The organism is Nitrospira tepida (genome assembly GCF_947241125.1).
Classification (GTDB): Bacteria; Nitrospirota; Nitrospiria; order Nitrospirales; family Nitrospiraceae; genus Nitrospira_G; species Nitrospira_G tepida.
Genome location: NZ_OX365700.1, coordinates 622354 through 678967, shown reverse-complemented (window position 1 = coordinate 678967; position 56614 = coordinate 622354). Strand labels below are relative to the sequence as shown.

Below are 56614 nucleotides of genomic sequence, written 5' to 3'. Positions count from 1 at the left end.
CGCGCAAGTTGCACATCGAACGTCCCTTCCACACCATAGACGCGTTCGGGAGCCCTGACAACGTTGGCAAAGAAGCCGGCGGACGTCACGCCGAGCAGGGATTCGTTGTAATATCCGACGACGGACGCTTGGAAGCGGCTCCAGTCGCCCCGGAGCCCCACTTCATAGTGATTGACCCGAATCGGCGAGAGTTGAGAATCGCTGAAGGAAAAGCCCGCGGGTGCGCTCCGAATGATCAACCCGACATCCGGAATGGAAAAGCCTTGCGAATAATTGGCGAATAGATTGACCTCGTCCGTGAGATAGACCACCGTGCCCGCGTTGAAGACGGTCGCGTCAAAATCGCGGGACCCGGCGGCGATCGGCTCCCCACCGAGGGTCGTGAAGGCGGCCGTCTCCAATCCGATTCGTTCATGCCGGACGCCGCCTCGCACCAGCCAGCGCTCATGGAGTTTGAGCTCAAGTTGACCGAAGAACGCCAGCGAACGCTGGGTCATCGGAGGCACCCAGACCCGATCGTCAATGGGTTGAAACGCCAGGCCGCCGCTGTTCGCAAAGAGGGCGGGATCCATGATCGCCACCCGCTGAGAGGTCTGCTCGCGGGATGCGTCCGCCCCCCAGAGCAACACCGGTTTGAGCGCCTGCGCGATGGGAATGGGCGTTTCGACCGTGAGGCGCCCGCCGAACTTTTCCGAGAGAACCCGGGATTGGATGATGTTATTGCCGAGCGTCGCGAAGCTCTGTCCGTCAAAAGGGAAAAAGCGGGTCAAGTAGTCCCGGTAGTACGCTTGCGCGCGGACATGGCTGCCCAAGAGATTTTTGCGGATGTAATCCAGGTTCACGACCGTATTCTTCGTTCCTGATTGGTCGTCGAGCGCCAATCCCTTTCGCGCAACTGCCTTGCCGGCTTGGCTGGAATTGGCAAAGTCGGTTACATAGTCGCTGTCCTGCTCGGCCACAAACCGGTTCACCGTCAATTCCAATCGCTGCGCTCCCAAGTCGGCGCCGACCTTGCCGAACAGGTTGTACATGTTGAGATCCGACAAACCGCCTTGACTGCTTTGCAGATCGGGAGGGATCCGGTCGCCACGAGCGTCAAAGAGGCCGCCGACCCGCTCGTACGAGCCGCTCAGCGAGAAATCCACGGGCCCCTTTTTCGCGGCCACCGACTGGACGACGCGTCCCCCGAGCCCCGCCGTCGGGTTGGTGGGAGCCGTGCTGGCCAGCACTTCCGTCGATAATACCGGCTTGCCGGTGCCCGGCCGCTTCGTGATGATATGGACAATGCCGCCGGTTGCGCCGTCCCCATAGATGGCCGTGGCGCCGCGCACGATCTCAATCCGCTCAATCGCCGAGGGATCGATCGTGTTCAGATCCCGGCCCGCATTGCGAAGCGTGGATTGGGGCACGCCATCGATCATGATCAGCGCATTACGGCCTCGCAACGTCTGCCCAAAATTGCTCAGGGATTGCGTCCCCGGCGCAAACCCCGGGACCAATTTCCCCAGAACATCCACCAGGCTCCTGCTGAGGGTCGTTTGCTTCTCGATCTCCTCATGGGTAATGACCGTGACAGCTTCTGGAATTGCCGCAAGCGGACGCTCGGAGCGTGTCGCCGTGACTGTGACCTCCGGAAGCTTCAGGGTCGTATCCGGCGGCCCTGATACCGACGAGGCAGGGGGGGCCATTGGCTTCGACGGACCTGCGGACTGGCGTATGGCAATCGTCTTCCCGTCTGTAAAGACGTAAGACAGGTCTGTATTGTCCAGAAGGGCGCGGATGGCCTCATCCGCCGTCATCGTTCCGGACAGGCCCTTGGTCACCTTTCCTTCGGTCAGCTCCGAAGCGTAGAGGATCTGGAGGCCGGTTTGTTCCGCGAAGGTGTTCAGCGCCGTCGAGAGGTCTTGCGGCGGAATCGCCACGGTGACGCTCTCCGTTTGCGCCCAGACCGCGCTGGCTAGCCCGAACGCCGCGATGGTCAAGATGGTAAAGATCAGCAGACCGATACCCAGTTCCTTCCATGTCATGATGTCAATCCTTTCCTGGTCCCGAGGCAGGCGGCGCGCCTCCAAACAATGCGGCTATGGCCGCACGTGGCTGTTCACGGGATGAGACGGATGGAGCTGGGGCAACCTGATCTGTTCTCTTCGACTGCCTCGCACAAATCGAGGATCGGCACTCGCTTAGACAGCAACGCCCCCGGCTGCTCTCGCAGCCGGGGGCGTTGGATTCAACTCAATGGATGTAGGGAGAGGGCTGGACTGAGGCGCCTGGTTAGATCGGACTCACCGAGGGCCGGTCGTGGGTCTCACCGGCGGCATCCCTCGAATGTCGGAAAGTGATAGTCTCACCAGTTGTTTGCAGCGAATGCACTTGATGACAAGACTGTCCTCCTCCCATCGAGCCAGCAATTTGCCACACCCGCAGCGGAGATCGCATCCGGAAGAATGGGAGGCTTGGTGGCGGACAGCCATGGTCGATTAGATGAATATGCCGGTCGCTCCCCCTGCCAGATCCCGCCTGCGGACCTGTGTCCATGGAGGACGAGGAATGACGACACCGTCCGCGGGATAGACGCTTCACCGCTATTTGAAGACGATCTGTTTGATCTCGGCCGCGGGCAATTCGACCTCTCCGAAATCAGACTGGCCCTTAAAGCTTCCGGCGATCGCGAGGCCGAATTCCCCGCTCTTGCCGTCAGCCAGGGTGATGGCCACGGTGGGCAACCCTCCATTGCCGGAGGGCTTGATGTCCACCCGCTTGATATGGTCGAACTTGATCTTCACCGTCGCCGTGCCCCGCTTGACGGGCACTTCACGCAGCTCATGCGGGACGAAGGCGGTTTCGCTGACCTTCTCCTCCCAGTAGAAGATGACGTTCTTGATTTCCGTTTCGACTCCCTTGGCATCGGTCGCGAGGGCTTGGAACGACTTCTCCGCCTTGCCCTGGGCCCATCCGGTCGTGGCGGACAATGCCATGATGGCAATCGCGGCGACGACGACGCGTCCCGCACAAACCCCGTGCATGCTGACAACCTTCTTCATGACGACACTCCTTGTGGTTGCACATGTGGCGTGCGGTGCGGTCCCGCCGGATCCACCGCCGTTTCACTCCTACCCATCCAACCGATAGCTGATCGGCACCAAAATGGTGACCCGCCGCTGTCCCAGCGGATGTTTCAACGTCAGCGGAGAGGCCTGCTTTAAGACGGTCAGCGCTTGCTGATCCAGGACGGCATGGCCGGAGCTTTCGGCAATCTGAGTGTCGATGATCGCCCCGTCGTCCTGAATGACGGCTTCGACGATCACCTTGCCCTCCCAATGATTGCTCCGGGCCAGGGCCGGATAGCGCTTGAGTTGCTCGATGCGCTTCCAGAGCGTGTCCGACAGCCAGCCGTAATCCGCCTGCGTTTTGGGAAACGCCCGAAGGGGCCGTTCCTGCACGATGCGCTGCTCGATCGCCGCGGGAACTTCGTCCTTGACGGCAACCTGCTGCACGACAGGCTGGCGGTGCTGCGGGCGCTGGTGCTGGACCAGGCGCGCTTCTGCGACGGACTCCGACTGCTCCATCGCGGTCCGGCTCACCGGGGCCGGCGCATCCTGAAGCTCTGCCACTGCTTCGGCTTCCACCATCTGTGGCACTGGCGCCGAAACGGCTTTCGGCTGAGCCTCCACCGACGACCGGGGAACCGGCTCCACCTGCGCCACGAGGGTTTCAGAAACCGACGTTGCAGCCTCCTGTTCTACCACTGCGGTTCGTTGACTCACCTCCCGCTCCGTGGAGATCGGCGTGATCTCCCTTGCCTGGTCGGTCTGAACCGTCCGCTCGACCCGCTCGCGGGTTTCTTGCACGGACGACGTCACAAGCGGCCGGTGTTGCTGAAGCTGGACCGTTTGTCTCGGGGTCTCAACCGCCTGCTGCCGAGGCTGAGGAGTGGGGGGGACCGAGGGCGATGCCTTTGGAGGCTCCGGCGGTTGAACCGGAGGAGGCTCCTCGACCGGCGGAGAGATCTGCGGCTGCACCATCGCCACTTCCCAGCGAAAGGGTTCCGACGCCGCAGGGATCGGGATCTCCACCAGACCCTTGAACGCGCAGCCGACTGCCAGCGCGTGCACACAGATCGACAGGATCCACCCACCTGCCTGGTGCGATCGCCTGCCGCTCCCCGCTCGATCCCATTCGGCCGCCGTCACGAACGCCCCGCAACTTGATTGACCAGGCCTGATTTCATGGCTCGACCTTCCTTGGCGACCTCGACGGCCCTCTCCACCCATGTGATCCGGCTGGCTGCACCAGTGGGCGCCTCGAAGAGCGTGCCCAGCGGCAGAGCCAGGGTGGCGCCACCCCCATGACCGGTAACGGACACACCAAGACCCCTGGGGTTGATCGCCCAGCACACAGATACCCGCTCGCTTCTTTCTATATAAGACGAGGGAGATCACGAAAACCCCACTCGCTGGATGAGAATTTTTTCCGCCGCGTCGGGGACCGTCTCCTACTTGGCCGTGAGCGGCCGCCGATCGTGCCGCCGCTCCACCATCATGAGGCGCTGGTTCACGGCGGTCACCGTCACCGGCAACGCGAGTTCCAGCGCCTTGAACAGTCCGCCGAGATGGTCCTGATGAAAGACTCCGCTGACCGGAAGGGAAGAGAGGGACGGGTCCAAAATCCGGATTTCGCCGTCCCGGTAACGCGAGACCTCCTCGATCACCTGTCCGAGCGGCAGAGCATCGAAGACGAGCTTTCCATGAAAGCCCGCCGCCATCAGGTCCCGATCGACCTTGTGAACGGCGGACAGTTGTCCGTCTCGGCCGTACCAGAGACGATCGCCTTCGGCCAGGATGGCTCGTTCATCTGATTGGAGGTCTCCATCACCCCTGCCGGTCTCTTGGGTCAGGTCAAGTTGTCCGGGCGCATGCGCCCGGACTTCCACGAGACCTTCGAGCACCGATACCTGCACCCGATCCGACGAACTGTGCACGGCAAACACCGTTCCGATGTCACGGACCGTGCCGTTGGCCGCCAGGACGGAAAAGGGCCGGCCGGGCTCATGCTTCACGGAGAACAGGGCTTCTCCCCGGTGCAGGACAACCGTGCGACGACGGCCGGATACCTCTGCTGAAACGACCGTGTCCGCACCCAGCATGACGGTTGATCCGTCCGCCAGGACAACCGTCCGTTGCTCTCCCTTGCCGGTCCGATAATCCGCCGCCTCCACCCGCAGCATCGACCACCAATAGACCCCCACAACCAGGACGAGAAGGGTGGCGACAATTCCGGCGAACGCCGGGAATATCACGCGCCACCGCCTCGCGGGAAGGTCCCCCGCTGATCCGAACGACTCCCTTCTCCACCAGGCGCGGGCTTCGTCCAACTCCGGGAACGGTTCCTTTGCCAGGTGATCGAGGTCATTCCAGATCCGATGGAGCTCTTCATACTCCACCCGGTTCGCCGGCGCGGCGGCCAGCCATTCAGAAAGTTCCCCTCTGTCTGCCCGGGAAGGATCGCCGGAACGGCCTCGGACAAATCGGTGCAGCGCTTCCAGGTTCGCCCGGCCTGAATCTTCCGGTCTTACGATCATGATGGACACCCGTCGCCGGAATCCCAGCTTGTCAGGACCGCCTTGTCATCCGCCTGATCATTATGACGAATGGGCCCCCTGGTACCTGACGACGGATTCTTCGTCCTCTGATCTGTCGCCGTCCATGCCGAGACAGCCGGAAGGGCGGGCCCCATCTGGAGGCCCTCTTCCCGAAGCCGATCACGGCAATGGGACAGTGCCTTCATCACGTGCCGCTCCACCATGTTCTTCGAAATCCCCAGTCGCTCAGCCAGTTCGTGCTGCGGGACGTGCATAAACTTGTGCAGGAGAAAGACATGCCGGCACTTGGGCGGTAACTCCGCAATGGCGTGCCTCAGCAGTTGAAGCCGCCGCTTGCCCTCAAGGATTGTCTCTTGATCTGGTGCGCCGGACGGCACGTCCCGGGCATATTCGAGATCGACGGTATGCTCGGCCCGGAGCCGTTGCTTCCTGAAGAGATCCACCGTGAGGTTCAACGCCGTCTTATAGAGAAAGGCTCTCGGCTGCACGACGGTCTCGCGATTCTCCATACTCAGGACGCGCATGTAGGTCTCCTGCACGACATCGGCGGCCTGCTCCCGGCATCCGAGTCTGGCCGTGAGAAACCCCAAGAGCTCGTCGTAATACTGCCCAAAGGCCCACAGGCCGCCGGCCGCACGGTGATCGGACAGGCGGCTCATTCGAGTTGATAGGTCAGCGGAAGGGAGACGGCAACCCTCGGCTGCTCCAGCCCATGTCGAAGAGTGACAGGCGAGGCCGCTCGCACCGTCTCGAGGGCGGCGTGATCGAGCACGGCATAGCCCGAGCTTTCCGCCACCCGCAGATCGTCCAAGCGCCCATCCCGTCCCACACTGAATTGCACCAGCACTTGGCCTTGCCATCGATTCGCCCTGGCCACCGCAGGATACCGTTTGGCCCGCTCAATCTTGTCCCGGAGCGCCTCCGACAACCAGCCGTAGCCGGCAAGACGGATCGTGTCAGCAGGGGACGTTCGACCGGCTGCGGCCGGTGCTTCACAGTCGGCTTGGCCATCATCGCCTGCACACTCAGGCTGCGCTCCATCCGTGGCGGCACGTCTGGAGGAGGCGGTTCCGGCGCTCGGTGGTCCGCAAAGGGAACGGAGGCCCGGATGGTCTCAGTCATGTGGGGCTCATGTCGCCCACGGTGCGGTTGGTTTGTCCCCTCGCCACCCGCCCCCTGGTCTGGCGGAGGTGTGACGGAGCGCTCCCTTAAGGGGAACGCCTGCGTCGGCCCCGGATCCGAAGGCTGCGAGCGAGTTTCTGCCGGCGGTGGGTCGCCGGACGCCGCCGGAGGAGCGGGAGCGACCAGACTTGGCAAGGCGGCGGTGACGATGGAAGGTGGGGTGGTCGAGACGATCGACACCTCCCATCGGAAGGGCATAACCAGAGGTTCGGGAGGATTCGGCGACAACAGGACGATGGCGCCCACACACGGCACGCCGATCACGACATGCAGGACGATGGACAGACCCCAGCCTTGCACGTACGAGCCATAGGACTGCGCCGCCCGCTCGTTCCATGTGGACGGGCTCACGCGCGAACGCCGCCAGGTCCCGGCGCTCGACCAACTCTTGGTCGAGGAGACCGGGACCACCCGGCCAATCTCAAAGGTCTGTGCTTCGTTCCTGCGCATCGTCTTACGGACAGGAAGGGCCGGCCGCCTTCTCACGGGTCCGTTGCCTTCCGGCCAGATCGAACGCCAAGGCCTGGTCCGTCACGGCCAGCCTACAGACGGCGCAGGACCAAAAGGCGCCGGTGAATACCAGACTGTGTTGATGACAGGAGGGGCACGAGCGAATCTTCATCATGGTGTCCTCTCTGTGGTTGCACTCCCCAGTCGCTCGACCGGTTGGATGCTCATGGATGTCGGGCCGCCGATCTGCCGATGTTCCTAATGGCAGGTGGTCTGGTCGTGATCGACGACCCGGCTGACCCCGTTTCGGTTGAGGTGCCGGCTGAACACGGCCGCCAAGCCACAGACGTCGCGAGCAAAGGCCGCGAACTCGTCCGGGGCAAAATGGATCGTGAACATGCCGTACCGAAAATGCAGCTTGCCGCAATCACAGACCGCGAGTGATGTTCTGCCTTGCTGATGAACGGAGTCTCTCATTGACGCCCTCCTTCTCATGGGTACCAAAGGCCGTTCGAGCACAAAAAAGCCCAAGGACATCGCGAGATGCCTTGGGCTCCGGTCTGGCGCTCGTGACCTCTGGCCTCTTAGTGAATCCTGCTGTCTGGGCGGACGATGGAACCTGGCTCTATCCGGCACCCTGCTTTCTGCGGCGTCCGCATTCGGCCGTTCGCCGAACACGCACCCGCGCATCATATGTTGATTTCAGTTCTCAATATCAGTTCAGTGGCGGCGTTGTCAAGCCCCCTCCGCCGGTGGCCCGAGCCCTCATACTTCCGCGAGCCTCTCCGGGGTACAATCTAGTCCCGCCGCGTTGGGCATAGGGATGCGCCCATGATCATTGAAGTCGTGGCCAACGACAACTGCGAGACCGAGCTGTTCGTGCGATTCAAGGAAGTGAGCCCAGCGCGACCGGTGCTTCAGGTTCGGCTCTATGATCGCGATTCGGCCGGGGCGTGGTACTGGGTGGTGGGTTGGAGCGACGACAGTGCGGCGCCGGTTTGTCCCGCCTACGCCCAAGTGGTGGAAGATTCGGGATCGGGGCTGGCCTACGTCGTCTACGGAGGGCGCTATGGCCTACGGTTCAAACCGATCGACCGTGATGAACCCTGGGATCTCGCCAGCCGACATCAGTGGGGAGAGGCCTATGTATTGCTCGCCAGCAATCGTGATCTGCGCTATGGGGATGAGGCTTCGGAAGCGGCGGCGTCTATGTAATGTCCAGCGCAACTACTCGCACCCTTTCCTCCCCATCTTTTACTTCTCCTCTTCACAGGGGCGAGTCCGTCGTTCTCATCAGATGCGTGACTGCGGGGCGCTCGGACCGGCCGGCACCTGTCCATGCGAACAGTCGGCGTCAGCACGTCCAGCCCAAAGCTTAGGCTTAATTTCGCACCACTTGATAAATGCCCTCCAGGCTCGTCGCATAGAGGAAGCCACCCGGTCCTTCGACGAGATCAATGAGCGTACCCACTCCCCCACCGAAGGCAATGCTTAGCTCTCCACGTTCAGTGAGGTCTGCTCCTTGAAGCACGATCCGCTGGATTTGACCGGTGTTGGCATCGGTGAAGAAGAGATTATTGTGATACTCCGCCGGATACGGTGAGTTTGTGCCGACCGCCACGATCCCGGTTATCCCGAGGGAGGGCGTGAATGCCGCCAGAGGATCGACAAACCGAGGATCGTTGGCGATTCCCCTGACGATCGGCCACCCGTAATTGCCTCCGCTAATCCCGCGATTCACTTCGTCGTTGTCATCTTCTCCATTGTCAGTAAGCCAGAGCGTCCCGGTATGCGGGTGAAAGGTCAGGCCGAAGCTATGCCGCAAGCCGAGGAGATAAACCGGCGAACCGGGAAACGGGTTATCGTTCGGAACGGTCCCGTCCGGATTGATTCTGAGAACTTTGCCAGCCAACGAACTCAAATCTTGCGCGAGGTCAGACTGGCGGGCATCTCCGGTCGTGATATAGAGTTTCCCATCCGGACCGAAACGCATAATGCCGCCGTTGTGGAAAATCAGGCCAACCGGGATATTGTCGAGAATGACGGTTTCCTCCGTACCCTGTCCATTATTATCCTTCAGTCGGACGACTCGGTTACGAGAGGCATCGCTGACTGTATGATAGACGTATACGTATCCGTTACTCGAAAATGCCGGATCAAGCACAATCCCGAGAAGGCCTTGATCAGTCGCAGAATAGACGTCTAGGTGATAGAAGGGGGTCGGCCGCAGTTGCCATGTCCCACCCACCGTGTCGATAACCCGAATATTCCCGGTCATGAGTTCCGTATAGAAGACACGGCCGTCCGGTGCCGTCGCCATGGCCAGGGGAAGATTGAGACCGGTCAGCATCGGTTCCAACCGAAATTCTCGGTCTGCTGATGCCACTATGGTGAACGAAACTGTCTGTGTAGCTTCAGGATTCTGGAGAGCTATGCCGGCGGCATCGACGAGAACCAATTTGACCTGGTGAACCCCTGCCCGAAGTCCGAACATTTGAAACGATGACTGACTTTGCCAATGAACTGAATGGGTATGAGCCCCTCGATAGAGCACCCCGTCTTGGTCGGTAATGCCAGGGCCATTAAAAAACTCATGGGGAACAGGATCGTTATCCACGAAGAACACCATATGAGGTTGCTGCCGCAGTCCGATTGTGTGGTTCAAGACAGCAAACGACACTGTGACCGGTCCCGACGGCAGGCTGGCATCTTGCGACGGAGTCAGCACCGTAATCGTAGCAACGCCGGTCCCACTACTTCCTGGGTTGCCGCTACTCGAATCTCCACCGGAGCATTGAATGAGGCTGAAGCCTGCGGACAGCAATGCAACAATTGTGGCACTCTTAAGGAGCGCAGTCATAAACATTCTCCCTCGGTGCGAGAACCTACGATGTTCTGTGGGTAGCCACTCGTTGACAGGCGGGGACCTCCTGCCGGAATAGACTGGAGTTAGCGCGAGCGAAGTGTAGCTAGCCCGAAGGACCCTCCATATACCTCTTTGGGGGGTGAATGCATCGCCATACATCTCAGACCAGCCCGAGATCATTGCATCAGCGGAATTGTTTCAAGATGCGGCGGCCTCCATGGCTCGGAGGCCCCGCATGTCGAAAGGGTCGCATACGGGAAGGCCTGCATTTTACGGGCGCGGCTTGGATGAATTCAGCCGATGCCAATCACTGAAGGGATTTCTCCGCGGGCGTCAATGAAGAAGGCTACGTCTCAAGAGCCCGCGGCACACGCCAAGCGCGATTCGATATGGGAGAGAAAAATCACTGGTGGTGTCTCTCCGGCGTCGTCAATGAAGAGGGGCTTCGCCCGATGAGCCGCCGGTTCAACCGAAGAGGGAAGGGATGAAGAACTCTTGAGGTGTTTCTCCGCGAGCGTCAATGAAGAAGGCTACGCCTGAAGAGCCCGCGGCTCAAGCGTAGCTTGGTATGGTGCGCCCGGCAGGAATTGAACCTGCGACCTGCGGGTTCGAAGGCTGATTAAGTAGTAATTTGTAACTCCCTGATCTTGCGTCTGGTCGACCGCTTTATACGGCAATTTGATCACTTAGGACGATTCTGGGGTGTGTGATGATTTCGACTGTTTCCGACCTTTTTGGATGGCTTGTAGCACAGTAATAGCACAGGGGTGTGGCGAGGTCCTCTGCAAGCATAGCGAAGTAGTCGGCGATGATCGCGTCGAGCCCGTCATCCCAACAAGGCGTCCTGATCTTGCTTTCATCGGTGAATGTTGGTCACTCTCGCGGTTGCTGCGTGCAGCCGTTACGCCCGTCGTTGGTCTCCGGGTTATGCTTCCAACTGGATGGCGTGGCTCTTGCGCGTAAACCGAGCTGGTCTCGTATGAGTCTCCGGAAGGCAAGCAGGGACACAGGAATTCATCGCCACGTCGTCAATCGCTGGTTTCATCCTGCACATCCAAGGCATTATTCAGGCGGCTCCGGATGAGCCGGAGCCGCCGGGTCGAGGGTTTCAGTTGGGTTGCAGCAATGGATGGTCTACCATCCATTGCCGTGCCTGCCCGGCCACGATCAGCAAATCCTCGAGCTGGCGCTCGCCGAAGGTGGTGGACGTGCGCCAGTTGCCGGCCGCGTCGCGAAAGGACCGGGTCAGCAAGGCTGAGTAAAACGGCCCGTTCTCCCCAAGGTTCTGCCAGACGGCCGCTCGGACGGAGCCGGAACGGAATGTCTGGGATGGTTTTGGCCGTGAAGATTTCTGTCGTTTCGAGTTCGCCATGTTTACTTCCTCCTTCGTAGTGAGTTGTGGTTGGCTCTCTCACTGAGCCTGGAGAGCCAATCCACAACGGCAAAGGAGGAGGTGCGGCCCGGAAGGGAGCCGACCAGGAGCAAGGGACGTGACAGGCGAATTTGATGAGCCGGAAGGTTACCTGGCGCGGCTGGTGCAAATGGAAGGCGCCCGGGAGGACCGAGATGTGCGGCGAGAAACCTGAGTAGACGCCTCCAATAACGGATGATCGCTGAAGCCGTTCCTGGGAACGTCGTTCGAGCAACGGTTAGATTGCCAGGACCGAATCTCGGATCGGGAACGGCCTATCGCCTCAGTCAGCAAGCGAGATCACCTCTGAGGGTTTTAGCTCGCTCTGCCTCTCGCGCAGCCGCTCGAAGGCCATGGCAATCTGAACCTGGGTCTCCTGAGGCAACTGCGCCACGGTGACTTCTTTGCCTGATGTGGTGATGACCGAGAGCGACGAGGGTTCCCCCATGCCGGCGGCGACAACGAGCTGCTCGACTGGTTCCCCATCAATGAACGGCAGCAGGGCCGCGACCTGAGTATAGCCGACACACGCAGTGAGCACATTGGTCTTGCCAGGCTTCAAATTGACACTGGCCATGGCGGTGGAACTCGCAAAGGTGCCGGTGCTCGGCGTACTCAAGAAGGGGACCATCGGCTCGCCTTCGGGCAGCACCCGGATGGTAAAGATCGTGCCGACCGGAATGTTGGTCGCGGTGAGCGTGACCGTCACCGGATTCATGGTCGCAGCGGGGAGCGTGAGATCGGCCGTCGCATAGGCGCCGGTCGGGCTTGCCGGCGCCGTCAGGCCGCCGACTGTGTTAATAGTCAGCGTGGGGAGGGTGGTAAGGGCCGGGGTGCCGGCGGCGGAGACAGGACCCAGTGTATTCGTGACGGACGCGGCGGGATTGATGGTGCCCGGGGTACTGCAGGTCGTACATTCCACGCGGATCCTTCCCGGAATCCCGACGTGATACGGCGTACAGCTCGCAGTGCCCCCGAGGGCTTCCACCAGCCCTTGGTGCGTGAGCTGCGGTGCCACCAATCGGATGGCCCCGCCACTCCCCCGCGCCGCCCGTGTACCGATCACAACTGCCACTGTAGCTGTAATTGCCCGCCCCGCCGTTGGCCCGGATCATCCCCAGGGGAAATCGTAATTTGAGTGGTCGAGGCGATGACAATCGCGCCCCCGCCGCCGGCCCCGCCCGCGCCCCAGATCGTGGTATCGCCCGCCCCGCCACCCCCGCCCGATCCGCCGAATAACGGGATGAGGCTCACAAACGTCGCGGCCGCGCCGTAGAACCCATCGCCGGTGGTCACGCTCCACCATTGGCCGCCGTTCCCGCCGCCCGGCCCCCGCCCCGCGGTCCCGTCCCGGGGTCCCACGCCACGCATGCCCCCTGGCCACCCGCGAACCCGCCCGGTCCCCGGGGCTGCCGGCAATCGGTGTCGAGCCGCTGCCGGTGGCCGGCGCGGCATTCGTGCCGCTCACGTTGATCGTGCCCGCAATGGTGACATCCCCCTGCGCCAGCAGAGTGACCGGCGTATTGGCGCTGTTGGGCTGAAAGGTGACCGTGACCCCTGCGGGAATATTCACCGTCGTATAGTTCAAGATGCCGTCCGCCGGGAGCACCACGGTGGTGTTGGACGCGGGGTTGAACGCGCCAAGCGCCCCGGTACTGCCACTGCTGAAGGTCTGGCCGAGAGCCGGGACCGTCCAGAAAATCGTCAACAGGAGTCCAACCCCGTGTCGCCAGTTCAGCCCCATCGTCACCCCTCCCCTCTTCCGTGAATCCTCCCTGATCAAGTCATCCTGTGCCATCACGGCATCACAAAATGACTGTAGACATTCAGGACACTCGTCTGGCCGGCGGGGAGCGTGAGCGAGGCCGAGGCGGTGGAGCTCGCAAAGGTGCCCGTAGAATTGGCCGTGACCGACGTGGCCGTCGTGAACGGGGCCAGCACCACGAACGTGAACGTGCTGGGGACCGGCGTGTTGGTCGCCTCAATCGTCACCGTCACGGGATTGGTGGTGCCCGGCGGCATCGTCACATCGGCCGTCGTATAGGTCCCTCCGGGCACAGAGGGGGTGCTGACCCCACCGATGGTGCTGATGCGCAAGGTCGGCAAACTGGTGAGCGCCGGCACGCTCGAGGCCGTCACCGGCCCCGGCGTCGCGGCGATCGAGGCCGCGGGATTCGTCGCATAGATGGCGCCTAAGGTGAAGGCTTCAATGCGCACCCGGCCCGGGCCGCCGCCCGTCGGACAACCGGGGGTGCCGCCCAGGGCTTGGATTGTCCCGAGGTTGGTGACTAAGGGCGCGACCAGGCGAATCGCCCCGCCACTCCCGGCCCCGCCGGCTCGCCAGTCGCAGGCCACCCGGTAGCCGGCCCCGCCATTGGCGTTGATCACGCCGGTCGATTGCACGGTGATTTTGGTGGTGGAGGCGATCACGATGGCCCCGCCGCCGCCGGCGCCCGCCGCGGTCGAGGGATAGCTGGCAGTGCGCCCGCCGCCGCCCCCGCCGGATCCGCCAAAGAGCGGCAGCAGACTCACGAAATCCGCCGGCGCGCCGTAGGTCGCATCCGTCGTCGTTGTGTACCATGGATTAAAGATGCCTGGAGCGCCACCCCCCGGCCCCTGCCCCGCCGCCCCATTATTGTTCGAGGTGGACTTAGTCCCGCCCTGCCCACCGGCAAAGCCGCCTGGTCCGCCGAGCGAGGGCGGGCTGGGATTGTCGCCGGAGTAGGGCACCGCGTCGTCGCCTTTGACGCTGATCGTGCCGGCAATACTGATATCGCCTTGCGCCAACAACGTGACCGGCGTGTTGGCGGCATTGCGTTGAAACGTGACGGTGACGCCGGCCGGAATCGTCACCGTCGTGTAGTGCAAGATCCCGTCGGCCGGGAGCACCACGGTGGTATTCGAGGCCGGGGCCAAGGCCCCGAGGCTGCCGGTACTGCCACTGCTAAACTGCGCCGCCGGCGCCGGATCCATCGGACCCACGGTCAGGATCGCGAGAAGAACCGGGATGACCTTACGAAGACAGGACCAGCTCATAGACAACTCCTCTGTGTTCACATCGTTAGGGCATCGCTGCACTGACGGGCGGGGCGACCGTCATACTCCGCCCGGTGGGCGCACTGGTACCCGGCACATCGGGATAGGCCATCCATTCACTGGTCGGTGGCGCGACCGTCATCGCGCGCCCGGAGGGCGCGGCGGTCGCCGACACCGAGGGAAACGGCATCGCCACGCTCACATGGCTCCGGGTGAGGGCGAAGGATGGTGCCGGCGCCGCGATGCTGATCGTCACGGAGCCGCTGTTGGCGGTGCCCTGCGGCGTGGTGACCGTAAAGGCGTAGGTCCCTGGCGGCACGGTGGCCGCCACCACCAACTTCACCGGCAACGACGTGGCCGTGACCCCCGTGAGAATCGTGGCCGAGAGGCCCGCTTGCGTAAAACTGACCGCCGTCGCGGTCGCGAGCTGCGTCCCGACGATCGTGATGGTGCGTTGGGTCCCTTGCGCGACGCTGCTCGGCGTGACACTCGTGATGGTGGGCGCCCCAAGGACCGTGAACGCCTGCGGACTATTCGCGCTCCCGTTCGTATTCGTGACGCTGACGGTCCCCGTTGTGGCACTGGCCGGCACGGTCACGATAATGGCGTAGGCCGTCGAGGATACGACCGTCGCGTTCGTGCCGTTGAAGATCACCATGTTGTTGCTCGGCGTCGGATCAAAGCCATAGCCCTGAATCTTGACTTGCGCACCGACCGCGCCTTTCCCTGGCAGCAAGGTATAGATGCCGATTCCACTTGCACCCGGCGTAAAGCGATCGCTGCCGAGCAGGTTGCCGACGGCGTCATAGTTGTAGATGGCAGTGTTGCCCGCTTCGTCGACGACAGTGGTGAGCCTGCCGAGGTCGTCGTAGGCGGATTGGGCTTCGCTGGCAACCGCCATGTTGGCCGTGGCAACCCAAAGCATGAAACAAGCGATAAAGAGGCGGAAAGCATTTGGAATCACATTATTTCTTTTCACAAGAATTCCTCAAGCAAATGTCCCACATCATTCCTTAGTTTTTATGTCGAGCAACTCACCCTGTAGTAATAAGAAATGAAATATGCTTCTGTGAGCGTACCTTGGCCAGTCATACAAGTCACTCTCTGACCCATCAATCACAAAAATGCTTTCTTCATTGGGCCGGACTACAATCTCTCTGAAATCAGATTCCGCACCTACCCTGATAAATTCCGGATTGAACTTAGAGTTGCAGATATCTGCGCGCCGCAATTGAAGTTCCCCTTCCACTGCTTCCACACTCTCAAATTGACCAAAGAAGTCTTTGAGCCCTTGAGGCAGACCTTCAAGGTGGGGGTCCTCTGTGGTTGCCCTTCTAATGCATACAAATTTTGAACCGTCTTCAAGCAGTGTTAGAGCACGACGCTTTGCCTCGGAAAGAGAAAGCGCACTGATTCTAGCTTTGACAGAATCGTAGCGCTGTTTGAATGGAGCCAACGAACGTTCCGTGCTCCTCACAACCACTTTTATCGCAAGGTCGAATATCAGCCCCACTAGAACAAAGGCCACCCCGAAGACCACTAGGTACTCTACGCTCACTCCCCCGACCAAAAGGATCGCAATGAAGTGAGCACATAAAGCAAGCACGAGCCCGAACGGAACTTGAGACCACCGAGTCGCTTTCATAACTTTACCTGCCACTTACACTGGGAACAGCAACCACAATTGCTTATTTGCATCCTCGCCCCTGAGAATAATCAAGAAGCGCCCGCACTGAGGTTGTAAAAGGGTTTACGACGGCAACGGCAAGTGTTTCCAGTTGCCTGAGATATCGATGCGCTTGAACATGCTCTGCGTGCGACAGAACTTGTAGGTTCCATGGCGCACTATGTATCCATGGCGGTAGTCCGCCAGTTGGGAACAAAGTTCCCCTTCCACCAGGATGACCAAATAATGGCTGAATGTGGTGCGCGACAGTACTCTTCGTAGCACCCATCGCTTTCTTGTACGCTGCTTTTAAGGGGGCTGCTGCTGCATACACAAACTCTCGGTCCATATGGGTTGCTGCTGCTTTTAGTCCGAAGGATAGACCCATTAAACTTACTTCCGTACCTACCTCAGTCCATTCACCAGTTGAGTATGCGAAGCCACATTTATCAACTACACCGTTAGCGCCTGTTAGATCGCGAATGTGGCTAGTTAGGCCAAAGGTCAAGGAGTCTCCGAAACCAGCCGCAAAGTCAGATGCATCCTCCAATCCAAGTAATCCAGAGGGATCTCTTAAGAGTAGAGGGCTGTTGAACACATAGGCATATAAATTAGGATCACCAGCTGCAAGGCCCAGGAGATCTTCCTGGAGAAACCGCTGTAATTTCGGATGGTAAGACCGCGCTCGATAGTACATGACGCCTGCACCATCCTCTTCTCGGCCCGTGAATTGGAACACATTGGAAGACGAACCTGTCTTGGTCGTCTTACCGAACGGTTCTTGTGTATATGTCGTGTTTGACGACCCTGCGCCATCCGTCAACGCTAACGTCGTTCCTAGTGCGTCCACCTGATAGAATTCATCGCCACCAGATTGCTTCCGGATAAACGGCTCATCGATGCTCAAGCTTCTGATGTAAGTGGCGGATGGCGTGGTACCAGCGAGCTCTGCTAACACGTCGGCTCCGTCGTACCAGAATCCAGTCGTCGCACTATTGATTGTCTTGCTGGTTCTGCGTCCCAATCCGTCATACACGAAGCTGGCGGAGAGACTGGGCCCGCTGATCGCGGTGAGCTGGTTCCGCGCATTCCAGGTGTAGGTCGTCGTGCCGGAGGCATCCGTGAAGGAGGTGAGGTTCCCGTTGTTGTCATAGACAAGGTTCGTCGAGGCGCTGTTAAAGCGGGTCTGTTCGTTGGCCGCATCGAAGGCGGTATTCGTCACTGCTTGGGGGATGAGTGACGCTGCCGCATTCGCGCGAGTGAGCTTGATTCGGTTCCCGGCGGCATCGTTTTGATAGGTCAAGGCTTCAATGGTGGTCGGCGTTTTGATGTGGTTAATGCTGAGCAGTCGATTGGCGTTGTCGTAACCATATGTAGTCACCACCCCATTGGGATAGGTCAGGCCGGTTCGGCGTCCCGCATCGTCATAGGTCAAGGTCACGGTCTGCGTGCCTTGGGTCACGGTCTTGAGCCGGGAGTTCTTACTCATATCGATCCTTGTGCCGAGCGTTCGTTCGGATTACATCAATCTATTTCTTCATCCCTTACTGATTTCAGATTGAATGAGGGATTCGATGTTGTTTATTGCCTCACCAACGAGATTCCTTCCAATCTCGTCTAGATGGGTCTCGTCATGGTCCAGTAGCATGGCGTACACCTCTTCAAGGGTTGCCCATCTAGGATCAAACTGCTTTACGAACCACTCTGATTTCACAGCCAGACTCGATCGTAAAGCATCAAGATCTGCAATGACTTTCCGAAGGTCTTCAAGGTTGTTGTTTTGCATAACCTCTTTGTAACCGTTAATTGCTTGGAGCATCCGCTTGAACTGGCGTAGGTCATATTCCTTGTCATGCTCATTCACGGTGAACCTCCTGACGGTGGCCCCGGATGTACAGTGACTACGTTCCCTGTTTTGGAATTGGTTACCGCCGTGATGTTGTTTACGGAGTCATAGTGAGTATTTGTCCCAGGATATTTCCCAGGCGAGGTAGTACCAGTGTGGATTGCATTATCAACAACCGACGGTGGTATCCCACGGCCCTGCATTTGATCCAGGGCATGGCCAGAGTAAGTGCGCCCGCCAATGGCTGCAGGAACGTTAAGGGGCTTTCCACCTGGCCCAACAACATTGATCGGGTTACCACTCCGCCCTACTGGTATCGATGCAGGGAGATCTGGGAACTTCTTCGCCACTCGACTCGTAACACCCAATCCGGTAACAAATGGGGTAAATGCCCCGCCGATATCGAGTCCCAACGCCGCTAGGTTCGATCCGAGATGCTTTCTGCCATCGATAGCTAGCCTATAGATGTCGTAACCAATGAATCCCAAATCTGCTAGTGTATCCACGATGGCACCGGTGGAATCGGTAAGATTAGTGGGATTGTTTTTTACATAACCGTAGAGGTTTAGATCACCGCTAAAGAAATCAATAGGATCTTCACTCATGAACCGCTGCAACTTCGGATGGTAGTAGCGCGCCCTGTGATATTGGAGGCCCGTGCCATCATTTTCCCTGCCGGTAAACTGAAAGCTGTTGGTTGAGGCACCCGTTCTGGTAGTGTTCCCGAACGGTTCTTGTGTATACGTCGTGCTAGACGCCCCCGCGCCATCAGTCAATGCCAACGCTGTTCCGAGTCCATCGGTCTGATAGAACTCATCCCCGCCCGTTTGTCTCCGAATAAACGGCTCGTCGATGCTTAAGCTTCTGATGTAGGTTGCCGTCGGTGTGCCACCGGAGAGTTCCGCAAGCACATCAGCTCCGTCATACCAAAACCCTGTCGTCGTGCTGTTGATCGTCTTGCTGGTCCTGCGTCCCAACCCGTCATAGACGAAGCTTGCTGACAGACTCGGACCACTGATCGCGGTGAGCTGGTTCCGTGCATTCCACGTGTACGTCGTGGTCCCGGAGGTATCGGTGAAGGAGGTCAGATTGCCATTGCTATCGTAGACCAGGTTTGTGGAGGCACTGTTGAAGCGCGTCTGTTCGTTGGCGGCGTCGAACGCCGTGTTGCTGACCGCCTGCGGAATCAGCGAGGCCGCGGCATTGGCGCGGGTGAGTTTGATACGGTTCCCGGCCGCATCGTTCTGGTACGTCAGCGCTTCGATGGTCGTCGGTGTCTTGACGTGGTTAATGCTGAGCAGTCGATTGGCGTTGTCATACCCGTAGCTGGTCACCGCCCCATTCGGATAGGTCAGACCGGTTCGGCGTCCCGCATCGTCATACGCGAGTGTGACGGTCTGTGCGCCTTGCGTCACGGTCTTGAGCCGGGAGTTCTTGTCATAGGTGTACGTCACATCCGTCTGCCCAGTCGCGCTCAATTTCACCCGCCGCCCGATTTCATCGTATTCCACCGTCACCGTGCCGGGCGTCGTGGCTTCTTGCACCCGGGGATGATGCCCGTTGCTCACCGTGTCATACGTCCAGGTGATATTGCCGCCGACGGAATCGCTGACACTGGTGAGCCGTCCGATCGCATCGTAGCCAAAGGCCACGGAACTATCCGGATAGGTGGCCCCCGTCCGGCGGTTCAAGGCATCGTAGGTGAACGTCGCTTGCTGACTCTTGCGATCCGTGAACGTGGTCAGATTGCCGTTCTTGTCATAGACATAACTTTCCGTCCGGCTCAGCGCATCGGTCCGGGTCTTGAGCCGGTCCATCTCGTCATAGGTATAGGTCGTCGTCTGGTTCTTGGCATCGGTGAAAGATAAGAGCTTCGCGCCACTGCAGTTGATGAAAATGGTGACGATATCTGAGGTCTTGGTGTTAGGTCTTGACATGGAACGATTCGGCAGTCCTTAACCCTGACCTCTCGATTGCATCTTGCGTGTATCTCTACGAAGGGCAAAGTAGATGCCTATCACCGTAGCTGCGGGGATTCCGAAAGACAACAAGAGATACAAGGCATTTGACTGAAACTCTAAAGCATTAAGAATTACGAATTTCCAAACAACTCCGAGAGTAAGGCCATAGCCTGATAGAGCAAGAAGGCGACGCCTCTCTAAGCCCTTTGCTTGAAGAAGAAAAATCGCTAGCGCAATCTGATACGCAATAAACAGTCCCAACACTGTGTACACGATGGCTTCGCCATGAGCTGACGCTATTCCCGGATATGCGAGGGCCAAAACCAGGGCACTGGCCACAGCCGTTGCCTTCTCTTTGCTAAGACAAGTTATCATTCCATTCTTCCGTACGAGAGACTCCAACTTAATCTCCGTTCTAATTCGCACATTTGCATCCTAAGACCGAGTAATCACCGCTTAACAATGCATTCATGAGGCTAAGTGTCTCTGTCTCTAAAGCCGGAGTAATCTTGTCAGGCCCTTCTTCTATGAAGTGCTGTGTAATGGTAGCAGGGTTTATCTGCCATCGTTGGAATCCACGATGAAGTGGTGAAGTGTAGTCCATAACGGGATGCAAGGCCTGCCCCAAGTGATGATAAGCGAGAGCCAGCTGATTGGCATTCAAGTAGCCCCGGAATGCACTTATGTTTGTCCGGATAAACCTGCACATGGCGTTCCGGGCCTCCAATGACGAAGGGTATACATTTGAAGTCATTGCGTGCATGGGAGCAAAACGAGGAGCCTGGAATCCAAGAGAATCAACGTAATTGCTACCTCCTATAATCCATCCAACTACTTCTTGATCTATTGCGCCACCAAACCTTTGCTGCACAAAATATTGATGCGCCTCCGGAGACCAATTACCTGATGGGTCCGTAAAACGCATGGGATTGTTGAATCCATACACATAGAGATTTGGATCTCCTCCAGCCAAACCAACTTGATCTTCTCGAAGAAACCGCTGCATCTGCGGACTGTAATACCGTGCTCGATAGTAATAGAGCCCCATTCCGTCGTTCTCTCGTCCAGTGAACTGAAACACATTTGTTGACGAGCCGGTCTTCGTCATCTTGCCGAACGGCTCGTAGGTGTATGTCGTCTGCGCCATCCCAGTTCCATCGGTGAGGGCCAACGTGCTGCCCAGCGCATCGGATTGATAGAACTCATCGCCACCAGATTGCTTTCGGATAAATGGCTCGTCGATGCTCAAGCTTCTGATGTAGGTTGCCGTCGGTGTGCTACCGGAGAGTTCCGCAAGCACATCCGCACCGTCGTACCAGAATCCAGTCGTTGCACTATTGATCGTCTTGCTGGTTCTCCGGCCCAGGCCGTCGTACACAAAGCTGGCCGAGAGGCCGGGGCCGCTGATCGCGGTGAGATGGTTCCGCGCATTCCAGGTGTAGGTCGTGGTGCCGGACGCATCGGTGAAAGAGGTCAGATTGCCATTGTTGTCGTAGACCAGGTTCGTCGAGGCACTATTGAAACGCGTCTGTTCGTTCGCGGCGTCGAAGGCGGTGTTGCTGACCGCTTGCGGAATCAAGGACGCCGCCCCGTTGGCGCGCGTGAGCTTGATGCGATTCCCCGCCGCATCGTTCTGGTACGTCAGCGCTTCGATGGTCGTCGGTGTCTTGACGTGGTTAATGCTGAGCAGTCGATTGGCGTTGTCATACCCGTAGCTGGTCACCACCCCATTCGGATAGGTCAGACCGGTTCGGCGTCCCGCATCGTCATACGCAGGCGTGACCGTCTGCGAGCCCTGCGTCACCGTCTTGAGCCGGGAGTTCTTATCATAGGTGTAGGTCACATCGGTCTGGCCGGTGGCGCTGAGCTTCACCCGCCGCCCGATCTCGTCGTATTCCACCGTCACCGTGCCGGGCGTGGTGGTCTCTTGCACGCGTGGATGATGGCCGCTGCTCACCGTATCGTAGGTCCAGGTGATGGTCCCGCCGACCGAATCGCTCACACTGGTCAGCCGGCCGATCGCATCATAACCAAACGTCACCGAGGAATCCGGGTACGTTGCTCCGGTGCGTCGGTTCAAGGCATCGTAGGTGAACGTCGCTTGCTGGCTCTTCCGGTCTGTGAACTTCGCGAGATTCCCATTCAGATCGTACTGATAGCTTTCCGTCCGCCCTAGCGCATCGGTCCGGGTTTTCAACCGGTCCATCTCGTCATAGGTATAGGTCGTGGTCTGGTTCTTGGCATCCGTGACGGTGAGCAGATTGCCATTGTAGTCGTAGGTCAAGCGGGTGAGGCCGCCGATGGCATCCTGAATGGCGGTGACTCGGTTCACGTCATCGTAGCTGAAGCGGGTGAGGGCTCCGCGGGGATCGACGAGATGGGTCAGCCGCGACACCGTGTCATAGTACCGCGTGGTGACATTCCCCAGCGCATCGGTGGTCGTCGCGAGGTTGCCCACCGCGTCATAGCCGAAGCTCGTGACGTGCGTCAGCGGATCGGTGATGCTGGTCGGCTGCCCGGCCGTGTTGTATTGGATGACCGTCTGCTTGTTCTCCGGATCCGTGATCGTGGTCGTCCTAGCCGTATCGTTATAGCTAAACGTCGTCACATTGGCCGGCGAGAGGGCATCCGTGATCGTCGCGAGCCGGTTGTAGGTCGATTCATACGTGAACGTCGTGGTGTTGTTCTCGGGATCTTGAATGGTCAACACGTTCCCCATGCTGTCGTACGTAAACTCGGTCCGCCGGGAGAGCGGATCCACCACGGCGGTGAGCTTGTTCGTCCCCGTTTCCCGCTCATAGGTGGTCACGTTTGATCCCGGCCGCTCGACTTCAGTCACGTATTGGGAGCCGTTCATCCGATAGATCGTGGCGTTGCCGCGCGGGTCCGTCACGGTGGTCTGGGTCACCGTCTGGCCGGCCAGGGTATAGGCGAAGCTATAGGTGCCGCCATCAGCCAGAATCTGTTTGGCCACGCGGCCGTTGGCATCGTACTGATTCTGGAGATAGGTGATCCCCCGCGCATCGGTGATCGAGAGCATCCCCTCGTTCCAGTAATAGGTCTGTGCCTGCTCGCCGTAGGTGTAGCGGGTCACCCCGCCGGCCGGGTCCATCACGGACGCCAAGCGGCCATTGTGGAACTCGTGGTAGGCATACCGCACGGTCCGACCCACCGGGTCGGTGATCGACGCAATCACGGGAAAATAGTTATGCCCGCGCCGCACCGTGGTGTAGGTGAAGGTCAGGGCTTGGCCGGCCGGGTTCTTAATTTCCGTAATGAGGTTGGACCCATCGCGAAGGATTTGTATCTTATTGTTGTACCGATCGCGCTGTTCGATGAGCCAGCCCGCGGAGTTGAAGACGTAGACCATCCCGTCACGCCACCGCAGCTCATCCGTGGTCCCCAACCGCGTAATCGCGGCCCCTTTTAAGAACGGATAGCTCGTATTGCGATACTTGCCGTCGGGGTCCTGGGAAAACAAATACCGGCTTTGATCCGCCAGTTGCAGGCGCAGCGCCGTGCCCACGACGGACAGGGACAGGTGATAGGTGAAGCTGCCGCCTTGGCCGAATGGCCCGATGCCTTCCGACTTGCTGCGGTAGGTCCGCGTAATGTGGACCGGCAGGACCCCTGGGAGCACCAGGTCCGTTTTTTCCATCGAGAAGACGCCCGACGTGACATCCACCGGATCGCCAGCATGACGGACCGTATCCGGCGGACCGGTCTGCGTATTCGTGGCATTCACATCGGTCGCATAGGCATAGCAGAAGCGCGGCATGCCGACGTTGGGATCCGGGACGAGCGACCGCCCATCTTGGCTCACCTTGCCATACCCGGCGAGTTTCCATTGATGCGAGGTCGGATCCGGCGTCGGCACCTTATCGTAATACCAAAAGGCAATCGGGCGGCCCGGATCGGCATTCAGGTCGTTCGGCATGATGATCGGCACGGGTTTGTTGGAGACGCCGCCGCCGTGTTTCTCAAAACTGATGAGATAGACCGTCCGCGGCGCGGCCGACTCGGGCAAGCGGGGGACCCGATCCGGTGGCACGGCCGTGATGCTGATGCGTGTGTGGGGTTGTCCATCTGCTCCCGTGATCGTCGTGCCGCTCGGAATGGCGACCGTGAAGCCGGGGAGATGGGTGGGCCGCACATCCGTCTGCTGGCCGGGAGTGATGGCGTACGCGGCCGGCAGTGTTTGGACCACCCAGATCGGATCCAACAACTCGATGGCCGTTTCGCTGGAGACGTTCACCAAGACGGGATCCGCATGCATCAGGCCGCCGGGCGAGCCGTCCTTGAGCGGCCGTCGGAAGCCATCGAGCCACGCATGGTCGATCTGAATGAGCTGATACCCGCTGGGCGGCTGCGCGAAGGTAAAGCGTCCGCCGGCATCGGTCAGTGCAGACTGTCCCGCCAAGGTGACGAGTACGCCCGCGAGGGGCTTGCCATCCCGGACCGACAAGACCCTCCCGCTTACCGGCCGACCTGGGGTCCCGACCGTCTCGGCCCAGGTCTGGGGCACGAGACTGGTGATCCCTGCAAGGACCACCGAGACCACCAGCAAAAAGACCCGACATCGCGAGACGTGCGGGGAATCCGAAACAGCATTCTGAAGTGTGGTCATGATGTCCTTCAATGAACTCAGATCATGTGGTGAAGCGGACTGGAATAGGACAACTGTAGCAGAGGGTTTCCCACGCGCAAGTGTGACGCATGAATCGTGACACCGTACCGTCATATAGGACCTATAGCTAGGTATTTTGTACCATTCCATGGAGACAGGCCAGTGTGACCTATCGCAGGGAGAGACAAGGGCTCACGGTCCCAGGGGGCGGATCCGTCCCCATTCTCTTGGGATCACGTGGTGTCATGACTCATTCCAACGTTAGGGAAGGTCTGAATAATTCTCGTTTTCAATCTGCCAACACGCCAAACACAGGAAATCTTGCTTGCTTCTGCTCAGAAGTCTGAATTAATCAGACCTTCCTTAGATTCCCGTGTACGGGCTTCCTTGCACCAATCTTGCACCCTCTCCCGCCGCTGCCCATGCGGTCAGTGCGTCAAACTGCCTCGAACTGCCGCAACCTGCCTCATTCCATTTACCCGCTCGTGCCGGTAAGGTCAGCACCGTCATCAGCATCGTGAGAAGGAGACATCGCATGAAGCCAACATTCTTGTCCGTGAAGGAACTGGCTACTGTGCTCGGCATGAGTGTGGATTCTATCTATAGGGCCTATCGCAAGGGAGATATTCCCGCTGCCCAAATTTGCCGGACGTTGCGATTCGATTTGGGGAAAGTTCAGCGAGCCATGGAGATGAAGGCGAAGGCGATGCCGAACAGTCGGTGTTCGCGCAGCGCGACCGGCGGCGAGAGCCGGCGGCGCGCGGCCACCAGCCCCCGATCGGTAAGACGGGGGCGTTCATAGCTGATGCGATGAACGACCACACGATGGAGCCATCGCCCTTCACGCAGACGATCGATTGGCTGGCCTTCACGCTCCCGGAGGCCGCCGTCGAGGAGATCACCGACATGATCGGCGGAGACTGGTTCAAGACCGACACCGGCTTCCGGGGCTATCCCATCTCCTGGCTGACCTCGAACGGCCGGCAGGGGGTCGGGAAACTGGGGACGGGTGCTCATCGCAAGACCAAGGAAGTGCATGTGGACCTCTCGGCCGGGATCGTCTCGACCTGGCCGGAAGCCAAGGTTCGGACAGTCTTGGCCTGGATCTTCGAGCAACGAGGGCACGTGACGCGCTTGGATGTCGCCCTCGACGACCGACAGGCGCTCGTCGCAGTGAGCACGGTGAAACAGGCAGTTGATGCCGGACAGGCCGTGACCCGATCACAGAAGTTTCAGACCGTGGCGGCCTCCAACATGAGGGATGGGACCGCCAAGGGCGAGACGCTCTATTTCGGGAGCCGGGAGAGTCAGACGATGCTCCGGGTCTACGACAAGCGGCTCGAAATGGAACAAAAGGGACGGGAGGAGGCCAAAGAATTTGGCGTCCGCTGGGAATTGGAACTCAAGCAGGAGCGGGCGCAGGCCTGCGCCAAGGCCTTGATCAATCTTCAACCGGAGGATTGGCGGGAATTCCTGGTCGGGATACTGCGGTCCTATGTGGATTTCCGCGAGACATCCCGGGAGGCCGAGCCCTGGGAGAAGTACCGGGCGCCGCTGCTGCCCTGGTGGCAAGTCCTCACCGAAGGCTTCAAACGCTGCCGATTGGTGATCCAGAAGGTCCAACAGACGATCGAAACGGTCTGCCAATGGCTCGGCCAATCCGTGAGCGCCATGTTGGCCCTGGCCTATCGCCGCCGGGGCGAGGAGTTTTTGAAGGACTTGATCGTGATCGGGACCCAGAAATGGAAGGCCAAGCACTGGGCCCTGTTGAACGAAGGGCCGGAGAAAACGCCGTATGTATTGCATCCCGCCTAAACGGTACCGGGCGATGTGTCCCGGCTGTGGCGCTCGGGGCTGTTGCTGTCGGTGGCAGCAGGGCGCGCTCGTCCTGACCTGCCGGGAATGTGATTCGGAATTCATGTTTCGTCCAAAAGCTCGGTCAGAGGGCCGGGGCGAATGGATCAGAACTGTCTCTGATCCACCATCTCAACCAGGAGGGTCGTCACATGATGGTGAAAGTCGAAGGGAGCGTGCAGGCCTATGTGGAACGGAAGAGCAAGGACAACAAGCTCTTCCGCTCGGTGGATGTCTACGTGAAGGGGAAGGACCCGGGGACCCTCCGGTTGAACATTCCGGAAGAGAGTCTCGCCCTCGTCGAGCTCTGTAAGCAGATGGAAGGGAAGCCGGGCCGCGCGAGCGTCGAACTCCGCAAATTCGAGCAGACCGGCCGGATCTTCTTCGATCTCGTCGCGCTGGAGGCGATGAAGTAAGGGGTTGGATGGGAACGGAAGGCCAATGGACCCCACGGTGGTCGTCGTGATGGTGCTCCTGTTGGCCTTCCTCACCGGCCTCTTGGCAGGACGGCTATGAAGATCCTGGCGCTCGGCACTTATCTCACCGGTATCTGGCTGCTCCTCGGGGCCTTCTGTCTTGCGCCCATGGAAGCGTTGGCGCTCCAAACCACCCAATACGCCCGGGTCGTCGCCCAAGCCGAACGGATCGCCTATCTCGCGGCCAAGAAGAGCGACCTCGCAGCTAAGGTCGCGACGGCCGCGGTCGCGGCCACTCCCACTTCGACGGCGATTCGCTTGGTCGCCGGCCCGCTGGGCTGGGCGGCATTAGGCGTCTCCGCCGGCCTCGTGATTGCCCAGATCTACTACAGCCCATCGGATCTCCAAACCATCAAACAGGCCGCCACACCCGCCGGCTCCTGGACCATCACGCTGCCGACCACCGGTCCCTTCGTCGTACCAGGTCCCGCCTACAACAGCCAACAGGCGACGGTCTCCCAGACGATCGTGTTTCCCTGTCTCGGGGACGGCAATATCTATGATTGGATGGTCGGCCCCTATCCGGACCTCTCGCAGTCCTTCTATCAAGGTCCCCCGGTGGGGGCCGTGCGCGTCGGCAGCAACGGCTACTACGCCTGCCACTTTGCCGGTCAGGCCGGCACGGTCGAAGCGAACCCCGGAACACCGACCGAAGCGGGCATTCAGCAATATGTCGCGAGCTTGCCGGCGTCCGATCCGCAGTCGGTGGAATCCCATAGCACAGGGGTGGGCGTCGGGCAGACCCCGCAATCGGCTGACACGGTGGAGTCCCAGCCGGTCTCGCCGACCGAGATGCCGACGCAGGTGAAGCAGAAGCCGGTCCCGGCGGGCGACAGTGTCGTGGCCGACAATGTCCCCCCGCCCTCCGGCACCCAGCAGCAAACCACCGGCCAACAGCAGACGACGACCACGACCACCACGACGGAAAATCCGGACGGCTCGACCACGACACAGGAAGACACCGAGACGACCGTCTCCTGTCTCGGCGGAGCCCATGACAGCCGGACCTTTGGGACCGTGCTGGTGGAACATCAGGCGATCTGGAACAGCAGCGGCCTCTTGGCTGCGGTGAATCTCCTCAAGACGCTGACCTGGCCCTCGACCCTTCCGGTGATCAATCTCCCATCTTCCTTCTTCGGGAGCCAGGCGGTGGACTTCAATCACTGGGCCTGGTTCTTCACGGCCCTGCGGACCCTGGTCATCGCCGGCGCCTCGCTCATGGCCTACCGGATCATCTTCGTGGGAGGCCGGTAAATGACTGCGATCCTCTCGCTCATCTATTGCTGGCTCCAAGAGTTCTTCTTCTCGCTGTCCGACTGGGCGCTCGGGATCTGGGATTCGCTGCTCGGGGTCGTGGATCACGCCCTGGCCGGCCTGGGGAGTGCCAGCCTGGCCCTCCCGATCATTCCGAATGAATACGCCTGGGTGCTCGGCGCCACCGGCATGAGTCAGGCCCTCGCGATCGTGGCTGGCGCCATGGGCACCCGGTTCCTTCTCCAATCCATTCCGTTCGTGCGGTGGGGATCATGAAGACGATGGTCATGTTGTGGGCCTATTGGTGGACGGCCGTGCTCGCCTGGTCGATCTGGGTCCGGTTGCGGAGTCAACGATGATCGAACTCTACGAAGGGGTGCCCGGCTCGGGCAAGTCCTACCATGGGATTGCCGAAAAGTTCCTCCCCTGGGTCCGGCAAGGCCGACGGCTCTACATCTACGTGGACGGGATCTATTTGGACCGGCTGGCGCTGTTTACCGGCATCGATCTCGCCCATCTTCAACAACAGATCACGGTCTGGAAGGACTCCACCGAGGTCCTCTCCTCGTTCCCCCAGATTGAACCCGGCTCGGCCGTCATCATCGACGAAGCCCAAACGGTCTTCCGGTCCATGCAGAAGGTCGAGGCGGGTCTGCTCCGCTGGCTCGAAACCCATCGCCATTACGGCGTGGACATTCTGCTCATGTGTCAGGACTACCGGCAGATGTCCCAAGGCGTGACGCGCCTGATTGAGGCGACCATCCGGTTTCGCAAACTGAGTTTCGTCGGGCTCAATAAAAAGTATCAGGGCAAGGTCCGGGGGAATCCCGAAGACACGGAACTGATCCGCGCCTTCGTGGGCACCTATTCGCCGGCAGTCTATGCCTACTACTCCAGCTACGCGAACGCGGCCATTCACGAGGAACCACGCCGGCACAGTGTCCTGAAATCGGCTCGCGTGGTCGTGGGGATCGTGGCGGGTCTTTTCGCGCTGTCGCTCCTGCTCTGGCGGCCCTGGACGTCGCTGGAATCGGGCGTCGTGAAGGCCGGTACGGCTGGTGCGCCGCATGCGGGCGTGATGACGTCGGCTTCGGGGCCGGGGGCCGCTTCGTTTGGATCAGCACCGCTTGCCCCGGCAGGCACCGGCGCCGGTCTCACGATTCGCATCATCGGCGGGGGCGGCATGACCGACCCGCAGACCGATGAGGAGGTCTGGCGCTATCTCCTGGAGTCCGGCGAGCTGCTGACCGCAACCGAGATCGCGGGGCGGTACGGGCTCACGGTCCAGGAAGTCCACGAGAAGGGGTTCACGCGAGTGATCGGGGAGGGGATCGTCTATGGACGAAGCCGCGATTGAAACGCTGGCCTATTACACGGCGATCTTCTGGCTCGGCGGCTTTGCCGTGGGCCTGATCACGAAACTGATCCAGCCTCAGGGGCACTGAGGCGCCTTCCGCCGGAGGCGCACCCGGCGGCGCAGGATGGGCGTGGCCATCCAAGTCTGCTCACCAAGGAGGTGCGGTATGCGGTGGATGACGGGGCTCTTTTCGGTGTTGGCGACGCTGTGTCTGGCGGTGGGAGTGCCGGCGCTGTCCTACGCGCAGTTGTTCCCGGTGTCGGCGGATGTCGCCACGGTACGGGCTGACCTGTTGCTCTGGGCCACGGCGTTGATCGGCGTGGTGCTAGCCATCTACGCCTTCAAACGGGTGCGGGGCCTGGTCGGGTAAGGGATCCAACGACGGGCAGGCTGGCTCCAGCCTGTCCGTCTTTCAACCGCGACCGAACGAGGATGACATGACCGCCCAACAGATCACCAGTATCGGCAACACCCTCGCAACGGATCTGGCCGCCTGGGGCACGGCCGCGATCGGCATCGCGCTGATTGCCGCGGGCGCGGCTTGGATCTTGCGGCTCTTGCGCTAGGCTCAGGGCCACTCATGATCGGCGAAGCTGTACATCCGCTCCTCGGTCAGGATCAGATGGTCGAGGAGCGTGATCCCGAGCAACTCCCCGGCACTGCGCAGCCGGCTCGTCAGGGCGCGATCCTCGGGGCTCGGCGTGATATCGCCGGAGGGATGGTTGTGGGCGCAGAGACAGGCGCAGGCGTTCATCAGAATCAGCGGCTTAAACACCTCCCGGGGATGGACCAGGCTCATCGTGAGCGAACCGATCGAGACGACATTCACGCCGATGATCCCGTGCTTGGCATCCAAGCCACAGACGACAAACTGCTCCCGGTCCAGGCCCTCGAAACAGGGCCGGAGCAACGACGCCGCGCCGACGGAGGTCTGCACGGGCAGGTCCGGCTCGGTGCGTTGGACTCGTTCACGCACGAGCGTGACGCGATACAAGGGCACGGCATAGGGTTTCTTCCGACCGACTGGCTGAACGACCAGGGAACCGTTGTGCGGACTGTCACTGGCCACGTGAGCCTCCTTCTTCAAAGATGTTTTAGCCCCACCCTTCACCAAGCCAAGGGTGGGGCGTCGAAGGAGACGCGGGCCGGCGCTCTCGCAGGGGCAAGGCCTGGAGCGCACAATTCATTGAAGACCCACGTGGAAGGCCGGGCCCCTGCTCCGTGGCGCCGACTCGCCCCCGCTGGGGGTTCCTCCTCAACCAGCGCCGGCGGCCACGCGGGCGCCTCGATCCCAGACCGCTGGGGGTCCGGGGGTGTCGCGAGACTCCCCCGATTCGTTCCCAATGCACAACTCCCATGCTGCTGACCATCCGAGACCTTTCGCGGCAGCTCCAGATCAAACCCGCCACGCTCTATGCCTGGGCGGCAGCCGGCAAGATTCCCTGCCTGAAGATTCACGGGGTGCTCCGATTCGATCCCAAGGCTGTGCAGGAGTGGCTCACCAGCTTTGCCGTTCGTTGCGAACCGTTCCCCCTGCAGCTCGAGCTCCAAGAGCAAGGAGATTCGGTCGATGAGCTGATTGCGAGGGCGAAACGCGCCGTCTATACTTCCCGGCGCGGAAGACCAGACCAAGACAGGGCCAATGGAAAGGAGATTAGGAATGGCTCTGTATAAACGAGGCGAGGTCTGGTGGATGCGTTTTAGTTATCAGGGCAAACAGGTCCGCCGGTCTACAGAAGTGACAGATAAGAAACTGGCGAAGCGGATCTATGACAAGGTGCTCGGACAAATCGCCGAAGGCAAATGGTTTGAGCGGACCGTTGGAGAGGACAAAACCGTGAAACAACTCCTCGAACGGTATCTGACGGACCATTCCGCAAGAAACAAGGCGTCCATGACCTACAGGCGCGACAAGAGCCTTGCAAACCATCTGCTCGCGTCGTTCGGCGATTTAACTCTCGTCCAGGTTCGTCCCGCATTCTTGGCCGAGTACAAGGCGCGTCGACGAAAGGAGGAGGCATCGCCCAAGACCATCAACAGCGAACTCACGTTACTGAGTCACGCGTTTGAGCTCGCGATGAAAGAATGGGAATGGGCGAACCACAATCCAGTGAAGAAGGTGTCTCGTGAGAAAGTACATAATCTGATCGAGCGGTGGTTGACGCCTGAGGAAGAGAAACGGCTCCTGGAGGCTTCTCCGACTTGGCTCCGAGAGATCATCCTCTTCGCGATCCACACCGGGCTTCGGCAGAGCGAGATTCTGAACCTGCAATGGGACCGAGTCGACCTCTTTCGGAGAACGATCACCCTGCTCGAACAAAAAAATCGCTGCAAGGATACCCTGCCGGTGAATGCGACCGCGTTGGAGATCCTCAAAGCGCGAGCACGGGTGCGATCGGCCTCAACGGAGTATGTTTTTCATAACGAGGCGCATCACCGGCGAGATGCACGAGACCTGCTTCGAGCGTTTTATCCGGCCATGAAGAAAGCCAAGATCGAGCGGTTCCGATTCCACGACTTGCGGCACACCTTCGCCACTCGGCTGGTGCAAGCCGGGGTCGATCTGTACACCGTTCAGAAACTCGGACGGTGGAAGACCATCTCGATGGTGATGCGGTACGCCCATCACCATCCGGAGAGTTTGCGGGCTGGAATCGAAGTGCTAGATCAGGACCGGATGGGGCCTAGCACAAAATTAGCACAAACTGCGGGATCACCAGGGGTCGAAGGTTCTGCAACCTTCTGATTTATTTGGTGCGCCCGGCAGGAATTGAACCTGCGACCTGCGGGTTCGAAGCCCGACGCTCTATCCAACTGAGCTACGGGCGCACTGGCCGCTATTTGAACCACTGGGTGAGCACGCTGTCAAGAAGCGCCTGCCGATTGAAGCGGCTCACTGAACCGGTGCCCTGTCCGCTGCGCTTTGCACGGCCGCGATCACGCGATCGGCGATCTCGTCCGGCGTCAACTCATCCGTGCGGATCACCTGATCGGCCGCCGCCTGATACTTGGGAAGGCGTTGCTGCAAGACCTCCTCGATTTCATCCACGAACGATTTGGTGCCGGTCAGCGAAGGCCGTTGATCATCGCCCCCGATGCGCCGCGCGATGGTCTTGACCTCCGCCGTGAGCCACACGAGTACCCCGCTCGCTTTCAAGGCCCGCACATTCTCTTCGCGTAGAATGGCCCCGCCGCCCGTGTCGATCACGAGCCGGTCCCTGGCTCCCAAATCGCGGCAGACTTCAGATTCCCGATCGCGAAAGGGTTCCCACCCATACCGTTGGACGATCTCGGGTATCGTGGCGCCTTCTCGCCTGACGATCTCCGCGTCGGTCGAGACCGCCTCATAGCCCAATCGCTGCGCCAGCAGTTTGGCGACGGTGCTTTTGCCCGTTCCTCGATAGCCGATCAGGACGATGTTCATCGTCAATTGTGAAGAATGAGGAGTAAGGAGTGAAAGGGCGCCGCAGTCATGTCGGGATTTTCTCACGCGAACTTCGATTCGAGCACTTGCCGCATGACCGTCGCGGGCGCCTTCTGCCCCGTCCAGAGCTCGAATTGCTCGACCGCTTGATTGAGAAACATCTCCAGCCCTGGAATCACCCGGCAACCCGCTGCCTTGGCTTCGCGCAACAGTCTGGTCTCGCGCGGATTGTACACGATGTCCATCACGGCCAGCGCCGGATGCAACAGGGCCGCCGGCACACAGGTGGCCTCCACCTTCGGCGACATCCCGACGGGCGTGCACTGGATCAGGATCTGCGTGTCGGGCAAGGCCCCGCGTAGATGCCGTTCATCCAGGTACCCATCTTCGAGCTTCACATCGGTGGCCGCCGCCAGGTCCCGAACCAATTTCCTCCTCTCTTCCTCATCAATACCCAAAACGGTGAGCCGTTGCAATTCGGCGCGGGCCGCCAACCCGAAGGCAATCGCGCGGGCCGCCCCCCCGGAGCCGAGCAGGAGCACATGCCGGCCTTTAAGCGCAACATCCGCTTCACGCAGCGCTCGCAGCGCCCCACCGGCGTCGGTATTGTAGCCGCCGAGCTTGCCGTCGCGCAGAACGATCGTGTTCACGGCCCCAATCCGGCGCGCCGTCTCGTCTATCTCGTCCAGGTGCGCCATCACGGAGACCTTGTGGGGAATGGTGACGCTGAAGCCGCCCGCGTTGCCAAGCGATCTGATGCCGCGGATCGCGTCGTCGATCCGTTCAACCCTAAAGGCCAGGTAGACGTAATTCAAGCCGCAGGCTTGAAACGCGGCGTTGTGGATGCTGGGCGAGAGCGAATGTTCGACGGGGTTGCCGATGACGCCGCACCACTTCGTGTGAGCGTTGATCTCCATCACTCATTAGCCTCCGTCGTCTCTCCGCGCCTGACGCGACAGCCTGCTCTCATTTCAGTCATTTGGCCTTCTTCGCCACCACTTGGGCTTGGTACTGGCTTCCGACCACCTTATAGGTCACGGTCACCGCATCGCCCTTCTTGAGATCGCCCACGCTCTTCAGCGCTTCCCCTTTGAACTGGGTTTGGTCGTTGGCGACGAAGGTGAAGCGGGTGCCGCCTCCTTCTTTCAGGACGGCAAATTTCTTTGCCCCCACATCGACGGAGAGGACCGTGCCGGCAAACTCGACAACCTGTTGGGCCATGGCTTGGATCGGCATCCCAAGCCAGAGGGTCACGGTCAGGACGATACCGATCAGCAGCCGCCCGGTCGGCCACATAGCCAATTGATCGGATCGTTGATTGGAGTGTTTGGCGCGCGGCTCCATAAGACACCTCGCCTGTGATGTAATCGGCACTCTCATCTGATCGTCCGCCCCCCGTCGATCGCGAAGGTGGCTCCGGTCACCCAGGTGGCTTCGTCGGAAGCCAAATAGACCAACATATGTGCAATCTCTTCCGGCCGGCCTGGCCGCCGCAGCAGGTATTCGCCCAGGACCTGCGCCGCCCGCTCCCTGTCCTGAAGGAGACTCGTGGCCATCGGTGTATCGACCAGCCCCGGGTTCACCACATTGCACCGGATATTCTGCTCCGCATATTCCGCGGCGAGTGCCCGCGTGAGCGCATCGAGCGCTCCCTTCGTGGCCGCGTAGGCCGCTCCATAGGGGATGCCGACCAGGCTTGCAATGGACGACACATTGATGATGCTTCCGCCGCCGCCGGCGATCATGTCGGAAATCGCCGCCCTCGTGAAACGAAACACTCCGGTGAGATTGACGTCGATCAACTGATCCCAGGTGGCGTCGTCGGTTTCATGCAGCTTCTTGCCGAAGGCGCCGATTCCCGCATTGTTCACCAGACAATCAAGCCGTCCGAATCGCCGCAGGGTATGGCTGACCGTTTCGCGGGCATGGGTCTCGTCGGTCACGGAGCCGGCCACCGCCAATACGCGCCCGCCCGCCTGTTCCAAGTCGCGCGCCACTCGGTCCAATTCCTCCTTGCGCCGTCCGGTAAGCGTCACCGCCGCCCCTTCCCGAACGAAGGCTCTGGCGACGGCTTCGCCGATGCCTGCGTTGCCGCCGGTGATGATCGCGACCTTGCCGTCAAGCCGCTTCACGGCTCATCCTCCCCCTCTTGGTCGCCCTCGTCATCCTGGTTCATCGTCGCCGCCTCGTCGGCCTCGAGTTGATCCGGATCGGACGACCCTGCCGCTCCGGTTCGAGCTTCTAACAGGGCTTCGACCTTGCGCGCCACCGTGATAAAGCCGGAATGCGCCACCATACGATGATCGGGCCGGACGCTCCGGCCCTGAATGTTCCAGGTGCGCAACAGGGTCTCGAAGGTTTGAATCATGCCGAACACGGCGGCCCGTTCCAGTGCCTCGACCGTCTGCATGACCTGGGGCACTGTCGGCACATAACTCAAATACACGCCGCCCGATCGCAGCGCCGATACGGCATGGGGCACGACCCTCCAGGGCTCCGGCAGGTCCAATACCAGCCGGTCGAATTGGTCCTCTTCGGGATGAAGCACGATACCTTCATAGACATCGCGCCGCTCCTGACGCAGGTTGGGAACCTCCCCCATGTACCGCTGGATGTTGGCGGCCGCGGTTCGCGCGAAGTCCTCGCGGGCTTCATAGGTCACCACGCTGCCTCGGTGCCCGACCGCGCGCAGGAGGGCCATCGTCAGGGCGCCCGATCCGGTGCCGGCTTCCAAGACCTTGGCGCCGGGGTAAATGTCGGCCCAGATCGTAATCATGGCCAGGTCTTTGGGGTAGATCACCTGGGCACCCCGGGGCATTTTCAACACATATTCCCCGAGGGTCGGACGCACGGCCAGCATGCGGCGGCCTCGCGCGAGAGTCACGAGGCTCCCGTCCGGCCGGCCGATGATCGCGTCGTGCGTTATGGTTTCGCCGCTCAATTGAAAGGTCTCGCCTGCCTTGAGGGTCAAGGCGTAGTGGCGGGCTTTCCGGTCCACCAGATGGATCCGGTCGCCGCTCTGTAAGGTCAGCATGTCGTCTCCGAGATGATCACGATCACCATGAATACTCTTGTGCGGCATTCTAGGAGACGGCTCTTCGCCATTGCAACCGGCGGGACCCCGTGGGCCGCTTCCTTGACAGGCCTGCGATGGGCTCGTAAGATTTTCTCCCGAGTTCAGCCGAGCGTGTCGTTCCGCGAACCGGCGCTCCCACGGAGGATGGTCCGAGCATGCCGTACCGACGGCCTCCATGTCGTCCCCAGACACCAGCCGGCCTCGTGCCAGGAGCGGGCCTGTGTTTGCTGCTTTTGACCTGGGTGCTCTGGTTCTGGCTGCTCACCCCGGGCTCGGCCATCGCCGGCTCGCAGGTAGTGGTGGCCTCGTATGAAGGAGTGATCAACCCGGTGGCGGCGGAATATGTGCGCGATGCGCTCGACTATGCGTCGGCCGTCCAGGCGCAGGCGCTGATTCTCCAGCTCGATACCCCGGGGGGCCTCGACACCTCCATGCGCTCCATCATCAAGGACTTCACGGCTTCGCCGATTCCGGTCATCCTGTATGTCGCTCCGTCCGGAGGCCGGGCCGCGTCGGCCGGCGTGTTTCTCACGCTTGCCGCCCATCTCGCCGCCATGGCACCCGGCACGAATATCGGCGCCGCCCATCCGGTCGCGATGGGGGGCGGTGAAATGGACAAGACGATGAAGGAAAAGGTGGAGAACGATTCGGCCGCCTACATCAAATCCTTGGCCGAGCAGCATGGCCGCAACGTGAAATGGGCCGAGGACGCAGTGCGAAAGAGCGTCTCCGCGACTGAAAAGGAAGCGCTTTCCCTGAAGATCATCGATCTGGTGGCCGAGGACCTTCCTGCCCTGCTCAAGGCGATCGACGGACGGGCGGTGATGGTGGGCAACCGAAAGGTCACGCTCCACACGGCGCAGTCGTCCATGGAGCCCTTCTCCATGAGCCTGCGACTGCACATTCTCAAGACACTCAGCGATCCGAACATCGCCTATATCCTGATGACCTTGGGGACGGTCGGACTCCTCGCGGAACTCTACAACCCCGGCGCCATTCTGCCCGGTGTCGTGGGGGCGATCAGCTTGATTCTGGCCTTTTATTCCTTTCAGTCCCTACCGGTGAACTATGCCGGCGTCCTGCTGATTCTCCTGGGGATCGTGTTTTTCATCCTGGAAGCGTTGGTCGTGAGCTTCGGGATCTTGGCCATCGGGGGCGTGACCGCGATGGTGCTGGGCTCGCTGATGCTCATGAAGACCGACGCGGAGTTTCTTCAAATCTCCTGGTCGGTCATCATTCCGGTCGTGGCGGCCGCCGCGGGCCTCTCGCTGTTGATCGTCGGGGTCGGCCTGCGCGCCCTGCGGCGCAAGCCCATGACCGGTCTGGAAGAAATGATCGGCCTGGTGGGCGAGGCCAGGACGACGGTGGCTCCCCGCGGCCAGATCGTGATTCACGGCGAACTCTGGGACGCGGTCAGCGAAGTTCCGCTTCAACCGGGCGACGCCGCCGAAGTGACGCGCGTGGAGGGATTGCGCCTCCACGTGAAACCGGTTCTCCGGAGAAAAGAGGCATAAGATGGGGCTTACAGGACTGGTGCTGGTCCTTCTATTCTTTCTGCTCATCGCCAAGCTGACGTTCAATGTCCTGCCGGAGTACGAACGCGCGGTGATTTTCAGGCTCGGGCGTCTCTCCCAGGGTTTGGTCGGCGCCAACGGGCCTGGACTGGTCGTGATCCTGCCCTTTATCGACCGGCTAGTGCGTGTCAGCCTCAGGACCGTGGTCATGGACGTCCCTCCGCAAGACGTCATCACCAAGGACAACGTGACGGTCAAAGTCAACGCCGTCATTTATTTCCGGGTCGTCGATCCGGAACGCGCCGTGATCCAGGTGGAAGATTACTTCACGGCCACGTCCATGATGTCTCAAACCACCCTGCGCAGCGTGTTGGGCCAGGCCCAGCTTGACGAATTGCTGTCCAAGCGCGAGGAGATCAACGCGAGCCTGCAACAAATCATCGACCAACAGACGGAACCCTGGGGCATCAAAGTCACCGCCGTGGAGGTTAAGAACGTCGACCTTCCGCAAGAGATGCAACGGGCGATTGCGCGCCAGGCGGAGGCCGAACGGGAGCGGCGGGCGAAGGTCATTCACGCCGAAGGGGAATTTCAGGCGGCGCAGCGCTTGGCCGATGCGGCCAGAGTCATGAGCCAGGAAACCGCGGCCTTGCAACTGCGGTATCTCCAGACGCTCGTGGAAATCGCGACCGAAAAGAACTCCACCATCATCTTTCCGATCCCCGTCGATACCCTCGCGCCTTTTCTCAAGCACCTGCCGGATCGCAACGCTTAACCAGTACGTGCCTCGTTACATTAGAGCTTTCTAATCAATTTCTAATCCCGGCCTTACCGTGCTGTGGCAAGGTTGCGACAACAACTGTGGCACCTATGCATCTCAGCGGGCGGGACATCCGGCGCAGCTCCTGTGTTCGTAGGGAAGACGGAGACATCTGATGACCAAGGGACGCGAGAGGAGTCGAGATGAATCGTTTGGCGAACTTCTGGCTCTTACATTAATGCGAGAAAAAGCAGGAGTGTAGCAGTTCGAGAAGCGGGCTTGAGCAAATGGCTCCTGCTAAAGGAGGGCACAGTGATTGCAGATCGACTGGGCACCATGGCACTTCGCAAACGACAAGACAATACGACCGTTCTGGTCGATATCGAACAGGACGACCCTGCCGCGAGCGAAATGCTCGAGGCGATCGCACAAGATAATCGACAGTCCGATCTTGCTCCTTCGGTCGAACCAAAACCAGCCGCGAAATCGTCCGTGCTTGGCGATCGATCGATGGAGCTCGAATCGGTCTATTTCCGTTCGTTCGACGCACGACCGCTTTTGACGAAAGCCGAAGAGGTGGCCTTGGCGCGCCGGACCGACGAAGGCACGCGCCTGATTCGATCCGCTCTCCGAGAGGCCGTGCAGGCCGCGTCCCGGACCAAGAAGTCTCCTGATACGGCACGTCTCATCGCGACCCTCGGCGAGACCAGAAAACTGAGCGGGTTCTCGGCTCCTGTTTTGGATCGAACCGAAAGCATCTTGCAGGCTCTTCAGGAGCTGGTGGAAAAGCAGGGCAAGGCTGGCGCGGCGGCGGCGAAACAGCTTCGCGAATGCCTCGCTCAAGTCCGGCGGGCCCGCATCACCCTGGAGCAGGCGAAAGACGAACTGGTCCGTTACAATCTGCGATTGGTCGTGGACGTGGCGAAACATTACACCAACCGCGGCCTCGGCCTGCTCGACCTCGTCCAGGAGGGCAATATCGGCTTGATGAAAGCGGCCGAGCGGTTCGAATTCCGAAAGGGTTTCAAGTTCAGCACCTATGCGACCTGGTGGATTAGGCAAGGCATCACGCGGGCGCTGGCGGATCAATCCAGGACGATCCGGGTGCCGGTCCATCAAACGGAGGCGTCCAACCGTATCCTCCGCACCTCGCGCCGCTTGGGCCAACAACTCGGACGTCCGGCCCGATTGGACGAGGTCGCCCATAGCCTGCGGATGCGGACCGACAAGCTGCAGGAAACGATGCTCGTGTTCCAGGAACCGATCGCGCTGGAGCACCCGGTGGGCGATGGAGAAACGCAGTTCGGCGAATTGCTGGCGGACCCGAACATCGTCCCGCCGGACTCGCACGTCAACCGAGCTGAACGCACCCGCGAGTTGGACCGCATCCTCGGCACACTCACGCCGCGCGAGCAACTCGTGATACGGATGCGGTTCGGCATCGGCCAGGACCAGCCTCGAACGCTGGAACAGGTCGGGCATCAGCTCTCGGTGACGCGCGAACGGATCCGGCAGATCGAGGCGAAGGCGCTCAAGAAACTCAAGAGCCCGGAAGTCCGCGAGATGCTGACGGCGATTCGTTGATCACGGCGCAGTATCCCTCGCGGGGCACGAAGAAAAGATGCGCCAAGGGGAGCTATCGCGGATACGAAAGAGAACGGTAAGGATACGATCAGGCGGGCGGGTGAGGCAGACGCTTCACCCGCCCGTCTTTTTTGGGCCTCCACTTGGGTCATTTCCCAAAAATATGAGAGAATATCGGCATCCATACGAGAGGCTGCCGTATGTTCCTTCGCCTGGCCCGGTGCTGTGTCCTGATCGGTATGATCCTCCAGAGCCCCCTGTGCCTGAACCTCAGTGCCTGGGCCTCTCCGCCGACCCCCGTTCCTGAGAAAACCCTGTCGGTCCCCGCCGTGGTGTCCAGCGTCCGGCCCTCCGTGGTGACCATCATGTCGCGCGGGGTCGCGCCGAGCCCGGCCCCTCATACGGCCTCTGCCGGGTCCGGCTCCGGCATCATCATCGATGCGGCCGGCTATATCCTCACAAACAATCACCTGGTTGAAGGGGTCAAGAGCGTGGTGGTCGGTCTCTCCACGGGACGGCTCACGCCGGGGCGCGTCGTCGCCCGCGACTTCCTGCTGGATCTCGCCCTGATCCGGATCAACGCCACCGATCTGGTCCCAGCCCGGTTGAGCGAAAGCCCGGCGCTGGAGATCGGTGAAACCGTGGTCGCGATCGGCAATCCGCTGGCGCTCAAGGGGGGATCGAGCGTCACCGTCGGAGTAGTCAGCGCGCTGGATCGCGCCGTCCTGGCTCCAAACGGCGAAACCCTGTACGACTTGATCCAGACCGACGCCGCCATCAATCCCGGAAGCAGCGGAGGTCCCTTGGTGGACCTGTCCGGACAGGTGGTCGGCATCAGCGTGGCGGTGGCCCCTTCCGCCCAGGCCATCAGTTACGCGATTTCGATGGGCGCCGTGTATCCCCATCTCCAATCCATGTTGGTGCGCGGTTCGATCATGAGACCGGACCTCGGCTTCATTCCGGTGACCGTGACTCCCAGCATCGCCGCCAGCTTCGGCCTCGAAGCCGATCGCGGCATTCTCGTTGCGCACGTGGACCCGGACAAGGCCGCGGCCCTGGCGGGGCTCAAGATGGGGGATGTGATCACCGGTGTCGATAACCATGCGATCTATAATATGGGTGATTTCTGGCACGCCTATCTGTCGCCGCGCGACCACAACCCCGCCCAACTCACCCTTCAAGGCAGGACGGGACAGGATACGGTCCCCTTGCCGCGCATGAACGGCGGCGCTCGTCCCAGTCCGTGATGCCCTGAGCCATGCCGCGAGCGATGCGACCTGAACCGACCATGGCCAATCCCGTGAGTGCCCGCCCTGCTTCCCGGGAAACCACCGACCAGGGCACGGCGCTGTTGGTCACTCCGGGGCGGCTGCCCTATGAACTGGTCTGGGAGACCCAACAGGCATGGGTGGAGCAGCGCCAGGTCGATCGTCTTCCCGATACGTTGTTGCTGCTGGAGCATGACCCCGTCTTTACGATGGGGCGCCGCACTGCCCAACCACATCGGGAACAGGCCGCACAGGTGACCGCCGCCCACGGCGTTCCGCTCCTGGAAGTCGATCGCGGCGGGTCCATCACCTATCATGGGCCGGGACAACTCGTCGCCTACCCGATCGTCCGTCTCATGCCCCCCTGCCATGGTCCAAAGGCCTACGTCGCGCGGCTGGAAACGATCATAATCAGGACGCTCGCCGAATGGGGCATCGAGGGGTTTCTGCGCCCCGGCCTGCACGGGGTCTGGGTCGATCTTTCCCACCCACGCAAGATCGCCTCCGTCGGCGTCCGCATCGTCAAGGGCGTGACCATGCACGGCCTCGCGCTCAATGTCTCGATGGATCTCACACCCTTCCGCTGGATCACCCCTTGCGGGATCGACGGCTGCGAGGTGACGTCTATGACGGACCTGTTGGGACGCGCCGTGGCGATCGACCACGTGCTTTCCCGGCTGGTCCATTGGTTTGCCGTCCTGTTTCAGTGGACCTGGACGGAACATCGGCAGACTTTGCATTCATCCCCGGAGAGGTTCTGTCATGCAGAATGAACTCGATACGCCCGCCTTTCGGCTGGCCGTCGCGCAATTCGACGAGGCGGCGAAGCGCATGAACCTGGATCGCAATCTGCACCAACGGCTGAAACTGCCTCAACGCTCGCTGATGGTCAGCATTCCGGTCCGCATGGACGACGGCCGCGTGGAGGTGTTCACGGGCTATCGCGTCCACCATGACATGTCTCGGGGCCCCTGCAAGGGCGGCATCCGCTACCACTTGGGTGTCACGCTTGGGGAGGTCGCGGCCCTGGCCATGTGGATGACCTGGAAATGCGCGCTGGCCGGCTTGCCGTACGGAGGCGCCAAGGGCGGCGTGAAGGTCAATCCCAAATCGCTGTCCCGCGACGAGCTGCAGCGCATGACCCGCCGCTATACGGCGGAGATTTTTCCGCTCATCGGGCCGGATCGCGACGTGCCGGCTCCGGATGTCGGCACGGATTCCCAGGTGATGGCCTGGATCATGGACACCTACAGCCAGCAGGTCGGCTATGCCTCCCCCGGCGTGGTGACCGGAAAACCCCTTTCGATCGGCGGAAGCCTCGGACGAGAAGATGCGACCGGACGCGGCGTCGTGGACGTGACGCTCGCCGCCATGAAACACCTGGAATTGGACCCGTCCCAGGCCACGGTCGCGATCCAGGGATTCGGCAACGTCGGATCGCACACAGCCCGCATCATGCAAGAAGCCGGCTTGAAGGTCGTGGCAGTCAGCGATGTCAACGGCGGCCTGTATAATCCCAAGGGCTTGGACATTCCGGACATCCTCAAACGTTACCGAGAGGAAGGCACGCCCCTGGGGAAAATCCGATCCGGTGATTGGATCACCAACGAAGACCTGCTGCAACTGCCCTGCACCGTCCTGGTGCCGGCGGCCCTGTCGGAACAGATCACGGGCAAGAACGCGGACAAACTCCGATGCCGCATCCTCGCTGAAGGCGCCAACGGTCCGACGACCATGGAGGCGGATGCCATCTTGGCCGAGAAAGGCATCTTCGTAATCCCCGACATCCTGGCGAACTCCGGCGGCGTCATCGTCTCGTATTTTGAATGGGTGCAGGACGCGCAACGGTTCGGCTGGAAGTCCAAAGACATTCAGGAGCGATTGCACGACATCATTACCGCCGCCTTCGCCAGGACCTTGGCCTTCGCGACGGAGCACAGGACCAGCATGCGAATGGCCGCCTTGATGGGCGGCATCGAGAAGGTCGCGCAAGCGCATCTCCATCGCGGGCTGTATCCATAGCTCGGCGCAGTCGAGCCTGGCGAGCGAGTGATCGCGCATGCGGCACGGAATCCTGGCCATGCTGGCGGTGATCTGGGCTATCGACGGCCTGGCGCTTGTGTGTACGCCCCGTCCCGTGATAGGCCTCTTGCGCCACTACCTCGATCAAGGCGACGGGTTCGCGCGGTGGTGGGGACTCACCGGTCTTATGGGGTTGGCCCTGCTGGGTCTCCCGGACACGTTTCGTTTCCAACCGCTCTGGTGGTTCGTGGGCGGCGCCATGGTCGTAAAGGGCGTTTTTATCGGATTGGCTCCGGAGACCTGGCGAAAGCCCGCGGTCGCGTGGAGCCTCTCCCGGGAGGATGTGGATTACCGGCTCTGGGGGCTGGCGCTCTGTACGCTGGCCCTGCTGCTGGGAAGCGGACTTGGCGCATTGGGACCGCAGCCGGCTCCGTAACCCGCAATCGAATGAAGTCCACCGCAAACCCAATGGATGAATTGGCCAAACTCTGGGAAGCCCACCGGGATAGCGAGTGGCCCAAGTTCGCCAGCCCCGATCAGGGTGAATTGATGACGCTTGATACCGTGATCAGCGGATGCGCCACCTGTTATCTGGAGAGTCCGGACGGCCTTGACGATCAGCGTCGCGCGATCCTCTTCCAATGTCTCGACGACCTCCAAACGCTGCTGCCCCATATCCCGGAGGAGGCGGCCGACTATTTCACCCGACTCCATCGGCTTGCCTGGCTCCTGCATCATGTCTCTGAGGAGTCCTAGCCCTCCTCCGCCTCGATGTGAACGAGTTGGAGGGGCGCTGCGGGTTCTGCGTGTTGCAACGACCGGACCCCTCCGTTAGAATGCGCCGATTGTGCCGGCCTTGAAGGCGGCCCTGTGACAAGGCAATCCGCTGTTGACCGTTCGAGCCTCGAGACGAGGGAGGTTGCTATGCGCGACTGGGTCCGGTTTCTGACATGTTCCGCGGTGGTGGCCACCGGCCTCTTCGGCGCAGCGGCCTGGGCGCTTGCCGAACCCTATGAATTGACCAAACAGGATCTGATGGACCCGGCGCAGATCAAGAGCACGGAGGTCTCTCTCTTCGGCGTCAAGCTTGGAGATTCAGAAGGCAAGGCCTTGGACCTGTTGGTGAACGAAAAGATCCAGGGAGTCAAGGCCGAGCAGGAAGGCACCTTCATCCTGCTGTATGACCAGCGGAAGCCGATCGGCGCCATGGCGGGCGTCCGCGTGATGGACGGCAAAGTCGACATGTTGTTCATCAATAACCGGTTTGCCTTCAAGACCCGCGGCATCTTCCGCAACGTGCTGAACAGCGAGAGTTCAGAAGACGTGCGGCGCCACCTCGGGAAAGAGACCTCCGGCGACGAGAATGTGATGGGAGCCAGGCTGGCCTACGATCAGCAGGGGTTCGAAGTGAATTATCTCGGGAAGGACGTCAACGTCGAATTCATGATGCCGCGGTGATCCCGTCAGGCGGTCCGATGCGAAACCGGCTGAACGAGCCTATTCATAGGGCTGTTCCCGGTCCGAGACCTGGAACTCCGGGGTCGCCAACTGAAGCACCGTCAGGCCGTACTTGATCAGGTCCGACGCGGTCGTCCATCGTCGCTTCGCGCCCAACAACACCAGCAGCAACTCTCGCCCATCCTGCGACACCTTCGCAATCAGACAACGGCCGGCCTTGGACGTGAACCCGGTCTTCACGCCCTCCACGCCCGGCACCCGTCCCAGCAGGCGATTGGTATTGTGCAGCAGATAGACCCGGTTCCCGTTGATCGGTGAGATCAGGTCGCGTTCCTGCCGGACCAGCTCGCGGAAGATCGGATTTTCCAGCGCAATTTCACTCAGCTTCGCCAGATCCTCCGCGGTCGTGTAATGACCGGGCACGTCGAATCCGCAGGGATTTCCGAAATGGGTGTCCTTGAGCCCCAGCGCGGCGGCCTTGCGGTTCATCAACTCGACGAAGGTTGCTTCGTCCGAGGCCACGTGCTCCACCGCCGCCACGCAGGCGTCGTTGGCCGAGACGATCAACATGGCCTTCAACAGATCTTCCAGTCTGAACACCTGACCGGCCCGCAACCGGAGGCGGACTTTATGGGCCCTGGCGGCGCGCTCGCTCACCACCACTTCGTCGTTCAAATTCCCCTGTTCGAGGATGATAAGCGCCGACATGATCTTGGTCAGGCTTGCAGGGGACAGCCGCTCGCCGGCACGGAACTGATAGAGCGTTTGTCCGCTCTTCATGTCCTTGAGCAAAATGCCGTGGGCGGGAATCTGCCGCCACTTGAGCAGGCGGAGGCTCTTCGTGGCCTTGTGCGTCCTGCCGGACGGCTGGCCCTCTTCAGCCTGGGCCTGGGCGCCGCCGAAGGCCATTCCCCCGATCATCCAGAACAGGAGCAGCCCGAGGACCACTCGTCTGAGTCGGGATCGCGCGGGCGTCACCGTGACCGCCGCGAGAGGGTGCGATGCTGAGAGAATAGGCAGAGCATCATCAGAGCGTGAATTCCTCGCGGACCTTCCGGCCCCGCACTCCGCTCTCGATGACGCGATGGAAGAAGCGCAACAGGTCCGCCAGATCCAGCCAAAACCCGCAATTGATGCAGCGCGCATACAGGCGGCGGCTCAGCACTGTGTAATGCCGCTCGATCAGCATGCAGCCCTTGCATTTGAGACAATGCATAGTGAATCCGCGCAAACCAAGGACGACAAGCCGGTGGAGTCCGACTGGTCTCGTTCATTCCGCTCACAAGCCCGGCCGGCTCGACGGCTGCCTGTTCGTCTAGCGGAGGCGATTGAGAATCAGCGCCAGACAGCCCGCCAGCATGCCCCCGCCAAAAATCGTCACGAGAAAGGACACATAGGCCGGCGTACTGCCGCTGGGGTGATGGCCGTAGACCAGATCCCGCACCCCTCCTTGCACCATGAGGAACGCCAACGTGGTCAGGGACCCCATGGCGAACCACCAAGCAAAGGTCCTCACCGGACTCCGAAAGGATGAGAAGCTGGCGAGCGGCGTTGCGATTCAGACATCGGCACGTGCGCAAATGGTACGTGCGAGGTGCCACCCTGTCAAGGGAAATACCGGCCCAAACCCTCGCCTCCTATCGGCGCGGCTACCCGTTGTCTTGCGCCTGCGCAGGGGGCGCCTGCTTGTGCCCGCGGTGCAGGAACACCGAGACGCTTCCGGCTCCGTTGTTGGCAATGACCAACCCGGGAACCGCCGTCTGCTCGGTCATGACGGAAAAGTCCGCGAGCGCGAACGGCCCTCCTTTAGTCCGGTAGTTTCTGGGCGGGTACCGGAACGTGCCGTCACCGCGTCCGTAGAGAATCGAGAGATCGTTCGATTGAATATTGACGATCGCCACGTCCAAAATGTGGTCCCCGTCGAAATCCCGCGCCACTCCGTAATTGGGGCCGGCATCGGCTCCCGACTCTTTCCCCGGCTGAAAGCTGCCGTCACCCTTGCCGAGGAAAATCGTGAATGTGTCCATCTCTCCGTTGATCACGAAGAGGTCGTCAAGCTTGTCGTTGTTGAAGTCAGCCACGCTGACGCCCAGCGGACGTTTGCCCGTGCGATAATCGGTCGGGCCGGCGAACGAGCCGTCGCCTCTGCCCATCCACACGGACACGGCGTTCGACATGCGCCCTCCGTTCGTCACCAGGAGATCCGGCTTGCCGTCCGCGTTGAGATCCTTGAGCACCAGGGAGGTGGGGGTGTCCCCATACTCATAGAGAGGCCCGTCCGAGAACTCCCCATTGCCCCGTCCGAGCAGGATCTTGATCTTGTCGTTGCGAAGCGCCACGGCTAGGTCGATGGTCCCGTTGCCGTCCAGATCCGCCCCGTCGATGGATACAGGGATTTTGTGCAGGGTATAGAGATGCGCCTGTTGGAACCCGCCTTCCGGTTGGGCCAGATAGATCCCGACCTGGTCGCTGCCCGCGCACACGATCGCCATGTCGCTGAGCCCGTCGCCGTTGAGGTCCTTGACGGCCAAGGCCCGAGGCTCGACGCAGACCTTCATCTGGACTTGGTCTTTAAAACTGCCGTCGCCGTTGCCGATCAGAAACGACAAGGTGTTGTTCCCGATATTGGTCGTGACCACGTCGGTCACCCCGTCATGGTTGAAATCGGCTGTGGTGACGGTCGTGGGATTTCGTCCAACCGCATAATGGGCGTACAGATAGAACAGATCCGGCGGATCGTAGGCGTCGGTCTTGGTGCAGCTCCACAGCCCCGCGAGCAGAATGGCGGCGGCCGGGATTCCAAGAATCACCGCAAGCGCTCGACGGAGAGACCCTGATGTCGTCTGGAAAGCGTACATGGGATTCGTGGCTCTGGCAGTGGATGAAAACCGAGTATACTTGGTCATCGCGGAGCAGGACAACCGCCGTCCAGGCAGGTGAGCATCCGCTCGGTCGGGGAGCCGTTCGACGTAGGGATCATGGCCGCTCGCGGCGCCCGCGGGGAGGCGCCGCACCAGGCCTTCAGGAAAATTGAATTATGCCTCCTGTCTGGGCTAAGATGCGGAGCTTCCGCGGATAAATGGACGTATATGAAGCCTGTTGTCCGGCCGCCACGAGCCATAACAGGAAAAACACGAAATTGGGCTTCTCCGCCCGCATTATATTCGATACATCGATCACAAGACACGAATCACTGGAGGGTTTCTCCGCTGGCCGCAATTGCGATAAGACACTAAAGAGTCCAGCGGTTCTAGCAAAGCTTGGTATGGCGGGCGGTTCAACCAAGGTTCGTATGGCCGCCGGTTCTAGCGAAGCTTGGTATCGGGGAAAAGCGAGAGAGGATTCCTGGAGGTATTTCTCCGGCGGCGACAAGGAAGAGGGGCTTCGCCCGATGAGCCGCCGGTTCTAGCGAAGCTTGGTATCGGGGAAAAGCGAGAGAGGATTCCTGGAGGTATTTCTCCGGCGGCGACAAGGAAGAGGGGCTTCGCCCGATGAGCCGCCGGTTCTAGCGAAGCTTGGTATGGAGGGGGGTATGGCGGAAAAAGTGAAGATCGATTTGACCATGTACGGCATTGCCGAAGTGTTAAAGTGGTGCCACGACCGCAACAACGGACGGGTACCCGGAGTGGATACGGAAGGGTTCAAGAAAATGCAGGCGCTGCTTGCGGAGAAGCCCCAGGCCGGCGACTACTTTACGCTCGACCAGTTCTGGAAAAAGAACGTGACCCTGGAGTTTACCCCCGAGGAGATCCAGGTGATCGACCGATGCCTCTACGACATTCCCAACTTCGACAACGTACCCCTGCCGCAAATCCGGCACAAGTTCTGGCCCCAACATTCGGGCGCGCACTGACCCGCCGGTATCGAACAGCCCAGCCGCAACAGGCCTTTCGCCCTTGTACGGCCAAACTGATCGCCGCTCGTTCGGGGTCGGAATCCGAGCCCGGACGAGCCTACAGGGTCCCCTCTCCTTTGAGATATTTCCTGAACCGGTCCATCAGCTCGGCGCCCAACGTCCCACCTTCCGGCTTCTTGGTGTTCGGATCGGCAAAGTGCTGGCGAATGTCTTGAAGGCGTTTTTCGGCTTGATCGTTCCCCTGGAGCCGCTTCGTTTTCTGGAGCGCGGTCTCGAAGGCATCGAAGGTGAGCTCCCGGAAGCCGTACGCGCGGATGCGCTTGACCGCCTTCATCATCGCTTGGTTTCGGAACTGCGTGAGATGGTCCGAATCGATCTCTTTCAGCCCAAGCTTGCGCGCCCGCCGCTCGGCGGCCTTCCGGATGCCGCTTCGGACAAAGTCCGGCGAGGTCTGCAACCGCTTCCAGGCTTCGTCGGACCAGGCCACGCGTTCTTGCGGCCGGTCCCAGACCTGGACCAGCGCCGCCTCGTCGATCCGCGAGAGCCCCTGCTCGCGGGCCATCTCCTCGGTGTCGCGCTTGAGCATGTCGGCCACGAACTCCTGCGCAATCGCCGGCGCTTCTTTGATCTTCTCCTGGAGCCGGGCCAAGGCCGCTTCGCTCCAGTCCATCGGAGGCGTCGCCGCCTCCTGCAGATCGCCCAAGGCTTCCACCTTCTCGAAGAGGTCGACGTTGACCTCCATATGCCCGTGCTCGCGGGCCAGTTCTTCGGCGATCTGCTTGATCATGCCGCGCATGAATTCCGGGACGCTGTCTAATCGGGCCTGTGCCGCCGCGGTCCAGGGCAACCGCCCGGCCTGCATCTGGGAGGCCGCCTGGGCCATCCCGGCGCTCCCGCCCATGCTGCCCATCATCTGCCCTTTAAACTGATCGAGAATTTCCCCCGTAATGGTGCCGTACCCCAATTCACGGGCTTTCTTTTCCGCCAACCGCTTGACCATGCCCCGCAAGAAGGCCGGCGCGCGCTCCATCCGCTGAAGGGCTTCCGGGGTCCAGATGATATCGTCGGACGCGATCGGTTGGGTTGACTCGGCCATGATGATGCCTCGTACTGGTGTGACGTTTATTGGTTCAAAAGCTCTTTCAGTTCCTTGCCCGCTTTGAAGAACGGGACTTTCTTGGCCGGCACGGCGACCGTCGCGCCGGTTTTCGGATTCCGCCCTTCCTTCATGCGACGCGAACGGAGCCGGAAACTGCCGAATCCGCGGATCTCGGTCTTATCGCCCGCCCGCAGGGAATCGCGGATGCTGTCGAAGACCGTGTTGACGACGATCTCGGCCTGGCGTTTCGTCAACGTCGGCACCTGTTCGGACAATCGTTCGATGATCTGCGCTTTCGTCATTCAACTTCCTCCCTCTGCGGCGGAAAACCCGCGCGGCCGTCAATAGGCCATCAAGTACTTGAGACTGACCCCCGGGTGCCAATCAAACTGCGGCAACGCCCCCGACAATTTCGACTCGATCAGTTCACGGATCGAAAACCGCTTCCGCGGCTCCACCACCTGGGGTTCGCCTTCGATGCCGGCCAAATCCGCCGCCAGTTGAATGGCGTCGTCCAAGTCGCCGAGTTCATCGACCAGTTTCATGTCCTTGGCCTGCCGGCCGGTGAACACCCGCCCGTCGGCGAGTTCATGCACGTCGGCCAGATCGAGCGAACGGCCCTCCGACACCGCCTCGATGAATTGCTGATGGACGTCGTCCATCACGGTTTGAAGGACGGTGCGTTCCTCATCCGTCATCTTTCGAAGCGGCGAGCCGACGTCCTTGAACCGCCCGGATTTGATCACGACCCCTTCCACGCCGATTTTCTTGAGCAACCCTTCCAGGTTGGCGGTCTCCATGATCACGCCGATGCTGCCGGTCAAGGTGCCGGGATTGGCCATGATCCGGTCGCTGGCCACCGCGATATAATAACCCCCCGAGGCCGCGACCGTCCCCATCGAGGCCACCACGGCCTTGTTCGTCCTCGTGCGCAGGCGCCGGACGGCCTCGTAAATTTCCTGGGCCGGCACCACGCCGCCTCCTGGGCTGTCGATCCGCAGCACGATCGCCTTGACGGCCGGGCTGTCGCCGAACCGCTTCAGTTCCCCCACCGTCTCCTTGGAATCCACGATGACGCCTTCGATCCGAACGAGCGCCACCCGGTCCTCCCCAAGCATTTCCAGCCAAGGGAGGACCCAACTGCCGAGCAGCGTCAACAGGGTGCCCACTCCGAGAATCCAGAGCGTCAGCCGCCACCCCTTCTTGTGGGGCTTCGGTTCCGCCACCGGTGTGTCGGTCATGCTCGCAGCACTCCCCTTTTCCTAGTCCGGCCGTCAAGCGGCCGGAAGGGCGCCCTATTCGTCGTCGCTCTTGGTCCGCTTCCGCTGCTTGGCCGCGCGGCCCAGGCTCTGGTCCACCGATCCTTGCGAGGCGTGAAATTCGTCCACCTGCCGCGATTCCATGTCTGCATGGTGATCCCGCTGGCTCAGCGCGATCTTCCGTTCCTCCCGATCGACCTTGATCACCTTGGCGGTGACCTCGTCTTGCAACTTGAAGGTCTCTTCGAGCCGGCCGGACGGCTCCATCCTGGTTTCGCTCACGTGGATCAACCCTTCGACGCCGCCCTCCAACTCGACGAACACGCCGAAGTCCGCCACCTTGCTGACCCGGCCAGAAACCGTATCGCCCACATGGAACCGAGCGGGGATTTCATCCTCCCAGGGATCGCGGGTCAACTGCTTGTATCCCAAGGAGAGCCGCTCCTTTTCCTTGTCGATCCGGAGCACCACGGCCTCGACCTTCTGCCCTTTTTTGAACAGCTCAGACGGGTGCTTGATGTGTTTGACCCAGGACATGTCGGAAATGTGGATGAGCCCGTCGATGCCTTCGTCCAATCCGACAAAGGCACCGAAATCGGTCAGGCTCTTGATCTTGCCTTCGATCCTCGTTCCGGCCGGGTACTTGGTCTCGACCACGTCCCAGGGATTCGGCGCGGTTTGCTTCATGCCTAGGGAAATCTTCCGGTTCCCCGGGTCCACGTTCAAGACGGCCGCCTCCACCTGATCGCCGATGGAGACAACTTTGGATGGGTGGCGGACTTCATGCGTCCAGGACATTTCCGACACATGGACCAGCCCTTCCACGCCCGGCTCCAACTCGATGAAGGCGCCGTAGTCGGTGAGGCTGACCACCTTGCCCTTGACCCTCGTCCCAATGGGATACTTGGTCGCCACGTTGGTCCAGGGGTCGGCGGTCTTCTGCTTGAGGCCCAGCGAGATCCGTCCGGTCTCCCGGTCGTATTTAAGCACGGTCACTTCCACACGATCGCTGATCTGGAACATTTCGGACGGATGCCCGACGCGGCCCCACGACATGTCGGTGATGTGCAGCAACCCGTCGATGCCGCCCAGGTCGATGAAGGCGCCGTAGTCGGTGATGTTTTTCACCGTGCCCTGAATCAACTGGCCTTCCTTCAGATTGGCCAAGGTCGTCTGGCGGTTCCGGTCGCGCGTCTCTTCGAGCAGCACCCGCCGGGAGACCACCACGTTGCCGCGCCGGTGGTTGATCTTGATGATCTTCATCGGGAAGACCTTGCCGATCAACCCGTCGAGGTCGCGCACCGGATGGAGGTCGATCTGCGATCCCGGCAAGAAGGCCTTCACGCCGATGTCCACCATCATGCCGCCCTTGATCTTGGAGAGGATCTTCCCCTCCACATTCTTCTCTTCCTTGAAGATCTTTTCCAGATCCTCCCAAATCTTCATCTTGTCGGCCTTTTCCTTCGACAAGACGAGATTGCCCTCCGAATCCTCCGTGTCCTCGATATAGACCTGAACCCGGTCGCCGACCTTGAGGTGGCTCAATTCCTCCTGCGAGAACTGCTCAAGCGGGATCAGCCCTTCCGACTTGTATCCGATATCGACGACGATCTTGTCTTTGCCGATGGCGACGATGCGTCCCTCGACGATCGTGCCCTCTTCGAAATTCCGAAACGTCTCTTCATAGAGGGACTCCATGGCCCCCCGATCCAACCGTTGGCCTGTCGGCTGCGTGGCAATAGTCATGACGATACGACCCAATCCTCCGAACTCTGTCGGGTGCTGATATGGTTATGACCCACGGCCGCTCTCAGCGCTGAGCGGCCCTGGGGCCGGTGGTTCGTGCGTGGCGTCAGCGGAGGAAGTCCCTCTCGGCTTCGTCTCCCTCGGCGGCTCGACGCCGCCCAGCTCCGCAATCTTCAGCATCACACGCCGGCTCACTTCGCGATAGAACGCCTTCTCTGACAACGCTCCCAGTTTCCCGTCAAAGGAGAGCGCCTGCCCAAACCGGACGGAGAGAGGCCGCAGGCGGGGCCAGGATGCGCCCGGCGGCAACACGTCATAGGTCCCTCCGATGTGGACGGGAATCACGGGGCATCCGGTTTGCGCGACCACGATGCCGATCCCGGGCTTCCCCGCTCTCAATTTCCCGGTGAGGCTGCGCCCCCCCTCCGGGTAGATGACCACCGCCTTTCCCTGGCGAATAAGCTCGATCGCCAGCTCGAATCCTTTTCGATCCAGCCGGTCTGCGCGGATCGGAATCCAGCCCAAGGCTTGCAGCAGGGGCCTGAGCCTTGGGAAAAACAAGTCTCGTCGTCCCAGGTACCAGAGCCGGCGCCGGACAGCGCAGCCCAGAATGGGAATATCCAGGTAGCTCGCGTGGTTCGCGGCCAGCAGCACCCCGCCCTGCTTCGGAACATGCTCCTGACCCTCGACGCGGAACCGAAAGAACAGATGCGCAAGGCCTCGGACCAGCATCCAGAGGATGCCGTACAGCAGCGAACTCACAGTTTGGCGGAGACGGCCGCCAGCATCCGCTGGAGGACCTGCTCGATATCGAGATTCGACGTATCGATGGTCAACGCGTCCGGCGCGGGCACCAGCGGCGCGAGCGCCCTGGTCCGATCCCTGGTATCACGGGCAACCAAGTCTCGAGCCGTGTCTTCCAACGACACAGGTCCTCCCGATGCCGCAAGTTCACGAAAGCGCCGTTGCGCGCGGACCTCGGGGGTCGCTTCCAGAAAAAACTTCACGTCCGCAGCCGGAAACACGCGGGTACCCACATCACGACCTTCGGCCACCACAGCCCCCCGTTCCGCGATCTTTCGCTGCACCGGCAGCAGCCACTCGCGGACCGCCGGGAGCGATGAGATCACGGAGGCCAGCGCGCTCGTGTCGGGAGCCCGCAAATCGTCGGTGATGTCTTGCCCATCTACAGACACCCGCATCCTCTCGCCATCCTGATGGCGGACTTCCAACAACGTCGTCGCCAACAATCGCTCTACGGCCGCCTCGTCATCGGAGGCCACGCTGGCTCGTTTCGTTTTCCAGGCCAACGCCCGGTACAGGGCGCCGGTATCGAGATAGAGATAGCCGAGACGGGAGGCCAGCAGCTTCGCGACCGTGCTTTTCCCCGCTCCGGCTGGCCCATCGATGGCGATCACCAATGAAGACCGCTGGGCACGACCGTGGGGATCGGCGGCCCGTTGCGCGTGTATTATAGACATCAGCTCAAAGGTGTCAACAAATCCAATAACTTAGATTCGAAACCCGGGAAGGACGTCTCGATGCATCCAGAATCTGCGATCGTCGTGACTCCGTCAGCAACCAATCCAGCCACAGCCATGGACATGGCAATACGATGATCGCCATGGCTGTCGCAGGAGGCCGCAATCATCCGGGCCTTGCCTCCGCTTCCATGAATGACCATGCCGTCCGGCCGCTCGGTCATCGAGACATCCATCTTTCGCAGTTCGACGGCCATTGTGGCGATGCGATCGCTTTCCTTCACCCGCAATTCTTCCGCCCCGGAGACGATCGTGTCACCCTCGGCGACTGCCGCTGCCACGCAGAGAATGGGGAACTCATCGATCATGTGCGGGATCTCGTCCGCCGTGACCGTGACGCCCCGGAGCGATGCAGACCTGACCATAAGGTCCGCAACCGGCTCACCGGCTTCCTCCCGGACATTCAAGACCTGGATATCCGCGCCCATGCGGGCCAGAATCGTCAGCAGCCCGATCCTCGTCGGATTGACGCCGACCTGGCGGATCGTGATTTCGGAACCAGGCACGATCGTCCCCGCGACCAGAAAGAACGCGGCGGCGGAAAAATCTCCCGGCACCCACAGATCCTTGGCCTGCCAGCCTGCGGCGGGACGCCCCTCCACCGACACGGTCGTGCCGCGCTGCGAACAGGCAATGCCGTAATAGCGGAAGATCCGCTCCGTATGGTCGCGCGAGACCCGCGGCTCGGTCACGCTCGTGGTCCCCTCCGCAAAGAGACCGGCCAACAACAAGGCCGACTTTACCTGGGCGCTGGCGACGGGCGAAGCGTAGGTGATGCCCGTGAGCTTGCGGCCGGTGATGGCGAGCGGCGCCAGCTCCCCGCCCCTCCGGCCGGCGATGGAGGCGCCCATCTCGCGCAGGGGCCGGACGACGCGGCCCATGGGCCGGCGCCGGATGGAGGCGTCGCCGGTCAACACCGTGAAAAAATCCTGACCGGCCAGGAGGCCAGTGAGGAGCCTGATGCCCGTTCCTGAATTGCCACAGTCGATCGGGCCGTTCGACTCGCTGAGCCCCCATTGTCCCTTGCCCTGCACGTCGAGCCGCCCGGGAGACTCCTGGATCTCGATCCCCATGGCCCGACAGGCCCGCATCGTGTTCAGACAGTCCTCGCCGCGGCAGTAGCCGGTGATGGAGCTGCGTCCCTGCGCCAGGGAAGCCAGCATGATGGCTCGATGGGTGACGGACTTGTCTCCCGGCACCTCGATGGTGCCGCGGAGCGATCGAGCCGGCTTGATGGTCAGCGACGACATCGCGGCTTCATCCTTCACGCGGGCTGTCCGTTGAGCTGCTCCCGGACCATCTTGGCCTGTTCCAGTTCCTTTTCGAGGCCGGGGCCGTCGCCGGATCTGATCAGCTCTTTCAAGTGCCGGAGATGCCGTTCATAGACCTCGATCAGTTGAACCAGGTTGTCCCGGTTCCACAGGCAGATATCGCGCCACATCTCGGGCGAGCTGGCCGCGATGCGTGTCGTGTCGCGCAGTCCACCGCCTGAGTGCAGGCGGAGATCCAAATCCGGCGCCAGGCGGTCCCGCACCTCCGCGAGCGCGTTGACCAGGGAAAAGGCGGCCACATGCGGCAGATGGCTGACCGCGCCCAGAATCCTGTCGTGGAGGAAGGGATCCATCGAGAGCACGGTCGAACCGGTTCGTTCCCACAGTTCCGTGATCATCCGCAGAGCCTCCGGATCGGTGCGCGGCGTCGGGGTGACGATGCAACGGGCCCCCTGAAAGAGCGTCACGGACCCGGCCGCCACGCCGGTCTTTTCCTTGCCGGCGATCGGGTGCGCGCCGACGAACCGAATCAGCGCGGGGAGCCGGTTCTCGGCTTGAATCACGAGGTTGCCCTTGACGCTGCCCACGTCGCTCACAATCGCCTGCGGCTGCAACAGGTTTCCCCACTGTGTCAGGTGCTGCTCGTAGGTATCGACCGGCGTCGCAAGGATGACCAGATCTGCGTCCCGCACACCGTCGCGGGGATCGGAAACATACCGGTCAATCGCGCCGACCTCCACCGCGGTCTTGAGATTGTCGATCCTCCGCCCGACCCCGACGACGGTCTCGGCCAGTCTCTCCCGTCGCACGATCATTCCCAGAGAGCCGCCGATCAGGCCCACCCCGATGATCGTCATCTGCTTGAAGTGAATCGCCATCCTGTTTCCGATAGGCCGATGCGCCGCTGGCCGATGGCTGCGAGACCCTTTATAGTTCGCGGCCGACCGCCTGCGCGATCTTCTTGATCTCGACCATCAGCTCCTTGAATTTGGCCGGCTTGATCGACTCTTCGCCGTCGCAGAGCGCGCATTCCGGATTCGAATGGACTTCGATCAGCAATCCGTCCGCCCCCGCGGCGACGGCGGCCCGCGACATGGGGGCGACCAGGTTCCACTTGCCCGTCGCGTGGCTCGGGTCCACGATGACCG

58 protein-coding genes, 1 tRNA gene and 1 pseudogene (2 of these 60 running past the window's edge) are annotated in these 56614 nt (G+C 61.0%); 21 read left to right on the top strand and 39 right to left on the bottom strand.

What is annotated here, in order from left to right; genetic code table 11:
- The 8 genes from QWI75_RS03330 to QWI75_RS03295 form a co-directional block, all read right to left on the bottom strand.
- On the bottom strand, positions 1–2027 hold the 5' portion of the coding sequence (locus QWI75_RS03330; RefSeq protein WP_289267267.1) for a TonB-dependent receptor. 415 nt of this gene lie to the left of the window's left edge; only the first 2027 of its 2442 coding nucleotides appear in the window; it begins with the start codon at positions 2025–2027; its stop codon lies off the left edge, out of view.
- 558 nt (positions 2028–2585) lie between these two features.
- Positions 2586–3044: a hypothetical protein gene (locus QWI75_RS03325; protein ID WP_289267266.1), complete on the bottom strand. Its 459-nt coding sequence runs from the start codon at positions 3042–3044 to the stop codon at positions 2586–2588.
- A 69-nt stretch (positions 3045–3113) separates the two neighbouring features.
- A complete protein-coding gene (locus QWI75_RS03320) occupies positions 3114–4193 on the bottom strand; it encodes an energy transducer TonB (protein ID WP_289267265.1) in 1080 nt (359 codons plus the stop codon).
- Positions 4194–4495: 302 nt separating this feature from the next.
- Positions 4496–5581, bottom strand: a complete 1086-nt coding sequence (locus tag QWI75_RS03315) for a FecR family protein (RefSeq protein WP_289267264.1) — start codon at positions 5579–5581, stop codon at positions 4496–4498.
- Positions 5578–6261: a sigma-70 family RNA polymerase sigma factor gene (locus QWI75_RS03310; RefSeq protein ID WP_289267263.1), complete on the bottom strand. Its 684-nt coding sequence runs from the start codon at positions 6259–6261 to the stop codon at positions 5578–5580. Before QWI75_RS03310 ends, QWI75_RS03315 begins: the two co-directional genes overlap by 4 nt.
- Positions 6258–6530: an energy transducer TonB gene (locus tag QWI75_RS03305; protein ID WP_289267262.1), complete on the bottom strand. Its 273-nt coding sequence runs from the start codon at positions 6528–6530 to the stop codon at positions 6258–6260. Before QWI75_RS03305 ends, QWI75_RS03310 begins: the two co-directional genes overlap by 4 nt.
- A gap of 708 nt (positions 6531–7238) precedes the next feature.
- Positions 7239–7409, bottom strand: coding sequence for a hypothetical protein (locus QWI75_RS03300; protein WP_289267261.1), 171 nt, complete (start codon positions 7407–7409; stop codon positions 7239–7241).
- Positions 7410–7492: 83 nt separating this feature from the next.
- Positions 7493–7711: a hypothetical protein gene (locus tag QWI75_RS03295; protein ID WP_289267260.1), complete on the bottom strand. Its 219-nt coding sequence runs from the start codon at positions 7709–7711 to the stop codon at positions 7493–7495.
- Positions 7712–8065: 354 nt separating this feature from the next.
- Between QWI75_RS03295 and QWI75_RS03290 the strand changes: the two genes are divergently transcribed.
- Positions 8066–8449, top strand: a complete 384-nt coding sequence (locus QWI75_RS03290; RefSeq protein WP_289267259.1) for a hypothetical protein — start codon at positions 8066–8068, stop codon at positions 8447–8449.
- Positions 8450–8615: 166 nt separating this feature from the next.
- Here the strand turns inward: QWI75_RS03290 and QWI75_RS03285 are convergent, their stop codons facing one another.
- The 11 genes from QWI75_RS03285 to QWI75_RS03235 form a co-directional block, all read right to left on the bottom strand.
- Positions 8616–10094, bottom strand: coding sequence for a PQQ-dependent sugar dehydrogenase (locus tag QWI75_RS03285; RefSeq protein WP_289267258.1), 1479 nt, complete (start codon positions 10092–10094; stop codon positions 8616–8618).
- Positions 10095–11208: 1114 nt separating this feature from the next.
- Positions 11209–11472 carry a hypothetical protein gene (locus QWI75_RS03280; RefSeq protein ID WP_289267257.1) on the bottom strand — a complete coding sequence of 88 codons (264 nt, stop codon included), beginning with the start codon at positions 11470–11472 and terminating at the stop codon, positions 11209–11211.
- A gap of 322 nt (positions 11473–11794) precedes the next feature.
- Entirely contained in the window at positions 11795–12433 is a 639-nt protein-coding gene (locus QWI75_RS03275) for a hypothetical protein (RefSeq protein ID WP_289267256.1), read from the bottom strand.
- A 189-nt stretch (positions 12434–12622) separates the two neighbouring features.
- Complete coding sequence (locus QWI75_RS03270; protein WP_289267255.1) at positions 12623–13255, bottom strand: hypothetical protein; 633 nt, start codon at positions 13253–13255, stop codon at positions 12623–12625.
- A gap of 53 nt (positions 13256–13308) precedes the next feature.
- Entirely contained in the window at positions 13309–14547 is a 1239-nt protein-coding gene (locus QWI75_RS03265) for a hypothetical protein (protein WP_289267254.1), read from the bottom strand.
- Between the two features lie 25 nt (positions 14548–14572).
- Positions 14573–15472 carry an IPT/TIG domain-containing protein gene (locus tag QWI75_RS03260; protein WP_289267253.1) on the bottom strand — a complete coding sequence of 300 codons (900 nt, stop codon included), beginning with the start codon at positions 15470–15472 and terminating at the stop codon, positions 14573–14575.
- A gap of 81 nt (positions 15473–15553) precedes the next feature.
- Positions 15554–16192, bottom strand: coding sequence for a hypothetical protein (locus QWI75_RS03255; protein ID WP_289267252.1), 639 nt, complete (start codon positions 16190–16192; stop codon positions 15554–15556).
- Positions 16193–16235: 43 nt separating this feature from the next.
- Positions 16236–17702 carry an RHS repeat domain-containing protein gene (locus tag QWI75_RS03250; protein ID WP_289267251.1) on the bottom strand — a complete coding sequence of 489 codons (1467 nt, stop codon included), beginning with the start codon at positions 17700–17702 and terminating at the stop codon, positions 16236–16238.
- Between the two features lie 48 nt (positions 17703–17750).
- Positions 17751–18077, bottom strand: coding sequence for a hypothetical protein (locus QWI75_RS03245; RefSeq protein WP_289267250.1), 327 nt, complete (start codon positions 18075–18077; stop codon positions 17751–17753).
- A complete protein-coding gene (locus QWI75_RS03240; RefSeq protein ID WP_289267249.1) occupies positions 18074–19996 on the bottom strand; it encodes an RHS repeat-associated core domain-containing protein in 1923 nt (640 codons plus the stop codon). Before QWI75_RS03240 ends, QWI75_RS03245 begins: the two co-directional genes overlap by 4 nt.
- Positions 19997–20435: 439 nt before the next feature.
- Positions 20436–24647, bottom strand: a complete 4212-nt coding sequence (locus tag QWI75_RS03235) for an RHS repeat-associated core domain-containing protein (protein WP_289267248.1) — start codon at positions 24645–24647, stop codon at positions 20436–20438.
- Between the two features lie 535 nt (positions 24648–25182).
- Here QWI75_RS03235 and QWI75_RS03230 point away from each other — a divergent pair.
- The 8 genes from QWI75_RS03230 (at position 25183) to QWI75_RS03195 (ending at position 30154) form a co-directional block, all read left to right on the top strand.
- On the top strand, positions 25183–25449 hold the full coding sequence (locus QWI75_RS03230) for a helix-turn-helix domain-containing protein (RefSeq protein WP_289267247.1): 267 nt from the start codon (positions 25183–25185) through the stop codon (positions 25447–25449).
- Positions 25450–25472: 23 nt separating this feature from the next.
- On the top strand, positions 25473–26462 hold the full coding sequence (locus tag QWI75_RS03225; protein ID WP_289267246.1) for a replication initiation factor domain-containing protein: 990 nt from the start codon (positions 25473–25475) through the stop codon (positions 26460–26462).
- Positions 26463–26653: 191 nt separating this feature from the next.
- Positions 26654–26917 (top strand): hypothetical protein, encoded by a 264-nt coding sequence (locus QWI75_RS03220; RefSeq protein ID WP_289267245.1) that lies wholly within the window; start codon positions 26654–26656, stop codon positions 26915–26917.
- Positions 26918–27013: 96 nt separating this feature from the next.
- Entirely contained in the window at positions 27014–28231 is a 1218-nt protein-coding gene (locus QWI75_RS03215; RefSeq protein ID WP_289267244.1) for a hypothetical protein, read from the top strand.
- Entirely contained in the window at positions 28232–28507 is a 276-nt protein-coding gene (locus QWI75_RS03210) for a DUF2523 family protein (protein ID WP_289267243.1), read from the top strand. It begins immediately after the preceding gene.
- Between the two features lie 79 nt (positions 28508–28586).
- The gene (locus QWI75_RS03205) at positions 28587–29588 is read left to right on the top strand and encodes a zonular occludens toxin domain-containing protein (RefSeq protein WP_289267242.1); all 1002 of its coding nucleotides are present in this window, start codon (positions 28587–28589) and stop codon (positions 29586–29588) included.
- A gap of 166 nt (positions 29589–29754) precedes the next feature.
- Positions 29755–29958: a hypothetical protein gene (locus QWI75_RS03200; RefSeq protein ID WP_289267241.1), complete on the top strand. Its 204-nt coding sequence runs from the start codon at positions 29755–29757 to the stop codon at positions 29956–29958.
- Positions 29959–30025: 67 nt separating this feature from the next.
- A complete protein-coding gene (locus tag QWI75_RS03195) occupies positions 30026–30154 on the top strand; it encodes a hypothetical protein (RefSeq protein WP_289267240.1) in 129 nt (42 codons plus the stop codon).
- Positions 30155–30156: 2 nt separating this feature from the next.
- Here the strand turns inward: QWI75_RS03195 and QWI75_RS03190 are convergent, their stop codons facing one another.
- A complete protein-coding gene (locus tag QWI75_RS03190; protein ID WP_289267239.1) occupies positions 30157–30657 on the bottom strand; it encodes a JAB domain-containing protein in 501 nt (166 codons plus the stop codon).
- A gap of 287 nt (positions 30658–30944) precedes the next feature.
- Here QWI75_RS03190 and QWI75_RS03185 point away from each other — a divergent pair, with 287 nt between their 5' ends.
- Complete coding sequence (locus tag QWI75_RS03185; protein ID WP_289267238.1) at positions 30945–31262, top strand: helix-turn-helix domain-containing protein; 318 nt, start codon at positions 30945–30947, stop codon at positions 31260–31262.
- On the top strand, positions 31249–32334 hold the full coding sequence (locus tag QWI75_RS03180) for a tyrosine-type recombinase/integrase (RefSeq protein ID WP_289267237.1): 1086 nt from the start codon (positions 31249–31251) through the stop codon (positions 32332–32334). Before QWI75_RS03185 ends, QWI75_RS03180 begins: the two co-directional genes overlap by 14 nt.
- A gap of 6 nt (positions 32335–32340) precedes the next feature.
- On the opposite strand, the gene QWI75_RS03175 is transcribed toward QWI75_RS03180, so the two are convergent.
- The 6 genes from QWI75_RS03175 to QWI75_RS03150 all read right to left on the bottom strand — a co-directional run bounded on the left by QWI75_RS03175 (position 32341) and on the right by QWI75_RS03150 (position 36046).
- Positions 32341–32417, bottom strand: a tRNA-Arg gene (locus tag QWI75_RS03175).
- 64 nt (positions 32418–32481) lie between these two features.
- Positions 32482–33012, bottom strand: coding sequence for a shikimate kinase (locus QWI75_RS03170; RefSeq protein WP_289267236.1), 531 nt, complete (start codon positions 33010–33012; stop codon positions 32482–32484).
- A gap of 62 nt (positions 33013–33074) precedes the next feature.
- A complete protein-coding gene (locus QWI75_RS03165) occupies positions 33075–33929 on the bottom strand; it encodes a shikimate dehydrogenase (RefSeq protein ID WP_289271629.1) in 855 nt (284 codons plus the stop codon).
- A gap of 58 nt (positions 33930–33987) precedes the next feature.
- Positions 33988–34308: a hypothetical protein gene (locus tag QWI75_RS03160; RefSeq protein WP_289267235.1), complete on the bottom strand. Its 321-nt coding sequence runs from the start codon at positions 34306–34308 to the stop codon at positions 33988–33990.
- A gap of 80 nt (positions 34309–34388) precedes the next feature.
- Positions 34389–35144: an SDR family NAD(P)-dependent oxidoreductase gene (locus QWI75_RS03155; protein ID WP_289267234.1), complete on the bottom strand. Its 756-nt coding sequence runs from the start codon at positions 35142–35144 to the stop codon at positions 34389–34391.
- Entirely contained in the window at positions 35141–36046 is a 906-nt protein-coding gene (locus QWI75_RS03150; protein WP_289267233.1) for a tRNA (adenine-N1)-methyltransferase, read from the bottom strand. Before QWI75_RS03150 ends, QWI75_RS03155 begins: the two co-directional genes overlap by 4 nt.
- Before the next feature lie 197 nt (positions 36047–36243).
- On the opposite strand from QWI75_RS03150, the gene QWI75_RS03145 reads away from it, so the two are divergent.
- From QWI75_RS03145 to QWI75_RS03105, 9 genes and pseudogenes are all read left to right on the top strand, one after another.
- The gene (locus tag QWI75_RS03145; protein ID WP_289267232.1) at positions 36244–37602 is read left to right on the top strand and encodes an NfeD family protein; all 1359 of its coding nucleotides are present in this window, start codon (positions 36244–36246) and stop codon (positions 37600–37602) included.
- 1 nt (position 37603) lies between these two features.
- Entirely contained in the window at positions 37604–38377 is a 774-nt protein-coding gene (locus QWI75_RS03140) for a slipin family protein (RefSeq protein WP_289267231.1), read from the top strand.
- A gap of 858 nt (positions 38378–39235) precedes the next feature.
- Positions 39236–39946, top strand: a pseudogene (locus QWI75_RS22630) (sigma-70 family RNA polymerase sigma factor); the annotation flags it as partial.
- A gap of 200 nt (positions 39947–40146) precedes the next feature.
- Positions 40147–41193 carry a S1C family serine protease gene (locus tag QWI75_RS03130; RefSeq protein ID WP_289267229.1) on the top strand — a complete coding sequence of 349 codons (1047 nt, stop codon included), beginning with the start codon at positions 40147–40149 and terminating at the stop codon, positions 41191–41193.
- Between the two features lie 23 nt (positions 41194–41216).
- Positions 41217–41987 carry a lipoyl(octanoyl) transferase LipB gene (lipB, locus tag QWI75_RS03125; protein ID WP_289267228.1) on the top strand — a complete coding sequence of 257 codons (771 nt, stop codon included), beginning with the start codon at positions 41217–41219 and terminating at the stop codon, positions 41985–41987.
- Entirely contained in the window at positions 41977–43236 is a 1260-nt protein-coding gene (locus QWI75_RS03120; RefSeq protein ID WP_289267227.1) for a Glu/Leu/Phe/Val family dehydrogenase, read from the top strand. The genes lipB and QWI75_RS03120 overlap by 11 nt, the downstream gene beginning before the upstream one ends.
- 37 nt (positions 43237–43273) lie before the next feature.
- Positions 43274–43672, top strand: coding sequence for a hypothetical protein (locus QWI75_RS03115; RefSeq protein ID WP_289267226.1), 399 nt, complete (start codon positions 43274–43276; stop codon positions 43670–43672).
- Between the two features lie 11 nt (positions 43673–43683).
- Positions 43684–43992 (top strand): hypothetical protein, encoded by a 309-nt coding sequence (locus tag QWI75_RS03110; protein ID WP_289267225.1) that lies wholly within the window; start codon positions 43684–43686, stop codon positions 43990–43992.
- A 168-nt stretch (positions 43993–44160) separates the two neighbouring features.
- Positions 44161–44694, top strand: a complete 534-nt coding sequence (locus QWI75_RS03105) for a hypothetical protein (protein ID WP_289267224.1) — start codon at positions 44161–44163, stop codon at positions 44692–44694.
- 39 nt (positions 44695–44733) lie between these two features.
- Here the strand turns inward: QWI75_RS03105 and QWI75_RS03100 are convergent, their stop codons facing one another.
- From QWI75_RS03100 to QWI75_RS03085, 4 genes are all read right to left on the bottom strand, one after another.
- Positions 44734–45672 (bottom strand): D-alanyl-D-alanine carboxypeptidase family protein, encoded by a 939-nt coding sequence (locus QWI75_RS03100; RefSeq protein ID WP_289267223.1) that lies wholly within the window; start codon positions 45670–45672, stop codon positions 44734–44736.
- Positions 45673–45721: 49 nt separating this feature from the next.
- Complete coding sequence (locus QWI75_RS03095; protein ID WP_289267222.1) at positions 45722–45910, bottom strand: hypothetical protein; 189 nt, start codon at positions 45908–45910, stop codon at positions 45722–45724.
- A gap of 99 nt (positions 45911–46009) precedes the next feature.
- Positions 46010–46210, bottom strand: a complete 201-nt coding sequence (locus QWI75_RS03090) for a hypothetical protein (protein ID WP_289267221.1) — start codon at positions 46208–46210, stop codon at positions 46010–46012.
- Positions 46211–46343: 133 nt separating this feature from the next.
- The gene (locus QWI75_RS03085; protein ID WP_289267220.1) at positions 46344–47504 is read right to left on the bottom strand and encodes an FG-GAP repeat domain-containing protein; all 1161 of its coding nucleotides are present in this window, start codon (positions 47502–47504) and stop codon (positions 46344–46346) included.
- A 722-nt stretch (positions 47505–48226) separates the two neighbouring features.
- On the opposite strand from QWI75_RS03085, the gene QWI75_RS03080 reads away from it, so the two are divergent.
- Positions 48227–48547: a hypothetical protein gene (locus tag QWI75_RS03080; protein WP_289267219.1), complete on the top strand. Its 321-nt coding sequence runs from the start codon at positions 48227–48229 to the stop codon at positions 48545–48547.
- A gap of 100 nt (positions 48548–48647) precedes the next feature.
- On the opposite strand, the gene QWI75_RS03075 is transcribed toward QWI75_RS03080, so the two are convergent.
- The 9 genes in view from QWI75_RS03075 to aroF are tightly spaced (at most 54 nt apart) and all read right to left on the bottom strand, a layout consistent with a single transcriptional unit that may run on beyond the window.
- Positions 48648–49646 carry a PCP reductase family protein gene (locus tag QWI75_RS03075; protein WP_289267218.1) on the bottom strand — a complete coding sequence of 333 codons (999 nt, stop codon included), beginning with the start codon at positions 49644–49646 and terminating at the stop codon, positions 48648–48650.
- Between the two features lie 26 nt (positions 49647–49672).
- On the bottom strand, positions 49673–49951 hold the full coding sequence (locus QWI75_RS03070; RefSeq protein ID WP_289267217.1) for an HU family DNA-binding protein: 279 nt from the start codon (positions 49949–49951) through the stop codon (positions 49673–49675).
- A gap of 39 nt (positions 49952–49990) precedes the next feature.
- Entirely contained in the window at positions 49991–50890 is a 900-nt protein-coding gene (gene sppA, locus QWI75_RS03065; protein ID WP_289267216.1) for a signal peptide peptidase SppA, read from the bottom strand.
- 54 nt (positions 50891–50944) lie between these two features.
- On the bottom strand, positions 50945–52654 hold the full coding sequence (locus tag QWI75_RS03060) for a 30S ribosomal protein S1 (protein ID WP_289267215.1): 1710 nt from the start codon (positions 52652–52654) through the stop codon (positions 50945–50947).
- A 45-nt stretch (positions 52655–52699) separates the two neighbouring features.
- Positions 52700–53416, bottom strand: coding sequence for a lysophospholipid acyltransferase family protein (locus tag QWI75_RS03055; protein WP_289267214.1), 717 nt, complete (start codon positions 53414–53416; stop codon positions 52700–52702).
- On the bottom strand, positions 53413–54135 hold the full coding sequence (gene cmk, locus QWI75_RS03050; RefSeq protein ID WP_289267213.1) for a (d)CMP kinase: 723 nt from the start codon (positions 54133–54135) through the stop codon (positions 53413–53415). Before cmk ends, QWI75_RS03055 begins: the two co-directional genes overlap by 4 nt.
- Positions 54135–55445, bottom strand: a complete 1311-nt coding sequence (gene aroA / locus QWI75_RS03045; protein WP_289267212.1) for a 3-phosphoshikimate 1-carboxyvinyltransferase — start codon at positions 55443–55445, stop codon at positions 54135–54137. The genes cmk and aroA overlap by 1 nt, the downstream gene beginning before the upstream one ends.
- Before the next feature lie 14 nt (positions 55446–55459).
- Entirely contained in the window at positions 55460–56344 is an 885-nt protein-coding gene (locus QWI75_RS03040) for a prephenate dehydrogenase (RefSeq protein WP_289267211.1), read from the bottom strand.
- Positions 56345–56393: 49 nt separating this feature from the next.
- Positions 56394–56614: the final stretch of a 3-deoxy-7-phosphoheptulonate synthase gene (aroF, locus tag QWI75_RS03035; RefSeq protein ID WP_289267210.1), read on the bottom strand. It continues 793 nt past the right edge of the window; only the last 221 of its 1014 coding nucleotides appear in the window; its start codon lies off the right edge, out of view; the stop codon is at positions 56394–56396.

Bases quoted from the DNA above. Each gene is read 5' to 3' on its own strand.
- QWI75_RS03325 (WP_289267266.1), bottom strand. From the start codon at position 3,044: ATGAAGAAGGTTGTCAGCATGCACGGGGTTTGTGCGGGACGCGTCGTC.
- QWI75_RS03315 (WP_289267264.1), bottom strand. From the start codon at position 5,581: ATGATCGTAAGACCGGAAGATTCAGGCCGGGCGAACCTGGAAGCGCTG.
- QWI75_RS03310 (WP_289267263.1), bottom strand. From the start codon at position 6,261: ATGAGCCGCCTGTCCGATCACCGTGCGGCCGGCGGCCTGTGGGCCTTT.
- QWI75_RS03300 (WP_289267261.1), bottom strand. From the start codon at position 7,409: ATGATGAAGATTCGCTCGTGCCCCTCCTGTCATCAACACAGTCTGGTA.
- QWI75_RS03295 (WP_289267260.1), bottom strand. From the start codon at position 7,711: ATGAGAGACTCCGTTCATCAGCAAGGCAGAACATCACTCGCGGTCTGT.
- QWI75_RS03290 (WP_289267259.1), top strand. From the start codon at position 8,066: ATGATCATTGAAGTCGTGGCCAACGACAACTGCGAGACCGAGCTGTTC.
- QWI75_RS03285 (WP_289267258.1), bottom strand. From the start codon at position 10,094: ATGACTGCGCTCCTTAAGAGTGCCACAATTGTTGCATTGCTGTCCGCA.
- QWI75_RS03280 (WP_289267257.1), bottom strand. From the start codon at position 11,472: ATGGCGAACTCGAAACGACAGAAATCTTCACGGCCAAAACCATCCCAG.
- QWI75_RS03270 (WP_289267255.1), bottom strand. From the start codon at position 13,255: ATGGGGCTGAACTGGCGACACGGGGTTGGACTCCTGTTGACGATTTTC.
- QWI75_RS03265 (WP_289267254.1), bottom strand. From the start codon at position 14,547: ATGAGCTGGTCCTGTCTTCGTAAGGTCATCCCGGTTCTTCTCGCGATC.
- QWI75_RS03260 (WP_289267253.1), bottom strand. From the start codon at position 15,472: ATGCTTTGGGTTGCCACGGCCAACATGGCGGTTGCCAGCGAAGCCCAA.
- QWI75_RS03255 (WP_289267252.1), bottom strand. From the start codon at position 16,192: ATGAAAGCGACTCGGTGGTCTCAAGTTCCGTTCGGGCTCGTGCTTGCT.
- QWI75_RS03250 (WP_289267251.1), bottom strand. From the start codon at position 17,702: ATGAGTAAGAACTCCCGGCTCAAGACCGTGACCCAAGGCACGCAGACC.
- QWI75_RS03240 (WP_289267249.1), bottom strand. From the start codon at position 19,996: ATGTCAAGACCTAACACCAAGACCTCAGATATCGTCACCATTTTCATC.
- QWI75_RS03235 (WP_289267248.1), bottom strand. From the start codon at position 24,647: ATGACCACACTTCAGAATGCTGTTTCGGATTCCCCGCACGTCTCGCGA.
- QWI75_RS03230 (WP_289267247.1), top strand. From the start codon at position 25,183: ATGAAGCCAACATTCTTGTCCGTGAAGGAACTGGCTACTGTGCTCGGC.
- QWI75_RS03225 (WP_289267246.1), top strand. From the start codon at position 25,473: ATGGAGCCATCGCCCTTCACGCAGACGATCGATTGGCTGGCCTTCACG.
- QWI75_RS03220 (WP_289267245.1), top strand. From the start codon at position 26,654: ATGATGGTGAAAGTCGAAGGGAGCGTGCAGGCCTATGTGGAACGGAAG.
- QWI75_RS03215 (WP_289267244.1), top strand. From the start codon at position 27,014: ATGAAGATCCTGGCGCTCGGCACTTATCTCACCGGTATCTGGCTGCTC.
- QWI75_RS03210 (WP_289267243.1), top strand. From the start codon at position 28,232: ATGACTGCGATCCTCTCGCTCATCTATTGCTGGCTCCAAGAGTTCTTC.
- QWI75_RS03205 (WP_289267242.1), top strand. From the start codon at position 28,587: ATGATCGAACTCTACGAAGGGGTGCCCGGCTCGGGCAAGTCCTACCAT.
- QWI75_RS03200 (WP_289267241.1), top strand. From the start codon at position 29,755: ATGCGGTGGATGACGGGGCTCTTTTCGGTGTTGGCGACGCTGTGTCTG.
- QWI75_RS03195 (WP_289267240.1), top strand. From the start codon at position 30,026: ATGACCGCCCAACAGATCACCAGTATCGGCAACACCCTCGCAACGGAT.
- QWI75_RS03185 (WP_289267238.1), top strand. From the start codon at position 30,945: ATGCTGCTGACCATCCGAGACCTTTCGCGGCAGCTCCAGATCAAACCC.
- QWI75_RS03180 (WP_289267237.1), top strand. From the start codon at position 31,249: ATGGCTCTGTATAAACGAGGCGAGGTCTGGTGGATGCGTTTTAGTTAT.
- QWI75_RS03170 (WP_289267236.1), bottom strand. From the start codon at position 33,012: ATGAACATCGTCCTGATCGGCTATCGAGGAACGGGCAAAAGCACCGTC.
- QWI75_RS03165 (WP_289271629.1), bottom strand. From the start codon at position 33,929: ATGGAGATCAACGCTCACACGAAGTGGTGCGGCGTCATCGGCAACCCC.
- QWI75_RS03160 (WP_289267235.1), bottom strand. From the start codon at position 34,308: ATGTGGCCGACCGGGCGGCTGCTGATCGGTATCGTCCTGACCGTGACC.
- QWI75_RS03150 (WP_289267233.1), bottom strand. From the start codon at position 36,046: ATGCTGACCTTACAGAGCGGCGACCGGATCCATCTGGTGGACCGGAAA.
- QWI75_RS03145 (WP_289267232.1), top strand. From the start codon at position 36,244: ATGCCGTACCGACGGCCTCCATGTCGTCCCCAGACACCAGCCGGCCTC.
- QWI75_RS03140 (WP_289267231.1), top strand. From the start codon at position 37,604: ATGGGGCTTACAGGACTGGTGCTGGTCCTTCTATTCTTTCTGCTCATC.
- QWI75_RS03130 (WP_289267229.1), top strand. From the start codon at position 40,147: ATGTTCCTTCGCCTGGCCCGGTGCTGTGTCCTGATCGGTATGATCCTC.
- lipB (WP_289267228.1), top strand. From the start codon at position 41,217: ATGCGACCTGAACCGACCATGGCCAATCCCGTGAGTGCCCGCCCTGCT.
- QWI75_RS03120 (WP_289267227.1), top strand. From the start codon at position 41,977: ATGCAGAATGAACTCGATACGCCCGCCTTTCGGCTGGCCGTCGCGCAA.
- QWI75_RS03115 (WP_289267226.1), top strand. From the start codon at position 43,274: ATGCGGCACGGAATCCTGGCCATGCTGGCGGTGATCTGGGCTATCGAC.
- QWI75_RS03110 (WP_289267225.1), top strand. From the start codon at position 43,684: ATGAAGTCCACCGCAAACCCAATGGATGAATTGGCCAAACTCTGGGAA.
- QWI75_RS03105 (WP_289267224.1), top strand. From the start codon at position 44,161: ATGCGCGACTGGGTCCGGTTTCTGACATGTTCCGCGGTGGTGGCCACC.
- QWI75_RS03095 (WP_289267222.1), bottom strand. From the start codon at position 45,910: ATGCATTGTCTCAAATGCAAGGGCTGCATGCTGATCGAGCGGCATTAC.
- QWI75_RS03080 (WP_289267219.1), top strand. From the start codon at position 48,227: ATGGCGGAAAAAGTGAAGATCGATTTGACCATGTACGGCATTGCCGAA.
- QWI75_RS03075 (WP_289267218.1), bottom strand. From the start codon at position 49,646: ATGGCCGAGTCAACCCAACCGATCGCGTCCGACGATATCATCTGGACC.
- QWI75_RS03070 (WP_289267217.1), bottom strand. From the start codon at position 49,951: ATGACGAAAGCGCAGATCATCGAACGATTGTCCGAACAGGTGCCGACG.
- sppA (WP_289267216.1), bottom strand. From the start codon at position 50,890: ATGACCGACACACCGGTGGCGGAACCGAAGCCCCACAAGAAGGGGTGG.
- QWI75_RS03060 (WP_289267215.1), bottom strand. From the start codon at position 52,654: ATGACTATTGCCACGCAGCCGACAGGCCAACGGTTGGATCGGGGGGCC.
- cmk (WP_289267213.1), bottom strand. From the start codon at position 54,135: ATGTCTATAATACACGCGCAACGGGCCGCCGATCCCCACGGTCGTGCC.
- aroA (WP_289267212.1), bottom strand. From the start codon at position 55,445: ATGTCGTCGCTGACCATCAAGCCGGCTCGATCGCTCCGCGGCACCATC.
- QWI75_RS03040 (WP_289267211.1), bottom strand. From the start codon at position 56,344: ATGGCGATTCACTTCAAGCAGATGACGATCATCGGGGTGGGCCTGATC.